Source organism: Actinopolymorpha sp. B11F2, from assembly GCF_040195635.1.
In the GTDB taxonomy this organism is placed as follows: domain Bacteria; phylum Actinomycetota; class Actinomycetes; order Propionibacteriales; family Actinopolymorphaceae; genus Thermasporomyces.
Window position 1 is genome coordinate 285760 of record NZ_JBEFTX010000006.1, and the last position, 57671, is coordinate 343430.

Below are 57671 nucleotides of genomic sequence, written 5' to 3' on the forward strand. Positions count from 1 at the left end.
ACGCCGAGTGGCGCGCTCGCATCGAGCAGCTGGCGTACTCTCCGCAACGCGTCGGCGGTGCCGGCCGGCAGCGCGGCTCGTCCCGGGCTGCGGGCGACACTCGCAGGCGTCGCACGCCGGTCCGTGACGATGGGCGTGTGTCGGTCGAACGGGTAGGCGGGATAGAGCTCACCGACCCGCGGAGGCGACAGCTTGGTCGAAGCCAAGGCGCGGTCGATCTCGTCGTCCAGGTTCGCGCGGAGGTCCCACGCCATGGCTTTCAACCAGGCGAGCGAGTCGACCGGTGTCCATGCCTCGGGGCGTTCGCCGGGCCCGAGCCGTCCGAGGGTGTATTCGACGGACAGCCGAGAACCGCTGTGTTCGGCGAGGTAGGCATTCACTCCGTCGGCGTAGGCGTTGAGATAACCGCGCGTCTGGACCGACAGCAACGGGAACTCGCGCTCAGCCACCCGCCGCCAGCCGAGGGTACGCACCAGAGCGTCCGTCTCCACCAGGTCGTGGCCGAACCACTCGGCGAGCCGCCCCGCGGTGAGATGACGGCGAAAGTCCATCTCGAAGAACCGGTCCTGCGCGTGGACATATCCCTGTGCCCGAAAGAGATCTTCGGAGGAGTCGGCGTAGATCTGTGGCACTCCGAGGGAGTCACGACGCACGTCCACCTTGGCCGTCAGTCCGGGTAGGGCGGCGCGGCCATCGTAGGTGGGCAGCGACCTGCGGACGCTCACGATCACCGCACCCGCCGAGGCGACGAGGGCGAAGACGAGAATGATCGCGAGGCCCAACACGAGCCGGGCCAGAAGGGGTCGTCGCACCCTCCGCAGCCTAATGGCTACGTCCCGCCGCCGAATCGCCATCATCGAGGCTCCACTCGTTGTCTTCATGGTGTGAAGCCGGGCCATCCGCGGCGTGAGCCAGAAGGCCCCGAGCCGGACGGTGGCCCGGGAGCCGCCGCGCAGGGTGGGCCAGTAGTGGCCAGGTGAGGATGCCGGTTCTCCTTGCCAGACCGGCACTGCTGTGCTTGCGCCATTTCTGGCACGCACCCGCCGGCAGGTGTGGCATCGATGCCAGTACGGTCGCTGGCAGGGCGGCTCCCAGCGAAGCGGGCGGCTCCCAGCGAAGCGGGCGGCGATCAGTGCAACGGAGACGCAATGCCCGTGCAATGCGGTCACGGCAGTGACACGACAGCCCACTCCAACGTTGAACCACGCACCGCTACGCAGTCCTGACCGCCCGTAGTCCACCCAGGAAAGTCGGTCTCAACTTGATCCAGCCCCTTGGAACCCCGGCCTGCAGGGCATTAACATGCCCGAAATTGCGCGGGCCTTGAAGCTGTTCAAGGTCGGCGCATCACGATGCCCGGAAGAGGTAACGAGACGGTCGCAATACGATGACAAATAGCAGGCAGGCAACTCATCGGCGCCTCCGGAGAAGTCTTCTCCGGAGTCCGTTCGTTGCCGTTCGCCCATCACGGACGCCGCGTCGCAACCGCGCCTCGCAGACCTCCGTGAGCCGGGCATGACCGACGCCACGACACGCGCGCACCCAACGAATGGTGGGACGTGGCGGCGGCGTCGTGGCAGTGGTGGCCAACTCTCGACCACCATCGGCGAATCGCTTCATCCCCTCAGTGCCATGGCAACCGGGACCGGACACCCGTCCCGCGGTGGGGTCGCCTGGCGCCCACACACTCCGAGCTTGCGTACCCCGCCGGCACCGCCGGCAGCTCCCCAGGACGTAAGCCCTTAGCCCGTTGAAAGAAAGGGCGCAACTGCGATGAGTGACTTTGTACCCCAGATGAGCCAGGCAATGCTCAACCGCCGAACGTTCCTCTACACGTCCGCCGCCGCGGCCGGCGCGGTCATGCTCGGCTCTTGTTCGAGCGGAACTCCCTCCGGCTCGAAGGAGACGAAGGCGCCTACCGGTGGCTCGACGGCCAAAGGATCTGAAACCAAGCCGCTGAGCAAGCCCGCCAAGTTCAACGAGGCGCCCATGCTTGCCGACATGGTGAAGTCAGGCGACCTGCCTCCCATCGAGGAGCGGCTTCCCGAGAACCCATATGTGATTCCGCACAAGTGGGCTCAGCCCGGCAAGTTCGGTGGCCAGGCGTTGCTGATCAGCAAGCCCGGCACCGGCGGTCCGGTCGATGGATCAGTCAAGGAGTTCATGTACGGCTACTCCCTGCTGCGTTATCTCAACGACGGGCTCGACATCGGCCCGGGCCTCGTCGAGAGCTGGGAGTCCAACGACGACGCCTCGGAATGGACCCTGCATTTCCGCAAGGGCCTCAAGTGGTCCGACGGCGAGCCGTGGACGACCGCCGACATCATGTTCTGGTGGGATGACATGGTCATCAACGAGGACCACTCCGACGTTCCCCCGGACGAGGCCCGCTCCGGCAAGGGCACGCTCGCGAAGTTCACCGCTCCGGACGACACCACCCTGGTGCTGACCTTCGACGCGCCGACCCCGCTCACCGCAGACCGGCTGGCCATGTGGGTCAACGGCACCGTGGGGAACGGCCCGAAGTGGATGGCACCCCGGCACTACGCCGAGCAGTTCCACCCGAAGTACAACAAGGACGTGGCAAAGGACTGGGCGGAACAGGGCAAGGAGTTCGAGCTCAAGGTCGACTGGTCCCGCAATCCAGACTGCCCGACGATGACCGGGTGGAAGCTCAAGACCCTGAACGAAGGCCGCAGCGTCGTCTACGACCGCAATCCGTACTACTACGTCGTGATGCCCAACGGTGACCAGCTGCCCTACCTCGACCAGCTCAACTTCTCGATGGTCCAGGACCCCGAGGTCGGCAAGCTGCAGGCCCAGCAGGGCAAGGTCGACTACATACAAGGGCAGTTCTCCGACATCGGCCTGGCGGACATCTCGACCATGAAGAACGCCGAGTCGACCTCCCAGCTCGACGTGATCCTCTGGGACGGCGGCTCGGGCACGAGCTCGATGTTCTTCTTCAACTACGACCACAAGGACGAGAACTTCCGCGAGCTCATCCGCGAGCCGAAGTTCCGTCAGGCCTTGTCTCTCGGAGTGAATCGGACTGAGATCCAGAAGGCGCTCTACTTCAACACCGGCGAACTCACGACCGGCACACTCAGCCCGAAGGCGATCGAGTATCTCGTCAACGACGAGGGCAAGACCGTCTACAAGCAGTGGCGGGACTCCTTCGTCGAGCATGATGTGGAGGGCGCCAAGGCGCTCCTCGACGAGATCGGCGTCGTCGACAAGGACGGCGACGGTTTCCGCGAGTTCCCCGACGGTTCGAAGCTCACCGTCCGGCTCGACTTCCCGGCCGACACCGACGACGAGCACAAGTCCAAGAACCAGTATCTCGTCGCGGACTGGAAAGAGATCGGGATCAAGGCGACCCAGAACCCCGTGGCACCTGAGGCGTTCGGCGACCAGTGGAACGCCGGCGAACTCTCCGCCCACAGCGCGTGGGAGGTCGGCGACGGCCCCAACCACCTCGTCTACCCGCAGTGGCTGGTGCCGCTCGAGCCGTCCCGCTGGGCGCCGCTCGAGGGCCAGATGTACAACGTCCGCGGCACGCCGGACGAGAAGAAGCAGTTGAACGTCGACCCGTTCGACCGCACGCCGCCGCGGATGGAGCCGGACCCCGACGGACCGATCCAGAAGCTGTGGGACCTCTACGACCAGACCAAGGTCGAGCCCGACGAGATGTCGCGGCACCAGCTGGTCTGGGAGATGGTCAAGATCCACGCCACCGACGGACCGTTCTTCATGGGTGTCGTCGCCAACACACCTCGGGTCATCCTCGCCAAGAAGGATCTCGGAAACGTGCCACGGAAGGAGAACCTCGCACTCGGAGGATTCGCCAACCCGTGGATCCACCCGACTCCCGCGGTCTATGACCCCGAGACCTACTTCTGGCAGAAGCCCGAGGAACACGAGATCTGACCGAGACCGTACGCGCTGTGGGACCGATCGCCTCCCGGTCCCACGGCGCGTACCTGGAGGGTACGACTGCTAGTCCTGACGGGGACCCAACGACCGGGAGACAACCGCCATGCTTGCGTTCATCGTGCGCCGAGGCCTCTACATGGTCGTCACGCTGTTCATCGTCTCGATCGTCAGCTTTGTCCTGATCGAGGCGCCTCCCGGTGACGCGCTGACCGCTGAGATCCAACGCCTGCGGAGTATCGGCAACAACGTCTCGCAGGACCAGATCACCGCGCTCGAGGTCCGCTACGGCGTCAAGGACCCGGTCATGGTGAAGTACGGCAAGTGGATCGGCGGCTTCGTCAAGGGCGACTTCGGCCAGTCGTTCACCGAACGCACCCCGGTGGCGGACCTCATCTGGGGCCGGCTCGGCTTCACGATCATGCTCGCCGGTGGCGCGACCGCTCTCGCATGGCTCATCGCGATACCTATAGGTGTCTATTCAGCAACCCATCGATATTCGTTACCCGACTACCTCATCACGCTCATCCAGTTCATCGGCGTCGCGATCCCGGAGTTCCTGTTGGCGCTGATCGTGCTGGTCTTCGCCGCCCGGTTCCTGGGTGCGGATGTCGGCGGACTGTTCTCAGTGGAGTACCAGGACGCGCCGTGGGGCGTCGGCAAGGTCGTCGACCTGCTCAAGCATCTCTGGATTCCGTTGGTCGTCATCTCCGCCGGAAGCACGGCGTGGCTCACCCGCGTGATGCGGGCGAACCTCCTCGACGTCCTGAACCAGCAGTACGTCCAGACAGCTCGCGCCAAGGGCGTGCTCGAGCGCCGGGTGATCTGGAAGCACGCGGTCCGAAATGCCGTTCACCCGTTGATCATGGCACTGGGTACGACGCTTCCGGTGATCATCTCCGGTGAGGCGATCGTGGGAATCGTGCTGAACCTTCCCACGATCGGGCCGCTGTTCCTGCGAGCACTGCTCAACCAGGACATGTATCTCGCGGTCGGCATTCTGATGATCTTGTCCGTCCTGCTGCTTATCGGCAACCTGCTCGCCGACATCGCGCTGGCGTGGGTCGATCCTCGAGCCCGTTCCGCCGAGTGAGGGGTAACTAAAGATGGCCATGGTTTCCGAACCCACGCACGACGTGACGGCGGCTCCGATCGAAAAGGGCAGCGACGTCGGCGAGGTCTCGCAGTGGCGGCTGATGGCGAGGCGTTTCAAGCAGAGCAAGCTCGCGGTGACCGGCGGCCTCATCCTGCTGGTGATGTACGCGATCGCGCTCCTTGCTCCGTTCCTCTCGCCCAACGACCCGACCGCCGTCGACTCCAATCTCAAGAACGCCGCACCGTCGAAGCTCACCTGGGACGGCGGTCTCGCCATCTGCGGGCAGACGCAGACACTCAACGAGGAGAACTTCACCTTCGAATACAAGGTCGACTGCAACAAGGCGTCGAAGGTCGAGTGGTTCGGCAAAGGCTACGAGTACAAGATATTGGGCTTGATCCCCAGCGACCGTCACCTGATAACCGCGAAGGAGCCGACCAAGCTGATGCTGTGGGGTGGCGATATCGACGGTCGTGACGTCTTCAGCCGTACCCTCGCCGGGTCCCAGGTCTCGTTGACCATCGGGCTGTTCGGCGTCAGTGTCGCGACCATTCTCGCGGCCGTCATCGGCACGATCTCGGGCTATTTCGGCGGCCTGGTGGACAACCTGCTCCAACGGGCGATCGAGATCATCCTTTCTGTGCCGACGCTGCCGCTGTGGGCGACGATGGCGGCGGTGCTTCCCCGAGACATGACCGTGACGAAACGGTACTTCCTCATCACCATCATCCTGTCGCTGGTGGCGTGGGCAGGTCTCGCCCGCCAGGTGCGCGGAAAGGTGATGGCGTATTCGAGCGCCGACTACGTGGCCGCCGCGCGCGCGGCGGGCAGTGGGCACAGCCGGATCATCCTGACGCACATGGTGCCGAACTCCGTCAGTCACCTCGTGGTCGTCACGATGCTGGCGATTCCTGGGACCATCATCGCCGAGACCTCACTGTCGTTCCTCGGCATCGGCATGCTGCCGCCGGCGGTGAGTTGGGGAGTCCTGCTGCAGGACGCCCAGAAGATTCAGGTCGTCACGCAGTATCCCTGGATGCTCATTCCCGCGGTGGCCGTCATTCTCGCGGTGACGTGTTACCAGCTCCTGGGTGACGGAGTCAGAGACGCGGTGGACCCCTATGGCTGAGGGTTCGTGGGGCGGGCAACCGGCACGATCCACCGGCGCTAGGAGGCAGGGAAGTCCAGATGAGTGAGGCGACCATCAGCACACCCGACACCGAGATGTCCACGGACTCGGTGGTCAGCGTCCGCAACGTCCACGTCGAGTTCCCGACGCCGGTCGGAGTCGTGAACGCCCTCAACGGCGTCAGTTTCGATGTGCCGCGGGGCAAGGTTCTCGGCATCGTCGGCGAGAGCGGATGTGGCAAGAGCGTCACCGCACGGGCGATCCTGCGGATCATCGAGAAGCCCGGACGGATCGTCAGCGGTGACATCCTGTTCCGGCCAAGGCGCCGGCGGTCAGGCGGATCGCGGCCGTCTCCTGCGGCTGGCGCGTCCGGGCAGGTCGACAACGATGCGGACAGCAGCGAGATCGTCGACCTGACCAGCCTCGATCCGGGCAGTCCCGAGATCAGGAGTATCCGCGGCCAGGAGATCTCCATGATCTTCCAGGAGCCGATGACGTCGCTGAATCCCGTCTACACGATCGGCAACCAGATCGAGGAAGCTGTCCTGCTCCACCAGACATCGGACCGCTCCGAGGCACAGAAGAAGGCCGTCGAGATCCTGCGCCGGGTCGGCATGCCCAACCCGGACCGCATCGCACAGAGCTATCCGCACCAGCTCAGTGGCGGCATGCGGCAGCGCGCGATGATCGCCATGGCGCTCTCGTGTACGCCCACACTGCTGATCGCCGACGAGCCGACGACCGCCCTCGACGTGACGACCGAGGCGCAGATCCTCGAGCTCATGCGTGAGCTCCAGGAGTCGTTCGGAATGTCGATCATGTTCATCACCCACAGCATGGGCGTGGTGGCCCAGCTCTGCGACGAGGTCGTGGTGATGTATCTGGGTCGAGTCGTCGAGCGGGCACCGGTCGACGACCTGTTCCACGACCCGAAGCATCCCTACACGGTGTCCTTGCTGCGTTCGATCCCGCGGATCGGCGTGAACCGCGGAGCACAGCTCGAGGTGATCAAGGGATCCGTTCCCGATCCGTACTCCAAGGTGCCGGGCTGCCCCTTCCACCCGCGGTGTCCCAGTGCCATGCCGGGCCTCTGCGACACGGTGTTGCCCGAGGAGACGGCGATCGCCGACAAGACCGACCACAGCGTACGGTGCCATCTCTACCCCGGCAGCACACCGGCCGAGGTGGCGTCCGCGACGACGGCCAAGTAGGAGGAATCGTGGGCGAGACTCCGCACAACCAGAAGACGCTGCTCGAGGTCAAAGGACTCAAGAAGCACTTCCCCATCAAGGCTGGCTTCTTCAAGCGCACCATCGGCCAGGTGAAAGCCGTCGACGGTCTCGACCTCTCCATCGGACGCGGCGAGACGTTCGCGGTGGTGGGCGAGAGCGGCTGCGGCAAGAGCACGTCCGGGCGGACGATCCTGCGCCTCGAGGAACCCACCGAGGGCGAGGTCATCTACCACCACGACGAGCTCGGGGCGATCAACGTCGAGAAGGCCGATTCCAAGCTGCTCAAGCGGATCCGGCCGGAGATGCAGATCATCTTCCAGGATCCGTTCTCCTCCCTCGACTCCCGCATGACGGTCGGGCGGATCATCGCCGAACCCCTCGTGATCAACAACATGTTGCGTGGCCGTGAGCTGCGCGACCGGATCGCCGAACTGCTCACCGTCGTCGGTCTTCGTCCGGAACACGCGAGCAGGTATCCGCACGCCTTCTCCGGCGGCCAGCGTCAGCGCATCGGCATCGCCCGCGCGCTTGCCCTCAACCCAAAGCTGATCGTGTGTGACGAGCCGGTGTCGGCGCTGGACGTCTCGGTCCAGGCGCAGGTGCTCAACCTGCTCGAGGACCTGCAGGACAAGTTCAACCTGACGTACCTCTTCATTTCCCACGATCTCAGCGTGGTCGAGCACATCGCCGACCGCGTGGCGGTGATGTACGTCGGGAAGGTGGTCGAGGTCGGCACCACCGACGACCTCTTCTACAACCCGAAGATGCCTTACACAGAGGCGTTGCTGTCCTCGCTGCCGCAACCGGATCCACGCAAGCGGACCCGGCCGACGCTGCTCGCCGGCGAGGTTCCCAGCCCGGCCAATCCGCCCAGTGGGTGCTATTTCCACCCGCGTTGCCCGTACGCCCAGGAGATCTGCAAGACCGAGGCGCCACCGCTTCGTGACGTTGGCGGAACGCACCTGGCCGCCTGCCACTTCGCCGACGAACTCTCACTCAAGGGCACGACCCGACTGACGGAGATCAAGGCGCCCGACGTCGTCGCCGCGGCGGCTGCTCAGGAAGCAACACAAGGGACACCATCGTGACTGGAACCGTACGCACGGGACGCCCCCGATTCACCGGCGTCACCACCTACAAGGACCCCCTCGGACGGTTCTCGTTCCGGTATCCCTCGGACTGGAACGAGTTCGAGCTCGCCGACGACCGTGAAGGCGTGATGTACGCCCCCGAGGGTGGGGAGTCGCCGCAGACCTACTTCGCGGCCTGGATCACCAAGCTCGACGAACGCGTCGTCGCCGAAGACCTGCCGACCCTGCGGGAAGGCATCGACGCCGGCCTCGGGCAGCTCACCGGCTGTGAGATCGAGACCGAGAAGGACGACGTCCACGGCAATCTCGTGAAGCTCGAGCGCGTCTACCGGTTCGACGACGGGGGGACCGTTCGGCAACGCCGGGTATGGACGTTGTACGTCGATACCTGGCGGATCGTCCTTGTCTGGCAGGGCTCCACCCCTGAGGAGTACGCGTACTGGCTTCCGATGGGCAACTACGCCTTCGCGACGTTCGACCTGCCAGAAGCGCTGTGGTTCGCGACCGACCGGGACCTGCGCGCGTTCGACTGACGGAGCCCGGCCGAGAGGGCCGGCGAGAGCGTCCGGAAGGGGCTGCCGGCGCTTAGCAGTCAGGTGCCGGGAGTGCTAATCTTTGCTGCGTTGGCCGCCGCCCTCGGACATGGCGGCGATGTTGACTGGAGGAGCAGTGCCGACCTATCAGTACGCCTGTGTCGACTGCGACGAGCAGCTCGAGGTCGTCCAGAAGTTCACCGACGAGCCGCTCCGCGAGTGTCCCACCTGTGCCGGCCGGCTGCGCAAGGTCTTCAGCGCCGTGGGCGTGGTCTTCAAGGGGTCGGGCTTCTACCGCAACGACAGCCGGTCCGACGGCCGTGGCAAGAAGTCGTCCGAATCCTCGAGTTCCAACGGCGAGTCGAAGTCCAGCGACTCCTCGTCCAGCAGCGGATCGTCGGACGCCTCGTCGAGCGGTGGCAGCAAGTCGAGTGACGGCAAGTCCGGTGACAAGGCGACCAGTTCATCCTCGTCGGGAGCCTCCACCTCCAGCTCTGCGACACCGAGCAAGTCGGGCTCGGCGGCCTAGGTCCTGGGCGTCGAGCCGGCGCGACCACGTTGACAAGCTAGCCGCCTGCGACGAAGCCACCCTCCACATCGCCGCGATCAACGAGCGCTGGACGCCGCGTACTGCCAGATTTTGTCCACAGGTGCCCGATCGGCTGCGAATGTGGACAACTCGCTCGAGGTCGACCGAATTTCCCTAGCCTCTCCGCATGACCGCATCTCCCCCTTCCTCGCCGCCGACGCGGGCGCAGATCGGCGTCATCGGCGGCTCCGGTTTCTACGCCTTTCTCGACGACACCACCGAGGTCGCCGTCACGACGCCTTACGGTGAGCCGTCCGATCCACTGGTCGTCGGCACCGTCGGCGGCCGCGCTGTCGCGTTCCTGCCGCGGCACGGGCGCGATCATCGGCATCCACCCCATCGGATCAACTACCGCGCCAACCTCTGGGCACTGCGATCGGTCGGCGTACGACAGGTCCTCGGTCCTTGCGCGGTCGGCTCCCTGCGGGCCGACCTCGGCCCGGGCAGCGTCGTGGTCCCCGACCAGTTGGTCGATAGGACGTCGGGCCGGATCCAGACCTACTACGACACGGGCGCGGTCCATGTGAGCTTCGCCGATCCGTATTGTCCCGACGGTCGCCGGGTCGTCCTCGACGTCCTCGACCGAACGGGCTGGCGGGCCACCGGTGGCGGGACGATGGTGGTCATCGAAGGGCCGAGGTTCTCGACCCGCGCCGAGTCCCGGTCGTATGCCGCAGAAGGCTGGTCGCTCGTCAACATGACCGGGCACCCCGAAGCTGTTCTGGCGCGCGAGCTCGGCCTCTGCTACACCGCCATAGCCCTGGTCACCGACCTCGACGCCGGTGTCACCGAAGGAGAGGGGGTCAGCCAGGCGGAGGTCTTCGCGCTCTTCGCCACCCACCTGGACCGCCTGCGCAAGGTGCTGTACTCCGTGATCCCCGACCTCCCGTCCGTGCGAGCCTGCCCGTGCGCCACGGCCCTCGACGGGCTGCCGATCCCACTCACCCTGCCGGAATGATCGACATGCTGACGACCAAACGGTTCGGGCGCGACCTGCGCCGGGCGGTGTCGTGGCACCGGCGGCTGCTCGCGGCGGGGCTGGCGGCGGCCGGCATGGCGGTGGCGCTCCACCTGACAGAACCCGCACCGGTGCCGACCGCCACGGTGCTCGCGGCGGCACGCGACCTGCCCGGCGGCGCCCGCCTCTCCGACTCCGACGTTCGCACGGTCGCTCTCCCCCGTGACGTCATACCCGCCGGCGCCCTGACGCCAGGCGATCCACGCACCGGGCGGATCCTGGCCGGGCCGGTCCGCGCGGGTGCGCCACTGACCGATGTCGACCTGGTGGGCCCCGGCCTTTTCCACGACCGGTCCGAGGGCGAGTTGGTCGCGGCCCCTGTGCGGGTGGCCGACGCTGGCGCACTGGCCCTTGTCCGGGTCGGTGACCGGATCGACCTGCTGGCCGCGGAGACCGGTGTGGAAGACGCCAGGTCGCCGGCTCGATATGTCGTACGCGAGGCGAGAGTGCTCGTGCTCCCTGGTACGGGAGACGGGCGGCTGGCTGCCGGGAACGGGGACGGTTCGGGTGCGAGCGGCGGTGACCTGTCCGGCGATCTGCTGTCGGGTGACTCAGCGCTCGCGGGTGGCGGGGGTGGGGTGGGTGGTGGTTTCGGTGCCGAGGGCGGTCTCGTTGTCGTGGCGGTGCCGCCGGAGGTCGCTGCCGACTTGGCGCGGGCTGCGGTGACCGCTCGCCTGTCCCTGGTGCTGCGGGGTTCCCCCACCACCTGACCCACCTTGGGCGTCAGCGGGTCACGTGAGCGGCGGACGCGGCGGGCCTGCGCCGGCCGGCTGGTGGCGAGGTCGTCGAGAAGCGCGTGGGAGATCAGGCGCCGTGGTGGGGTGGTACGTCGGCCCGCAGCCGCTCGTCGTCATCGTCCCCGCGATCGCCCCAGGACGCCGGATCGTCCTCGGCCGCCCGGGCCGGAAGCAGCGGCCCGATCCGGTCCGGCGACACCGACGATCGCGTCACCCGCTGGCCCCCCGGCTCCGGGGCACTACGGTCGTCCCGCTCGTGGACCCGCTGCCCGCCACGTCCGTGGGCCGCCTCCGCACTCGGCTCCGCCCCCGACTCCACATTCGACTCCTCACCCGACTCCACATTCGACTCCGCCCCCGACTCCGGGGCCGACTCCGCACTCGGCTCCGCATCCGACTCCGGGGCCGTTCCGACGTCCGGCCCGTCGGCTGGGTCCTTGGCTGGCGTCATCTCTCCAGTCTCTGTCCCGCTCGCGCTCACTGCCAGGCCTTCGCGAGCAGTTCGAAGCTCCGGAGCCGCTCGTCGACCCCGTGGGTCATGGACGTGATCATCAGCTCGTCGGCGCCGGTCGCCGCCACCAGCTCCGCCAGTTCGGTTCGTACCCCCTGGGGGTCGCCTACCGTCGGCCGGCCCGGCGAGGCGGCGAGGATCTCGCGCTCGGCGGTGGTCCACACGTGCGCCGCCGCTTCCTCCGGGCTCGGCAACGCGCGCGGTCGGCCCGCACGCAGCGAGACCTGCGCCAACCGCGCGGGCCGGGCCTGCCGCTCGGCCTCTTCGGCGGTGTCGGCCACGAACGCCGCCTGCGTGACCATCGCGTACGGCCTGTCGAGCACCTCGGACGCCCGGAATGCGCTGCGGTAGAGATCGAGCGCCGGCAGAGTGTTCCGGGCGCTGAAGTGATGAGCGAACGCGAACGGCAGCCCGAACGTGCCCGCGACCTGGGCGCTGTAGCCGCTCGACCCGAGCAGCCACACCGCCGGCGAGGATAGTGCCGCTGGGGTGGCTGTGATCCGTAGAGTCCGCGCTTCTGCCCGGGTCGGGTCACCGAGGAGCGCCAACAGGTCGTCGAGTTCGCGCGGGAAGTCCTCTGCTCCCAGTCCTTCCGGCGTACGACGTAACGCTGCCGCGGTCGCCTGGTCGGTCCCGGGAGCACGACCGATTCCGAGGTCGATCCGACCCGGATGCAGCGCCTCCAGCATCGCGAACTGTTCGGCCACCACGAGCGGAGCGTGGTTGGGCAGCATCACCCCGCCGGAGCCGACCCGGATACGGGACGTGCGGGTCGCGACATGGGCGATCATGACCGCCGGGCTGGTCGAGGCGATCCCGGGCATGTTGTGGTGCTCGGCGACCCAGTAGCGGTGATAGCCCAGCTCCTCGACCCGCCGGGCGAGCGAGACAGAGGCATGGAGCGCGTCGCTCGTGGTCTGGCCCGACCCGACGGGGGCGAGGTCGAGTACGGACAGCGGAACGTGCGCGACGTCGGTAGCCACGCCGGTGCAAACCTGGACGTCCCCCCTGTTGTTCCCGACTCAACGGCGGACCGGATGCGGCCAGCGCCGGGCGGCGCCGCGACCCCTCACTTGGCAGCCGCCCGGTCGACGGGGTAGGACCTGACCCATGACTAACATCGGCCTCACCTCCGACCTCGTTGCCGCCCTTCCGGGCGGCGGGCGCATGCCGCTCCTCGGTTTCGGCACCTGGCAACTTCGCGACGACGAGGCACGAAGCGCAGTCCATACGGCGCTGGAAACTGGCTACCGGCACATCGACACCGCGACGGGATACCGCAACGAGTCCCAGGTCGGCGCCGCACTGCGCGAGAGCGGCGTACCCCGCGACCAGATCTTCGTCACGACCAAGATGCCGCCGGACCACGTGGGACGCGAACGCCAGACGCTCGAGGAGAGCCTTGAGAAGCTTGGTACGCCGTACGTCGATCTGTGGCTCATCCACTGGCCGCCCGCTGGAACGGCCGGGGTCGACTCGTGGCAGGTCTTCATCGAGGCGCAGAAGCAGGGCCTGGCCCGTGCCATCGGCGTGAGCAACTACTCCGTGGCGCAGGTCGACGAGCTCATCGAGGCGACCGGGCAGGCGCCCGCAGCGAACCAGATCAAGTGGAGCCCGTTCCAGTTCGACCGCGGCGTACTCGACGCGATGCGCGAACGCGGAGTGGTTCTCGAGGGCTACAGCCCGTTCCGGGCGGCGCGGCTCGACGACCCGGCCCTCGTCGGGATCGCCGGGGCACACGGCAAGTCCGCCGCGCAGGTCATCATCCGTTGGCACGTCCAGCATGGCATCGTGGTGATCCCCAAGTCGGCGCGACGCGAACGCATCGAGTCCAACGTCGACGTACTCGACTTCGAGCTGACCTCCGCCGAGATGGCCACGATCGACGGCCTGAGCGAGAGCTAGACGCAGCTCGCGGACGCCTGACCAGGGCCGACGGGCGAATCGAGGGGCCCCCACGACGCGTGCCACCCCACCGTGCAGCACGGGGGCCCTGCCGATGCGGCCCGAGGACTGGAACGGGACCAGGACCCACCACGCCTGGCCGTGGTACGCGCGGGGCAGGCACCGCCGACCCAGCCAGCGGCGTCCCGTGAATCGTTCCTAATCGGAAAATTCATCGCAGAAGGCGTAACTTCCCCCTTAATGACTCGTTCCTCCAGCACACGAGGGAAATAACGCCAGGGCCACAAGAGCGCCTTGGGGGGCATGGCAATTTCCGCATAGTGGAGGGACGTGACAGCGTCGATGGTGATGCGTGGACCGGGGTCGTCCCCGGAAAAGCTCATCCGAGCTGGAGCATGGGCAGGACGTGCCGCGGTCGTCGGCGCGAGCCTCGCCGTGGTGTCGGCACTTGCCGCGGCTCCGGCTGCAGCCAGCGCGGGCGGCGGCAATGGCAGTGACATCGCTGCTGGTGAGACGGTCAGCCGCGCGCAGGCCAACTCGTTCAACATCAGCGTGGGCGGACAGGTTGCCGGTAGTGGCGGTTACCTCTCGGTTAATGATGGCGCGTTGGAAACTGTGAAGGGTGTCAAGGCGCCTGAGCTGCCGATGATCGGTGACCAGCAGGTCGCGCTCGTCGGTGCGCTCGGACAGGACGCCGCCACGACTTCCAATGGCTACGCCGCCGCATGCGCGGGCGTGGTCGGTGCCAACGGTGTCGTCAAGCTCGGTGCCGACCAGAGCTGCCTGGTCTCTGGCGATGGTCAGATCCAGGTGTCGCTCGGGACGCTCGACGCGCTCGGCCTCACCGCCCTGTTGGGTGGAGAGCTCCCGGGTCTTCCGGCGCTGCCGAGCCTTCCGGCGACAGGTGAGCTGACCGACGGTCTCACCGACGGCCTCCTCAGCGGCCTCGGTGGCAACCTGGCGTCGACCGGAGGTCTCCTGCCGGCGGTTCCGTCGACCGGTGACCTGACCGGAAACCTGCCGCAGACCAGCACACTGCCGCTTCCTGGGGTGCCTGACGTCGAGTCCCCGGACCTGGCGCTTCCGGACCTCAGCCTTGGGGAGCTTTCCTCCCTCGGTGGCCTGCCGGCCCTCGGCAGCCTGCCGACCGGTGGTCTGCCCGACATCCAGCTGATGGTGGTCGGCAAGTCGATCACGGCCAACTGCCTGTCCACGCCGAGCGACACGTTCGGCAAGGCCAGCCCGGTTGAGGCCCAGGTCGTCGCGGTAGTGGCCGGCCAGCAGATTCCGGTGGCGAGCGTTCCGCCGGAGGGCCTGGACCTGAACCTGACCGACGTCCTGTCGAAGGTTCAGAGCCAGCTGCCGGTCGAGGTCACCGGTGTTCTCGACCAGGTTCTCGCCGCGGTTCCGGCTGACCAGCTCGACGCGGTGCGCCTCGCCAACCTGCAGGTCGGCGAGCAGACCGCCAAGGCCGGACAGATCAGCGTGACCGCCCTCGGTGTCGAGACGGCTTACCCGGGTCTCGTCGACCTGGAGCTCGGCAAGGTGGACTGCGGCAGCAACGTCGCTGCTGTGTCCGAGCCGGGTGTCAAGGCCGGCGCGGCAGCTCCGCAGGCCGGTGCTGGTGCGCAGGTCGAGGCCGACGGTTCCGGTGTGAGGGCCGGCGCTGAGGCTGGCGGAGTCAAGGGCGAGGGTGCGGTCAACGCCGACCTGGCACCTGCGTCGAACAAGGCGCCGCTCGCGACGTTCGGCTGGGGCGCTGTGATCGCGCTCATGCTGGCTGGAGTCGGCCTCGCCGGCTTCAAGCTCCGTCGCCTAATCCGGCACTGACGACCTGACGGTCGTCACAGCAGAATCCGAGCGCTTCGGCGCTTGACCGCCCGCCGGTCGGTGTGGGGAATCCCTCCCTCACACTGACCGGCGGGCTTCTTCTTGCCACCGGGCCTTCCACTCGTTCCGTGGGCCACTCGTGGCGACCCGGCCATACGCCAGGGATCAGATCCTCCGTACGGCCGGACCAGGGATCAGGAACGCTGCGGGCCACGGAGGGTTCCAGGTGACGCGCCCGTCGCCGCTTTGACGTGACGGCTCAGGTGGCTCACCGAGTCGTACCCCGTCAACTCCGCGATCGACTGCAGCGTCAACGTGGAGTTGCGCAGGTAACCCATCGCGTGACGCAGCCGCACCGCATGGAGGTACGCCCGCAGGGTGGTGCCACGGAACCTCGCGAAGTACGCACGGAGCCCTGACGGCGACACCCCCAGCTCGGCGGCGATGTCGGCGATCCGGATCCGGCTGGCGAAGCGTTCCTCGACAAGGCGTTCGGCTTCCGCCACCAACTGCTTTCCGGAGGGCACGTCTACAGTGGCTCGGGCCCGCCGCAGCCGCAGGTCCAGCTCGGCGAGCAGGAGACGAGCCATGTCGTCGCGATCCGGTCCCGGGTGCGCCACCTCCTGGGTGAGAGCGTCGAAGATCCGGCCGAGCGAGCGGTCGCCGTCGTCGTAGCACACCCGCGGCCAGGCCTGGTTCGCTGGCGCCTGCACCTGGATGTGCCGGTTCGTGTAGCCCGCGTCGGTGTACTCCGCGTGCGGCACTCCCGGCGGGGTGACCAGAACCGTGCCAGGCATCGCGTCGTACCACTCCTCACCGATCGGACAGCGCACGCGCCCCCGCAGGTAGTAGACGAGTTCCCAGGAACCGTGCGCGTGCACGGGGAAGTGCCGCCCGCGGGGAGCCACGTGCACGCCCGCTCCGAGGAGTCGGGGGGCATCGTCGCTGGCGCGGCTCTCGGCCCGCGCGCCTGCGTTCGTTCGGCGTGGGGGCATCAGCGCAGACCCGACTCGCGGATGGTGATGTTCAACCGGCCGTGGCCCAGCCCGATCTCCGCATCCGCGACGTCGGGTGGCTGCGGATTGACCAGTCCTCTGGGTACGCCGTGGAACGCCAACCGCGACGGGCCGCCGAAGACGAACAGGTCGCCGGACCGGAGTTCGACGTCGGTCCACGGCCGGTTGCGGTTGCGCGTGTTGCCGAACCTGAAGATGCACGCGTCACCGAGGCTCAGCGACACCACCGGAGCCAAGCTGCGCTCGTCGCGATCCTGGTGAAGGCCCATCCGGGCGTTGTCGTCGTAGAAGTTGATCAGCGCGATGTCGGGTTGGTAGGCCTCCGCGACCGCAGGATCGTCGTACGCCTCCCCGACCGCGCGTCGAGCCAGCTCCCCCAACCAGTCCGGGAACTCCCGTACCGGGCTGCCGTCGTCGACGGTGCGGGAGTAACGGTAAGGGACCCAGTGCCAGCCGAGGCAGACCGTGCGTACGGACATCACGCCCCCGCTGGGCAGGCGCGTCGCCCGCATGCCGGCCGGACCGGTGGCCCACTCCCGGCACGCCTGCACGAGTTGCCGCTGGGTGTCCAGGTCGAGCCAGTCAGGGACGTGGACGGCACCCGGGGCGATCTCTGCCCGGGATCGCGGGAGCAGCGCGGACATGGCCTTAGCTTGCCCAGATCTGGCGTTCTGTGCATAGGGCTCGTCGCGTCCTGCATGGCCCGCGGGCCCTTCCCTGGCGATACTTTCGGCGAGGAAGGTGTGTGGAAGGAGCGAACGCCCATGGACATCACCGCCGCCCTACGCGAGCTCGGCGTAGCAGAGGACACGCTCTCGGCCGAGGAGAAGGCAGATCTTGACCGCAACGGATTCCTGCCCCTGTACGGGATTCTGACGCAAGGCGAGGTCGACAAGTTCAATGCGCGGCTGGCCGAACTCACTGCCGCCGAGGGCGCCGAAGCAGGTCTGGAGGTACACCAGGAGGAAGGCACGGACAGGTTGGCCGATCTGGTCAACAAGGACCCGATGTTCGAGGTGTGCCTCTCCCATCCTCGCGTGCTCGCAGCGATCCATCACGTCCTGGGTACGTTCAAGATGTTCTCCCTCAACAGCAGGGCGGCGCTGCCTGGTCAGGGACTTCAGGGCCTGCACACCGACTACGGCGAGCCGGTCCAGCCGGGCGACTACCGCGTGTGCAACTCGATCTGGCTGCTCGACGACTTCACCGCCGAGAACGGCGCCACGCGGGTCGTGCCCGGATCGCACCTGGGCGGCGTACTCCCCGGCCAGGCGATGGCCGATCCCGCGGACGACCACCCCGACCAGGTGCAGCTTCTCGCACCCGCCGGTACCGTCGTCGTCTTCAACAGTCACCTGTGGCATGGCGGCACCCTCAACAGCTCCGACCGGCCGCGGCGGGCCATGCACTCGGCGTTCTGCCGGCGGGATATCCCCCAACAGCTGGACCAGAAGGCCTATCTGCGGCGTTCGACGTTCGACCGGTTGAACTCCGCGCAGCACTATCTGCTGGACGTGACCGAGGTCGACATCAAGTACCCGTGAGCGGCCGCCCGGAGCTGGGCCGAGATAATGGTCAGATGACTGACGGAGCGCGCACTCGGAAGATCTACGTCGGCCCCCGAGCGACGCCGGAGCTGATCGAGGCGGTCAAGAACGCCGGCGGCGAACCCACCGAGACGAGTACCGCCGCTGAGGCGATCGTCTGGTGGGGTGGCTCGCCGGCCGAGTTTGCCGAGGTCGACCACGAGGGCATCCGGTGGGTGCAGCTCCCATCGGCGGGGGTCGAGTCGTGGTTCGCCGCCGACATCTTTCGTACGGGCAAGATCTACTCGAGCGCGGTTGGCAGCTACGCCGAGACCGTCGCCGAACAAGCACTGGCGCTCATGCTCGCCGGCGTACGGCAGTTGCACACCTTGGCGCGTGCACAGACCTGGACGCGGCCCAACGTCGGGACGCTCTTCGACAAGACCGTCGGCATCGTCGGGTGCGGCGGGATCGGGCGGGCGCTGATTCCGTTGCTCGCGCCGTTCCGGGCGAGGGTGCTGGCGATCACCCGATCGGGAACGCCCGTACCAGGCGCGTCGTCGACCGTCACGCCGGCAGGGCTGGACGGCGTACTCTCCGCGTCGGACGTCGTAGTGATCGGCGCGCCTGCCACCGCTGAGACCCAGGCGCTGATCGGGGAACGGGAGCTGGCGCTCATGCAGCCCCACGCGTGGCTCGTCAACATCGCGCGCGGATCATTGATCGACACCGACGCCGTCGTGAAGGCGCTGGCGGCCGGGACGATCGGCGGCGTCGGGCTCGATGTGACCGACCCCGAACCCCTACCCGACGGCCATCCATTGTGGAGCGAGCCGCGGGCGCTGATCAGCCCGCACTCGGCCAACCCTTCGCATCTGCTGATGCCTCGCCTGGCCGAACGGGTGGGCGAGAACGTACGTCGGTACATCGCAGGTGAGGAGCTCGTCGGCGTGATCGAGGTCGAGCGCGGCTACTGAGCGTCGGCACGTAGGCGTGCCCGACACCCGACCGGGGCTGGGTCATCGATACGCTGGGCCAGCGCCGAGCCAGCCCTCGTAGCTCAGGGGATAGAGCAACGGTTTCCTAAACCGTGTGTCGCAGGTTCGAATCCTGCCGGGGGCGCTTGCATTTCCGCAGGTCAGAGGCATGATCAACGATCTTCCTCCGATCCGTTGGGCTCCGAATCGGCAATCTGGCCACGTTCTGGCCACACTCCCGACTCGCTCGCAACCTCGTTGAGACGGGCCGCCCAGGTATCCATCTCATCGGGGTACAGGTGGCCGTAGAGGTCCATCGTCATCACCACCGATGCGTGCCCAAGGATCCGCTGCACCACCTTCGGCGGCGTGCACGCCGAGATGTACAGCGACGCGGCCGTGTGCCGAAGGCCATGGATGGTGAACCCTTCGAGCGCTGCCGCTCTGACCGCAGGTGTCCATACACGCTGCCGGAAGTTGCCCGCCCGAAGTGGCCCGCCTTCCGGTGCCGTGAACACCAGCGCGTCGCGATCGAGGTCGGCGACCAGGGCGTGAAGCTCGTCGCAAAGTGCCTCAGGTAACGGCACCGTCCGGGACTGGTGGGTCTTCGGCTTGCCTTCGACCAACTGACCGCCGATGTCGACGAATGCTCGCCGTTCCTTCAGCCGCCGACGAGCGAGGTCTACATCCCGCACCCGCAGCGCGACAGCCTCACCCCACCGCAGACCGGTGTACGCCAACGTCCGGATGAAGGTGCCGTAGCGGCCAGCCTCAGCGGCGAGCTTGGCAACCTCGGCATGGCTCAGGAATCGCCGCTACCATGCCGATACCAGCTTCGGCAGCTTGATCCCGGTCACCGGGTTTGCCTGCAGACGTCCCGTTCGGATCCCGTGCTGGCATACCGACGAGAAGACGTACACCGTCTGCCGGACCTGCGACGCCGCAAGTCCCGAGCCGGCAAGCTCCGTGATCCACTCCTGAAGCATGGCCGAGACCTTGCCCATCGGGACGTGCTTCCAACGAGGCAGGATCCGTAGATCCAGCAGATGGCGGGACGACGAGCGGGTCCGGGGTTTCAGGTGCAGGGTGCTTTCGAACCACTCCTGAGCGGCCTTGCCGAACTCCACTCGAAGAGCGGCAGGATCGACCCGATCCCCACGTGAGATCCGGACCTTCTGATCGGCCGGCCAGCGTTGGGCGTCGAGCTTTCGGCGGAAGGTCTTGTTACGCTCCCTGCCGTCCGGGCCCCGGTATCTGGCTCGGTAGCGGTCGCCACGTTTCTCGACACTCCTGCGGCAGTCGCCTTCTGCTGTTCGACCCAGGCGCGGACGTCGGCGGGGTCATAGCGCAGGTGCTTGCCGACCCTCGCGGCCCTTGGGCCGGTGCCGAGGTAGCGCCATCGGTACAGGGTGTCGATGGGTACGCCGAGGTAGTGACACACCTCCTCGGGCGTCCAAAGTCATTCCGGCTTCATGTTTCTGTTTCTCCTTCTGTGGTTGGCGGTTGACACGTACGTCTCAACCAGTGGTGGCGATCCCCAGGCGTGCGATGTAGCGGTGTTCGCGGGCGAGTGCGGCGGCGGTGTTGGCCAGGAGTGCGTCGCCGGTGGTGTGCCAGCCGGTGCCGGCGTAGACGAGTTCGGCGATGGTCTCGAGGTGTTCGTTTTCCTTGAGGTGCTCTTGCCGTTCGTGGTGGGCGCGTCGGTAGGCGACGCGGGCTTTGCGGAGGTGGCGGAAGGTGGTGGAGTAGCGCCGGGATTTGGTGAAGAAGTGCCCGCCGAAGCCGAGCATGTGTGCCCACCGTCGTAGCCGGTGGTAGCCGGAGTCCTCCCACTCCGAAGCGGTCGACGAGCTGGTTCCCGTGGTGGTCGGTGAGGACCAGGCCGTGAGTCTGAAACGTCGTGTGTTCGACGGCTTTGCGGAGGATCCAGACCAGCAGGAACGAGTTGGCCCACGCAGGCGGTCGGATGATCTCTTCTGGGTCGTGGGGTTGATGCCGTCGAAGCGGGCGAGGATGTGGAAGTGGACCAGGCCGCGTCGCTGGAACTCTGCACATTTGCCGAACGAGATCCGCACCGGTGTCTTGCCCCAGCGGAGCCGACCCGTCGCCGCGTTGCGGGTGCGGGTGACGTGGCCGTGGTCGCGGGCGTACCGGTCGAGGAGGCGTTTGGCGGTCATCTGAGTCCGTCGCCACAGTTCGGATGCCTGGGTGTTCCAGACGGCGTGCTGGTTGTAGTCGTAGCAGTCACCGCAGAGGGGTGCCGAGGCGGTGGTCGCCGTCGGTGTGGATGCGCATGCACCGCAGGTCGATCCCGTGGGGGCACAGGTCGGGGGTCTTGCAGGCGCGCCAGGGTGCGGGTCGGCCGGCGCAGCTGGGCGTGAAGAAAGGGCCGCCAGATGACTGACGACCCTCACAGCGTCGGCACCGTTCCACTCACAGACCCGGCGGTGGCCGGGGCGGGCCGGAGGCTTTAGCCACCTCGCTTGGCCCGAAACCCGAAGGCCGGGGGCCTACGGTGGCGGCAACGGTCGGGCAGCAGGCTGCTCACCGCTGCCCGCGCTTGCTGCGCCTGGTCAGTTGTCCCTCTCGTGCGCGCGGGTGACGGTATCCCAGCCGGACGCACCCAAGGACACCACGGCGACTGGAAAGATGCCGAGGTTTTCCTTGTCGATGTGGTCGGACAGTTCGTTCAGCAGATGGTTGACCACTGCGTCGAAGTCAGCCGCCGAGGGGTCCAATGCGGCCAGTGACTGGTCGAAGCTGGCGTGCTCCTGCTCGAGTTCCCTCACGGCCTCCGCGAACTCGCCCTGGTCCTTCAGCGCGGTGAACACGCCGCGTTCCTCGCGGCGCACGTGAATCTCCAGCATCCGGCTGAATTCCCTGAGCGTCTCGACAGCGGCGTCATAGTCGGTCATGATCAGCGACCGCCGGATGTCACCGGACAGCTCGAGCAACCCGAGGTGCTCGTCCATCAGTTCAGCGATCGGTTCGATCTGCCGACAGCCGCAGTACTCACACATGGCCGTGGTGGTCAGGCACGGACCAACTCCAGCCGCCAGTTTTTCGGGCCTCGTTCCAGGTAATTGACATTGAATGCGCCGGGGGTGCGCTCCTCCACTTGGGCGAGCAACCGCACCGGGTCGTGCGGTACGACCAGGACCAGTCCACCGCCAGCCGGCAGAGCGTCGAGGGCGCCGAAGATCGTGGCGTGCCGGATCGCGTGGGGGATGGCCCGGGCATCGAGTTCCGGGTATCCAGGGGGATCGACCTCGCCGCAGGAGCAGTCGCGGCGACCGGTCTGCAGATGACTGCGTTCCGACGCGCCCTGATGGTCGGCCGCATCGCCGAGCAGCTCGTGCAGCCCTGCGAGGATCCCGGCGACAGACACCTCAGGCGAAGCCGTCAGCAGCGGGAGTAGCTGATCGTTCTCCTTCGCAAGGTGGCTTTCGAAGAGGACCTGCAACGCACGGGCCGTAGCGGCTGCCCGCACCGGTTCGGCAGTGGACGAGAGCTCACGGACCAAGCCGATGATCACCCGATGCTCGGCCAGCATTCCGTCCACAAGCAGCCGCCCCTCGAGTGTCGCGTGCGCGGCCGGATACATCGTCTCTTCCTCGGCCAGCGCGTGTGGCGCCAGCTCCGCCTCACACCAGGCCACCAGATCCCGGCGGGCGACCTCTGCCGACTCCGCGACTCCCCGGGAAGCAGCGCCGATCAGCCTCTCCGTCCGCATCGCCAGGGCTCCGGCCATCTCGGCGTGGTGCTGTTCAACCGCGTCCGCAGCTCGGGCGTCTTCCTGGCTCGAGGCGATGACGACGTCGTTCATCTCTGCTCCTCCGGCTCGCTGGGGTCGCACAGGTGCCCCGTCCGACCGCCGGGCCCGCCTTGGCACGGCACCTGTATTTTATTACACTCCGGTCCGTGAAAAATAACCGGCGCCCAAGGTCGCCGCACGCAGTTCCCGGCTATGGCCCACTGCCGGGCGGCAGCCCCCGCGCGCCCCTGTCCAAGTCTCGGTCAGCACTGCTCGAGATGCTCCGGGCACAGACGGAACCGACCACGCTCGCGGCGCTCGTCACCAGCTCCGGGCTGCACGCCAACACGGTCCGCGAACACCTCGACGCGCTGGTACGCGAGGGCCTCGCCCACCGCCAGCCCGAGGCGCCGGCCGGCCGCGGACGGCCCGCCTGGCTGTACGAAGCCACCGGAAGGGACGCGGCCTCTGCCACCGAGTACGCCGGCCTCGCCTCGGCGTTGGCAGCAGCAATCCACCGGACCAGCGCGTCTCCGATCGACGACGCGGTTACCGCCGGAAGGGAGTGGGGCCACGAGCTCGCGCGCGAACGCGGCGCCAGGCAGGCCCCGAGTGCGGTCGCGGCCCGACGCGAGGTGGTCGCCCTGCTCGACGAAGTAGGGTTCGCACCGCAGGCCGACGCCCGCAGCTCGGTGGTCCGGCTCACCCGCTGCCCACTGCTAGAGGCCGCCCACAAGTACCCCGATGTCGTCTGCGGTGTACACCTCGGCCTCGCCCAGGGCGCACTGGAGGAGTACGGCGCGGACCCCGACGACACCGAGCTGCTTCCGTTCGCGGAGCCCGGCGCCTGCCGGTTGCGCCTGTCCCGATGAGCACGATCATCCACCCTCGGAGGCCAAGCAGTCTCCGCAGCGTCCGCGTGCCGCTCGTGTCCCGCCTGGCGTTGCTGGCTCCCGCCGGGGTTGCCCTGCTCGCCGGTCTCGATGCCGCCCTGATGCTGCTCGGCTTTCCCGCGCCGGTGCGGGGCGACCGGCTGCCCGAGGTGCACGGAGTGCTCATGGTTCTCGGCTTCGTGGGCATCCTGATCGCCGTGGAACGGGCGGTCGCCCTTCGTCAGCCACTTGGCTTCGCCGCGCCCGGCCTGCTGGGCCTGGGCGCCCTGGTCCTGCTCTTGCCCGCTCCGCTGGCGGTTGGCCAATGCCTCTTGGTGGCCGGCACTGCCGCGCTGGTCGGCCTGTACCTGCCGCTGTGGCGTCGGCAGCGCGACGAGGCAGTCCTGGTCCAGGCCCTCGGGGCCGTGCTTGCCCTGGGCGCAGGGGTGCTTTGGCTGGGCGGAGCCACTATCCCTCCGCTGACGCCGTGGTTGGTCGGGTTCGTCGTGCTGACCATCGCCGGTGAGCGGCTCGAGCTGGCCCGGATCGTGATGGGCCCGTCGGCCGGCAGCATGCTGGTGCTCCTCGCTTCCGGGCTGATGGCCGGGGTCGTGGCCGCTCTGCTGTGGCCCCGGCCGGGCACGGCGCTGCTCGGGGCCGCACTGCTCATCATGACCGGATGGCTCGCCTCCAACGACGTCGCCCGGCGCACGATCCACACCTCGGGGCTGACCCGTTACATGGCCGGCTGCATGCTCGCGGCGTACTGCTGGCTGGGTGTGGCCGGCGCCGTCTGGCTGCTCGGTGGCCCTGCGCTGGACGGCGTGAGATACGACGCCGTGCTGCACGCGGTGTTCCTTGGGTTCGCGCTGTCGATGATCATGGCGCACGCCCCGGTAATCCTCCCGGCGGTGCTGCGCCGACCACTGCCCTACCACCCAGCTCTCATCGCGCCGGCCGCACTGTTGCACGTCTCCCTGGCGTTGCGGCTCTGGGTGGGCGACACCCTCGGCAGTCACGGTGCCTGGGTCACCGGTGGCGTCCTCAACATCGTGGCGGTGTTGTCGTTCCTCACCGTCGGTGTCGTGTCGATGGTCCGCGGAAATCGGAGGCGGTCGTGAGCACGTCGGGCAACCGTGGCTTCTGGCCACTGCGCGACCTACCCGTGCTGGTCTGGTTGGCTGCCACTGTCGTGGTGGCGTTCGTGCACCCGTTCGTGCCGGCGCCGCGCTGGCTGATGATCCATCTCCTCATGCTGGGCGCGGTCACTCACGCCATCCTGGTCTGGAGCAGGTACTTCACCGACGCGCTCCTGCACTCCGCGGACGACGACCGCCGCGGACAGAATCGCCGGCTCCTGCTGCTCAACGGCGGTGTGATCATCGTGGTGACCGGTGTGCTCTCAGGCGCTTGGCCGGCCACCCTGCTCGGGGCGACCACCGTCGGCTGCGCCGTCCTCTGGCACGGTTGGACGATTGTTCGCCAGCTGCGTGCCGCGCTGCCGGCCCGGTTCGGTTCCTCGGCGCGGTACTACGTGGCGACGGCCTGCTTCCTGCCGGTCGGTGCCGGCCTGGGCACCGAGCTCGCGCGCGGCCTCGCCGACCCGTGGCAGACTCGGCTGCTCGTCGCACACGCGGCCGTGAACCTGCTCGGCTGGGTCGGCCTCACGGTCGTGGGCACGCTCGTGACGCTGTGGCCGACCATGTTGCGCACGAGGATCGCCGATGGCGCTGAGACGGCCGCCGCTCGGGCGCTCCCGGTCCTGGTCTGCTCGGTGCTCGTCGCCGCGGGAGGTGCGTCCGCCGGTCTGCGTCCGCTCGCGGCGCTCGGCATCGCCGGATACGTCGCTGGGCTGTTCCTCACCGCGCCGGCGTTCGTCGACGCCATGCGCCGTAAACCGCCGGCCGATTTCGCTGCCTGGTCGGTCCTGGCCGGGCTGACCTGGCTGGTGGGCACCCTGGTCACGCTCGGGGCCGCGATCGGCACCGCCTCCTCGTGGCTGCGTGTCGAGGAGGTGTTCGGCTGGCTGACGCCGTTCCTGGCCGCGGGTTTCGGTGCCCAGGTGCTGCTCGGCGCATTGTCCTACCTGGTTCCGGTGGCGCTCGGCGGAGGTCCGACGCCGGTCCGGGCGGCGAACGCCGTCGTGGACCGAGGCGCACCCATGCGCCTTGTGGTCACCAACACCGGCCTGCTGCTCTGCGCACTGCCGGTGCCGAGCACCGTCCGCGTGCTCGCCTCGATCCTCGTCCTACTCTCGCTCGCCTCCACGCTGCCGCTGCTGCTCCTGGCTGTGCGCGCCTCGCGCCGCGCGAAAGCGGACGTGTCCGCTTCGGGACGGGACCGCACCCGGGGGTCGCGCGCTCGTCCGGCCGGCCAGGTGGCTGGCTTCGCTGCGACTGGACTCGCCGGTGTGGCGTTGGTGGTGGCCGCGGCTGTCGCGGTCGACCCGGCTGCCGTCGGCGCCAACGCGCAGGTATCTGCTGCCGCCGATGTCGCCGCCACCGGCGAGACCACAACCGTGGCGGTCGAGGCGCGCGACATGCGGTTTACCCCGGCCACCCTCTCGGTTCCGGCTGGCAATCGTCTGGTGGTCGTGCTGACCAACGCCGACGACGAGGACGTCCACGACCTTGTCCTCGACTCCGGTGCAGACAGCGGCAGGCTGGCGCCCGGCGAGACCGCCCGCGTCGACGTCGGAGTGGTCAGTCGCGACCTCGAGGGCTGGTGCTCGGTCGTCGGCCACAAGCAGATGGGCATGGTGCTCAGCGTCGACGTCACAGGTTCGGCTCCCTCCACGGAGCCGGAGACATCGGCGGGTCACGGCGCCCACCAGCACGGGCCCGGCGGAAACACCGGCGAAGAGACGCCTGAGGAGGCCGAGGACGCCGAGCCCGGTCCGGCCACGGACTCCCTGGACCTGAGGGCCGAACCGTCGCCCGGCTGGGCAGCCCGCGACGCGGCGCTGCCGCCGCTATCCGAGAGCCGGCTGCACCGGCGTACGTTCGTGGTTCGCGACGTCGAGCGCGAGGTCGCCGTGGGCGTCACGCAGCGGCTGTGGACCTACGACGGCACAGCCCCGGGTCCGGTCCTGCACGGCCGGGTCGGGGATCGGTTCGAGATCACCTTGGTGAACCGCGGTTCGGTCGGACACTCGATCGACTTCCACGCGGGGGCACTCGCCCCGCAGCGTCCGATGCGGACTATCACACCCGGTGAGTCTCTGACCTACCGCTTCCGGGCCACCCGCGCGGGGGTCTGGATGTACCACTGCTCCACCATGCCCATGTCAGCCCACGTCGCCAACGGCCTCTTCGGCGCGGTCGTGATCGAGCCACCGGACCTGCCGCGCGCCGACCGCAGCTATCTGCTGGTGCAGTCCGAGCTCTACCTCGGCGACCAAGGCGGGGAGGTCGACGCCACCAAGCTGGCCGCGGAGCGGCCGGACCTGGTCGTCTTCAACGGCTTCGCCAACCAGTACGACCACGCCCCACTGACCGCGCGTGTCGGGGAACGGGTCCGCGTATGGATCCTCGACGCCGGACCCAACCGGCCGACCTCGTTCCACGTGGTCGGCGGCCAGTTCGACACCGCATACGCCGAAGGTGCCCATCTGCTGCGGCGCGGATCGGGCGGTGCCCAGAGCCTGGGACTGCAGGCAGCACAGGGCGGGTTCGTCGAGCTCACCTTCCCGGAGCCCGGCGACTATCCGTTCATTTCGCACCTGATGATCGATGCCGAACGCGGCGCACACGGGGTGTTCCGGGTCGTCCCCTGAGTCTCGCCTCTCTGACGGTCGCCGGCAGCTTGCGCCAGCGAAGAAAATCCGATCGCCTCGTGCGAGAGCCGCATGGACTCAGCATCGGGGAAGTGGATCCCGAGTCGGTTGGGGATCTGCTCAGGACTCCACGACGTTGCCCAGCGTCGGTCTTACCGAACGTCCATGATGCCGACCGATCCAACAGACAGCCGGTCCAGGGATAGGCGTCTGTTCGAGTGCCTGATCGTTCCTCCAATCCGATCCTGCACCCGCGCACAGAAGGACCGGCGCAGCAAACGCCGGCAGCTGGCATGGCCGGATCTCTCCCCACGTGAAACGTGGACCCTGCAACCACAGCTTGATCACGTAATCAGGATCGATCCAAGTTTCTTGACAGTCCCCAGATACAACGGCATCGTGCGGGCGCCGTACGTAAGTCTCGGCCGCTTCAGGGCTCTGGGCCCTCCACTGGCGTACGGCCGGACTCTAGCGTGATTCGTGAGTTCCACGGAGGGGAGCTGACATGGTTTCTCAGGAGGATCTCCGCGCCCCGGAGTTTCGGCAACCGGTGCCCGTTGGGCGTTCGCTCACGACCGATGAGCTACGCGGTCACCTGGCCACCCTGCGGAACAACCTGTGTGAGGAGCTTACGTACATCGCAGGAATAATCCTCAACACTGGGATACTTCCGCAAGTTCCATCGAAGATACAGGACTTGACCGGCCTTCGGGTTGACGAGCTAGAGGCTCTGGAGACCAGAACTTGTCATAAACGTGGAGGCGGGGCTGAGGGACGAGAGCGTGCGGCGGTAGAGGATCTTCTCGACCAGGTACGCACGATCGAGTGGTTGCTGAGGTTGCATCTGGCAGCCATGCGGGAGGTGACGGAAGGGTCTCCGCGGCTGCGGCCGGTCGAGGCTGAGGGGTCCTTGCGCGCGTTTCTGGAGTTGCACGATGTCGTGGTGTTGGAGATGCGTCGGCATCTGTCAGAGTTGCGAGAAGCTCCAACAATGGACAATGCCCGGCGCTTTGCGGAGTTCTGGCATCGGGTCATCGTTCCGCACGCGCAGGCAGAAGATCGGGTGCTCTGGCCGCTCGCTAGGTCACTTGGTCTCGGTGGGCTGAGTAGCTCTGTAGATTCGCTGGAGGCCGAGCACCACGAAATCGACGAGCTCGTGGACGCCTACACGATGGCCGTTGACCGCCTGGAGCAGAAAGATGCCACGCCTGCGGATGTGGTTGGTGCGGCACAGGCCGTGCGCGGGACCGTCGAGCTGCACTTCGGCAAGGAGGAGGAGTCGGTTCTCCGGCCGATGCAGCGGGGCGTGACCGATGAACAATTCTGGCCGGTTGTCGCCGAACAGGACAGGACCATCGGCCCGTGGCTACGTGCTCATGGTTGGCAGGCAACGACCGCCGGGCGTTGAGCCACCGCTACTCGGGACAGACCGCTGGTTACCGTCCAACGCGTTTCCATCTATGTGGGATTTGTGACATACCTTAAGCGTTGGTTCGGTCCAGGTTGAGGATGGCGGCGACGACATCCCGGTTTACTTCATCCAATTCGTCAATGGCATCCTCAACTCGACGTCGCACTTCCGGACGATCGCGCAATCCAACCGCACCGTGGAGCAGTGTGCCGATGCCGAACAGCCGGTGAATCGCTACAGTGCATAGGTCCTGGGCGATGCGGTCACGCTCGTTGAGGACGGCCATTCGGGTCGATTCCTGCACTGCCTGAAACAGCCGGAGAGCGCTGGCTGCCTCAGTAGCGAATATCTCCAGGCGCCGAACCTCGCGGACAGCACGAGCCTCGTGAGGTGACCCACGCTGCCACGCCACAAAGATCACGCCGAGAATTTCCTCATGAGTACGAAGGGGTGCCGCCATGGCTAGCCCGAGTCTCGCAAACGCCTTCGACCACTCGGGGAAAAGCCGGTAGGCCTCATCAACCGGAGGACGGCTAGCGACGGCGCTCCGTCCTGACTCGACTACATCCGCAGCGGTCGCCACCTGGCGAAGTGGTATCCGTGTCCCGACGATGTGCTCGAGCCCGAGGCCGCTCACAGATTCGACGACGAAACCGTCTGGATCGGCCTGATCAATCAGCGCGATTCCGGCGAAATCGGCCCCGGAAACCTTACGCAAGCTCCGCGTCACCGCGTTGAACGCCTGGCCAGCCTGGAGTTTGGCGACGGGCAGGTGGGCAACCTCTGCCGATGCTTGGCGCCATTGCCCTGTGCGGCGCTCACGCTCGAGCCATCCACGGTGTTCGCCGACATTTTCATCCGATTCTGCGGGTGGGAGAAAAACTGGCTCACGTTTTCCGGAAAGGAGGTTGAAGGCTGTCGCAAATGAGGGGGAGACCATCGTCGTGTCCTTTGCGCCCAATACGTCAAGGTTCTAGCAACCACATATTCAGCCCGGCCGGCAAGCATGACCGATCTGAGGATATCTAGCGCACCCAATCGTCGCATGACACAGGGCAGTCAGGCCGTGAGACGAGACTCGCCGCGGAGGACGTGTGGCTGATCCGCCCGAACTCAGATGTTCGACGCTACTGCCTACCTTGGGTCCCTCGCACCCTCGATAGCCAGGTCGACAAGGAGACCGACATGTGCGGCGACGTCGTGCACACGATCTTCTGCCCAGTCGCGGATCGCCGCTTCGAATGCCCGGCCGATGTGAGCGGTGATGAGCTCCGGGGGTACGTCGGCCCGTACGGCGCCGGCGGCCACTCCTTCACCCACCATGCGTTCCACGGCCTCCAGGACAGGTGGACGCGCACCCTCACCTACCAGCGCCGCGTGGCGGATCGGCAGAGTGTAGACAAACCTTGCAAGCTCCTCATTCGCGACCATCTGGGTGGCGGTGTCGATAAGGAGGCTGCGGATACGGGGAAGGGTTTCGGCAGCCGATCCTGAGGGTGGGCTGGCTGGCTCCCGCCCAAGCAGTCGTGCGAACAACTCGGCGAGGATCTCCTCGCGTTCGGAGAAGTGCTTGTAGAAGGTCGCGCGCGAAATGCCTGCAGCCTTGGCGATATCCTCCACTCTCACGCCGACGTAACCGCGCTCCACGAACAGCCGAAGGGCTGTGTCCAGAAGCTTGTCGCGGGCACGTCCGCGCAACGCGGCTCCGCTACGGCCGAAGCCCGGAGACCGCACGGCCATATGACTGCCTCCAAGTGAGCACTCGACATGGGTCTTGACACCCGACTGACAGCAATCTACGCGAGTTGGAACAGGGTGGCCAGACGAGGGCGAACGCAGAGGTGACACGTGTCTAGTCATTCGTATAGCATCGCGTCTTGACCGTCGTCCAACGTCGCGGCTAGATCAGCCAGTGCACGGGGCGATCTTCAGGGAGGTAGAGCGTTGCTTGCTGCTCTCGGCCGCTTCTCGTACCGTCACCGCTGGCTGGTGCTGATCACCTGGTCCCTACTCCTCCTCGGCGCCGTAGCGGCCAGAACCGAGTACGGCGGACAGTTCGCCAACGATCTCACCCTCTCCGACACCGACTCCCAGGCCGCGTACGACACGCTGCGTGAACGGTTCCCAGACATGTCGGGCGACGGGATGCAGGTGGTCATCCACAGCGACGATGGCGTGACCTCTCCTGAGGTGAGGCAGCCGGTCCAGGCGGCCATCACCAAGGTGCGTGCAGACCGCGACGTCGCGGCCGTGCAGTCTCCATACGGACCTGGGCCGAGGCTGGTCTCGACCGACAGCCGCACAGCCATCGCCACCGTGCAGTTCACCGAACGAGCGAAGGACATTCCCGAGGGTGCCGTCGAGCAGGTGAAGGAGTCATTCGACTCCATCAAGGCCGCAGGTGTGCAGGTGGACTACGGCGGTCCGGCGGTGCAGACCGAGACCGGACCGTCCGGCAACGAGGTCTACGGCCTGATCGCGGCGGTCATCGTCTTGCTGATCGCCTTCGGCTCGTTGTTCGCTATGGCGGTACCCATCATCACCGCCTTGGCGGCACTGGGCGTCGGCCTGGCGACGATTGAGGTGCTGACGAACTGGGTGACGATCGGAACATCCGGGCCTGTGGTCGCTGCCATGATCGGGCTTGGAGTGGGCATCGACTACGCGTTACTGGTGGTGACCCGCCACCGCGAAGGGCTTTCGCTCGGCCAGGATCCGGCCGAGTCGATCGAGACGGCGATGGCCACCGCCGGCCGCGCCGTCATCGTCGCAGGTGTGACGGTCATCGTCGCCATTCTCAGCCTGTACCTGATCGGAGTCCCGTTCGTCTCCGCCCTCGGCCTCGCCAGCGCCATCACGGTCGCGACCACGCTCCTCGCAGCGGTGACCCTGCTGCCCGCCCTGCTTGGAGTCTTCGGCCGGCACCTTGACCGGCTAAGAGTTCGGCGGATCGGGACCACCCACACCAGCGACCGCCAGGGGTGGCGGCTGTGGGCCCGCGGTGTCCAACGATGGCGATGGCTTGCCGCCTTGGCCTCAATCGCGGTGATGGTACTTCTAGCTCTGCCACTGACATCGTTGCGTCTCGGCACCGCGGATGGCGGCTCGCAGCCGACCGACACCACCCAACGGCGGGCGTATGACATCGTGGCCGAGCAGTTCGGCCCCGGCTGGACCGGTCCGCTAGTGGTCACAGCCGAGTACCAGTCGGGCATGCCTTCCACCGAGACCGCCCGCGCAGCCGGGCAACTACGCCAGATGCTCGCCTCCGCAGAAGGAGTCACGCAGGTCTCACCACCACGCATCGATCCGGTTGGCGACACCGCAATGCTGACCGTCGTCCCCGTCGGCTCGCCCGACGACGAGTCCACCGAACGACTCGTGCACCGCCTACGTGACGACGTGCTGCCAAAAGCCGAGGGTCAGCCTCGTACGCACGTCGGCGGTGCGACAGCGACAAGCATCGATCTTGCCGACAAGCTGGACGGGCGAATGGGCTGGTTCATGCTTCTCGTCGTCGGTCTGGCGTTCGTCGTTCTCCTGGTGGAGTTCAAGGCACTGCTCGTACCGCTCATGGCGGTCGTCATGAATCTTCTCGCAGTCGGCGCGGCGTACGGGCCGATCGTCGCGGTCTTCCAGTGGGGCTGGTGGCCCGCAGACCTGATCGGTGCAGAACCCGGACCTGTGGAGTCGTTCGCCCCGGTGATGCTCTTCGCCGTGCTGTTCGGACTCTCCACCGACTACGCGGTGTTCCTGCTCAGCCGGGTGCACGAGGAGTATCGCAAGACCGGCGACGCGCGCAGAGCGATCGTCGATGGCATCGGTGCCACCGCACGCGTCATCTTGGCCGCGGCCTCGGTGATGGTCGTCGTCTTCGCAAGTTTCGTCCTCAACGACCAGCGTGTCGTCAACCTATTCGGTTTCGGCCTAGCCACGGCCATCGGCGTGTACGCACTCATCGCCATGCTCGTCTTGAGCCCCGCGCTGCTCGCGATACTCGGCCGGGCCGCCTGGTGGTTCCCACGCCGAAGCCGAACTGCAGCAGGCACCAGACGGCGTCCGCAGCCTGCACCTGACGTGACAGAAGCGGCCGACCAACCACGGCATTCGTCGGCGGCCACCGTCGACCGCCATTCGCGGATCGTCATCACGGTCACGACTCCTCCAGGCTCTCCACACCACTTCCAGAACGACGTGGAGCCGCATGCGCAACACCGGATAGTAGATGGAGCTGAGGACGGCCGTCACACGTTCGAACTCAGCCTCGCTCCCCCAACGCACGTCACCGCCCTTCACGTGACATACAAGCAGGAGCACAGGGCGGCGCCGGACCAAGCTCTCCACGCCGCCGAAGCACCTACACCGAAGCGGACGTTCATCGTAGGGATCACTTATGCCACTACGATGCCGGCTTCGACAGACGGCCCAACGAGGCGTTCCTCATGATCCGGCTCCCGAAGGTGCAGGGCCCGCCTTACCGGACCAACAAGGCCTTGATCGAGTATCCGACCGGGCTAACGCTGCCATCCCAGATGTGAGCAGGACCGCATCGCGTGAAAGCTCGATGGTGGGAATGAGGTTGCTACTCTTGTGGTTCTACCCCCGGGGGTACCTAAGGAGTGGAACATGGAAATGGATCCGAACCGGCTCGAAGACGTCATCGCACGCCTGAAGCGCGTGCAGGGCCAGATCGGTGGGATCGTCCGCATGATCGAGGAAGGCCGCGACTGCTCAGACGTCGTGACCCAGCTCGCGGCGGCGGCCAGAGCCCTTGACCGGGCGGGATTCAAGATCATCGCTACCGGCTTGCGGCAGTGCGTGATCGAGAGCGACGGACCTCGCCGAGTGGACGAGGACGAGCTGGAACGGCTCTTCCTCTCCCTTGCCTGACTGCTGGGTCGTGCTGCGCAGACCCGCTATTGAGAGCCGACCACACCGAGGGGAGGAGCATGGATCCACGTACCGCGTTCGCACAGCGAGCTGACGTGCAGTTCCTTGACGTACGCGAAGAGGACGAATGGCGCATCGGACACATCGAGGGCGCCGTGCATATCCCGATGGAGGCTGTCCCCGACCATCTCGACCGACTTGAACGCGACCGTCCGGTGGTTGTGGTGTGTACGAGCGGCCGCCGCAGCAGCCTGGTGGCCGCCTACCTGAGTTGCGTGGGGTTCAACGTGCACAACATGAACGGTGGACTGGAAGCCTGGGCGGCGGAAGGACTGCCTCTCGTAAAAGCGTAGGTGTCACATTTTTTTGCTCGTAACATACCCTACGGGGTAGGGAAGCAGCCGTCCCGACCAGCAACAGCCGGGGTCGGTTTTCACCCGGCCGATACCCCCCCGGGGTACCAGGAAGGAGTCACTCATGTGCGCGGAACAGAAGAACTCAGCGAGGCAGCGACGGCCTGAAACCGGGGAGCCTACGCGAGAGCACGGCAGGAATGGCGTGGGAGTCGACGTGTCTGTCATCGCCACGTCTTCGTTGGGTGACCGCAGTTACCTCGCGTCCGATGGCGAGGTAGCAGTAGTCGTCGATCCGCAACGCGACATCGATCGGAAGTTGGCGCTGGCGGGCCAGCTGGGCGTACGAATCACGCACGTGCTCGAGACACACATCCACAACGACTACGTCTCCGGAGGCCTGCAGCTAGCCCAGATCACCGGCGCGCAGTATCTCGTGGCAGCAGCCGACCAGGTGCCGTTCAACCGGCTCCCGGTCAGCGACGGCGACCTGGTGCCTGTTTCTGAGCGGATGCGACTTCGCGTGGTCGCCACCCCGGGCCACACCTTCCACCACCTGTCGTACGTGCTGGACGAGCGCACCTCGGACGGCGCCTGGCACGCCGCCGGTGTCTTCACGGGCGGATCGCTGCTCTTCGGTACGACGGGCCGGACCGACCTGCTCGGCCAGGAGTTCGCCGACGAGCTGGCCCATGCCCAACACGCGTCCGCACGACGGCTTGGCGACGTCCTTCCCGACGGCGCCCGCATCTGGCCCACGCATGGATTCGGCAGTTTCTGTTCGGCCAGCCAGGCCGACGCACCGGAGTCCACCATCGGGCGGGAGAAGGCGACGAATCCTGTGCTGCAGTTGGCCGCCGACGAGTTCGTCAGCCAGACTCTGGCCGGGCTGGATGCCTACCCGGCCTACTACGCCCACATGGGAGTGGCCAACAGTGCCGGTCCCGCTCCGGTCGACCTCACCCCTGTCGCCCGCGCCGACGCAGCCGAACTTCGTCACCGGATAGCCGACGGACAGTGGGTGGTCGACCTACGCCAGCGCAAGGCGTACGCAACATCACACCTGGCCGGGACCGTCAGCCTTGGCCTGGACGGGCCGATGTCCACGTGGTTGGGATGGCTGATCGAGTGGGGCGCGCCGATCACGCTGCTGGGTGAGACTCCGGCACAGGTTGCCGAGGCTCAGCGTGAGCTGGTGCGTATCGGTATCGACCGGCCAGCAGCGGCGGCCACCGGCGATCCCGGGCAGTGGACCTTCGATCCGAGCCAGCTGCGGGATCTGCCGGTGGCCGACTTCGCCACGCTGGCTGCGGTCCAGCGGGGAGAGGCCCGAACCGGACTGCCTGCGCCCGACGTGGTCCTCGATGTACGGATGGGCAACGAGTGGCGGGAGAGCCACATCGACGGTGCTGTTCACATTCCGTTGCCGGACCTTCCGCGCCGTCTCGCGGACGTACCCGAGGGCGTGGTGTGGGTCCACTGCGGCTCCGGCTACCGCGCAACCGCAGCGGCGTCAATCCTTGCGAACGCAGGCCGGGAGGTCGTCCTTGTCGACGACACGTTCGACAACGCCGCGGCCGCCGGCATCGCGATGGAAGACGGCTCACACGAGCGAGACGTCGAGAGGCCGACGCCATCATCGTGACCCGACGACCTCACGCTCCACGCACCTGTGAGAGCCACTGGTCCGCCACACAAGGCGGGCCTGTGCTTCCTGTCCCCTTTCAGATGAATGAACGAGGAGCCCATGAGTACTAGTGATCTGACCCGCCCGGCAACGCTCGATGCGGCCGCGTTGCGCGAGCTGATGGAATCCGGCCAGGCGCCACGCCTACTCGACGTACGTACCCCAGCCGAGTTCGAGACGGTTCACATCCCTGGCGCGTATAACGTTCCCCTCGAGCTGCTCCGCGAGCACCGCAACGAACTGCGCAACCACCTGGACGAAGACGTCGTTCTGATCTGCCGATCCGGTGTGCGTGCCACCCAGGCTGAGCAGGCGTTCGCGGCGATCGGCTTGTCTAACCTCAGAGTCTTGGCCGGAGGGATGTCCGCCTGGCAGTCTGCAGGCGCACCCGTCGAACAAGGCAAGCATCGTTGGGATCTCGAGCGGCAGGTCCGCCTCGTCGCCGGCTCCATCGTGCTGGCGAGCATCGTCGCGTCGGTGTTCGTTCCTGGCCTGAAGTGGGTCGCCGGGTTCATCGGTGCCGGACTGACCTTCGCCGCCATCACCAACACCTGTGCCATGGGAATGCTCCTGAGCAGGCTTCCCTACAACCGGGGCCCCAGCTGCGACATCAACAGCATCACCGCCCAACTCTCAGCCAACAGCGGTCGGAGGTGACGCACCGGTGCCCACCCTCGCCCTGATGATCGTGCTCGCCACCCTCATTGGTGTCAGCCTCGGCCTCCTTGGCGGTGGCGGGTCGATCCTTGCGGTCCCGCTGTTGGTCTACGTCGCCGGTTTGGACGCCAAGGAGGCAATCGCCACCTCGCTGCTCGTCGTGGGAGCCACAAGCGCGGTCGCCGTCCTGCCACACGCGCGGGCCGGCCGGATCCGATGGCGTACCGGCCTCATCTTCGGATTCGCCGGCATGACTGGGGCCTACGCCGGTGGCCGGCTCGCCGAGTTCATCCCCGCGACCATCCTCCTGAGCGGATTCGCCGTGATGATGCTCGCCACCGCCATCGCCATGCTCCACGGCCGACGCAACACACGACACAAGCCGGTTCCGCACGAGCTCCCCATCCTGCGGGTCCTCCTCGACGGCGTGATCGTCGGCCTGATCACCGGTCTCGTCGGCGCCGGTGGCGGCTTCCTCGTCGTCCCCGCACTCGCGCTCCTCGGCGGACTCCCTATGCCTGTTGCCGTGGGCACTTCCCTGGTCGTCATCGCCATGAAGTCGTTCGCGGGCTTGGCCGGATACCTGTCCAGCGTCGACATCCACTGGGACCTCGCGTCGGCAGTCACCATCGCCGCCATCGCCGGCAGCCTGGCTGGCGCCAAACTCGCCGGACGCATCCGTCAAGACACCCTGCGCAAAACGTTCGGCTGGTTCGTCGTCGTCATGGGACTGTTCGTCCTCGGACAGCAGCTACCCGATTCCCTACTCATCACCCCATGGCCGTGGATCGGCCTCGCCGCCGCCACCGCCACCGCAACGCTTACCGTGCTGGCCATCCGACACAGACTCGCACCGGGTCCTACCGTCCACGGGGGCCCGAACTCACCCACAGGAGAGAACCGACCAGGCTGGAATCTGTTTGACCGCGAGGAACGTCACCGCCGGTGACACTAGCGAAGGCCGATGTCCAAAGAGGGCCAACACACAAAGAGCTCCTGGCATCCCGACACGAGTCGGCGCGGGACCGTGAGCTCGGCGTAGGTGTAGCGCTCGGACCCGACATGATTGCCGCGCCCGAGCTTGAGGGGCATCCGTTGACGGCGGCGGCTGCATGGAACGTGGGAAGGCCCACTCCGATACGACCATCGCGGGTGGCGAAGGAGAAAGCACGCCGTACACCCGCACGGCACTGACGAAAGCCGGCCGAGTGATCTGCCACTCCGGCGAGGCTCCTACGAGTGCTCCGAGCTGACGGTTTGGCGTGCGTGCCCAGCAGTAACCCGTAGCGGCGTGGAGTCATTTGTGGAGCGAAGTGGCGTCGAACCATGCACGTTCAGTGGATTCGGGGCCGGCGACGTGCTCGTAAAGTCGCAGGTAGAACGCCTGGGACACGTCGTCCAGGATCTTCCTAAACCGTGTGTCGCAGGTTCGAATCCTGCCGGGGGCGCCTGTGATCTCTCAGGAGATCGGAATGGCTGCGCGCACTCGAACGAGCCCAACTCGTCATCTTCGGCTACGAGTCCGGACTCGTCAGAACTCATCCCCGACACTGCTGACCGTTGCGACGTGCAGGTGGGAGCCCACCACCTGCGTCAGCGCGTCGACCGCGCACCAAGCGGCGCCCTGCGTCAGCGGCGCCCGCGGAGCCGTGCGGTCTTGGTGGTGAGGTAGTCGCGTTCAGCCAGGCTGGTCGTGCGGCCGGCGGCGCGCAGGTAGTGCGTCACGGCACGGTCGGTATCACCGGCCATCTCCAGCAAATGTGCCCGTACCGCGTCCAGGCGATAGTGGCCGGCCAACCGTGGGGCGAGGTCGTCGAGTGCGGCCAGCCCGCGGTGGGGCCGCGGACCATGGCGAGGGCAATTGCGCGGTTGAGGCTGACCATCGGATTGCCATTCATGCGTTCCCACAGGGTGTATAAGGCGAGGATCTGCGGCCAGTCGGTCAGCTCAGCGGCGGCCCAACCCCTGGAGCACCGTCGGGGCACGGTGCGAAAGGGGAGCGTCAGCTGCCGGGGAGCAGTCCGATCCGCCGGTAGATCTCCTCGAGGTAGCGTCGCATCTCCGTGGCGTCGGGCGGGTCCGGTTGGAGCACGCGGTAGACCACGGCGCCGGCCATCATGTCGATCAGCACGTCCAGGTCGGCGTCGGGTGGGACCGTGCCCGCCCGTTGACCTTGTTCGAGCATTGCGCTCGCGGCCTTGCGCCGAGGCAGGATGTAGTGCTTCCAGTACGTCGCCATCAGCGATGGGTGGCTCACACTGGACCCGAGGATGCGCGCCACCAACGCACGGAACTCGTGGCTCGCGGCCAACTCGGCCGAGGCGTCCAACGTGCTCTCCAGGAGTTGCTGAGGATCGGCCCGCTCCAGTTCCGCGTTCGTCGGCCAGTCACCGTGCTCCTCGATCATCTGCTCGATCGCGTGTGCGGCCAGCGTTTCCTTCGACGACCACCGGCGGTACACGGTCAGCTTGCCGACGCCGGCGCGTTTGGCGACCTGCTCGATGCTCATGCCCTCGATGCCGCGCTCGACGAACAGATCGAGCGCGGCGCGCAGGATCGCGGTGTCCACCTCGGGGTCGCGCGGGCGGCCGCGGCGACGCGGCTGCGTCATCGGGTTGCCCGCCCGTGGAGCAACGCGTTCTCCAGCCAGCGGTCCAGCCCGGCCGCGTCGCTGCCGCGCCAGGCCAGATGGGCGTCCGGCCGTACGAGCATGGCCTGGTCACCGTCGTAGCGAAGCATCCCGACATGATCGCCGAGCCGCTGTCCGACGATCGCGTCGAGGTCGTCGCCCCCGCCGACGGCTGGCATCAGCAGGGCCCACCGCCGGCCGAGCTCGGCGTGTAGCCGGGACGCGGTGCCGTCCGGACGTACGACCGGCAGATCCGGCACGCGATCGCCTGGCCGCGGCTTGGGCCCGCCCCGGTCACCGAGTGGGCCCTTCCGGTAGCTCACCCAGAGCTGGGACGTGGTGTAGGTGGTCCAGCGCTGGACCAGCGAGAGGTTGAACAACTTCACCACAACCCGATCGCGCAGAAACCGGCCGAACGGGTTGCTCGCGACGTTGATCCTGGTCACGGTGCTCGTGCCGCGCAACACGTCGGTCGCCAGCGGCCGGCGCTCGGCCTGGTAGGTGTCGAGCAGTCGCTCGTCTGCCAGCTCGCGCACGATCAGCGCGAGCTTCCAGGCGAGGTTCTCCCCATCGCCGACGCCGGTGAGCATGCCCTGCCCACCGAACGGAGCATGCGCGTGAGCCGCGTCGCCCGCGAGCAGGATCCGGCCCTGCCGGTAGCGCTCTGCCAGCCGGCGGTGCACGGTGAACAGCGAGAGCCATTCCGCGTCGCCGATGTGGACGGCTCGTTCGGAACGTTCGGGCAGGATCTTCCGGAATCGCTCGAGAATCTCATGCTCGCTGGGCTTGTCGTCGTACCCAGGGTCGTAGGCGATCAGCCGCCACAGGTCGTTGCGACCCTCCGGGTCGGGCATCGGCATCGCGCCGAGCATTCCGGGGGGATGGATCCAGCCGGTCGTACCGCTGCGATCGAGATCCCAGTCGAGCCGCAGGTCGGCCAGCAGGAACCGTTCGCTGAGCTTGACGCCCGGGAAGCCGATGCCGGCCAGCTTGCGCGTCGTGCTCCCGGTGCCGTCGCAGCCGACCAGCCAGGAGGCTCGTACGGTCCGCCCGTCGCTCAGGGTCGCGACCACGCCGTCGGGCTCCTGCCGGGCGTCGACGAGCGCGGTGCCCCATTCCGGCGCGCCGCCGAGCTGTTCGAGTCGGTCGCGAAGTGCGGCCTCGACCCTGGCCTGGGACACGACCATCGGCGGAGCGGCGGTCCGCAGGCCCGGATCCCCGAACTCCAGCCTCGCGATCGGGCGATCGCCGAGGTACGTCGTGATGCGCATCGCGCGCAGTGACTCCTCCGGCAGCCGGCCGAGCGCACCGAGCCTGCCGAGCACCTCGGACCCGCGCGCGTGCAGGAAGTTCGCCCGCGACGTGACGGCCGGCCCGGGTGCGCGATCGATCAGCCGGACGCGCACGCCGTGCAGCCGTAGACCGCAGGCCAGCGTCAACCCGGTCGGGCCAGCACCGACCACCAGAACCTGGGTGGTGTCCATCTCCGCTCTTTTCATTTACGAGACGGTATCGATATGTAAATCGTATCATCTCATCGCTCGGAGACGCGTCGCTCATCAGGCTTGCGCGGATCTGCCGAGCCGGCGGAGCAGAACGTAGACCAGCAAGGAGTTGTAGGCGATCCCGCCGACGATGTACGGCCAGTACGTGGCGCCCTCGGCGGCGAGCCAGTAAGCCTTGGCGGGCCAGTACGTCGGCAGCAGCCCGAACAGGAGTTGCGCGGGCGAGTCCAGCCACCAGGGGATGATCGGCAGTCCGAACAGCAGCATGCCGATCGCGCGCATGACGGCCAGGCCTTCGACCTTGTTGCTGGCGATGGCTGGCATGAGCAGTCCGACGACGGCGGCGCCAGTACCGCAGACCAGCCCGATCGGGACCGACTTCAGCACGAGGTCTGCCGGTACCTGCATGGTGAGCGCGAGCGCGGCGACGATCGAGACCGCGGAGACGAGCGTGGTCACGACGGCGCGGTAGAGCGGGTAGGTGAGCGGTGGGATGGGCGCGACCCGCAGGGCCGCGAGGGTGTGCTGATCCTTGTCGTCGAGCAGCATCAACCCGCACAGGGCGCCAAGCACGGCGATCGGGCCGACGATGACGAACGCGCTCACGATCAGCACGTGGTACGGCGTCAGGTCAAAGGCGTACTGCCGTTGCAGGAAGTTGGTCAGCGGCGGCAGGAACCACATGGCGAGGGCGTAGATGAACGGCCCCAACCCGACACCGATCATGATGGTGTCACGCCGAATGCTCTTCAGGTCGTTACGGCCGAACGCCAGGACCGCTTGCGTTGTGCTCACGCGCCTCCCTCCTTCGCCACGATGTAACGGTCGAAGACCTTCCGCGCGAGCCAGGCCAGTCCCACGATCCACAGCAGCTGGTAGGCGAGCGCGTACGCCACCTGCCAGCCGCTCAGATCGAGCTGGCCGAACGCGGATCCCAACATCAGCAGGGATCCCTGGGTCGGGAGCAGGTAGAACACGGGATGGTTCCAGATGCCGGCGTACGACAGGAGCGGGACGTTCAGCACCGCTATCACACCCGTGGACGGGATCAGCCAGTCGGTCATCGACGGGAACGGTGCCGCGGAGATGAGTCCGCAGAGCAGGAACAGCAACGTGCACAGCACCACGGCCAGGAACAGCATGCCCGGGTGGAACGCGGCGCCCGCTCCGCTGACGCTCACCACGCCCGCCGCAACCAGGCTGAGCAGACTCAACGTGGCAAGCTTGCCGGTCAGATAGTGCCCGAACCGCACCGGCGTGGACAGCAGGGCAAACAGGGTGCGTTCACCCTTCTCGAAGAACACCGCTCCGGCGATGAAGAAGAACCCGATCAGCACCGAGTCGCCGAACACGATATACGGCATGGCCGTGAGCTTGAGCCCGTCCGGGATGAGAACGACGATGACCTCCCACAGCACGATCGAGAACGCCGTGGCGTAGAAGAATCCGTAACGCCACTGCAGCCGCAGGTCCAGCTTGACAACAGCGCGGAGAGGCCGGACAACCGAGGTGATCATTGCAGTGTCCGTCCGGTGAGGTCGATGAAGACGTCTTCCAGGCTGGCCTCCTGGCTGTGTATGGCCTGGACCTGCCGGTTGCGTACTAACGTCGCGAACGTGTCGTCATCGGCGAGTGTGTCGATCGGAAAGTCCTTGTACTGCAGCTCTTCGACGGTCGATGTGCGGTAGCTGACGCGGACTGTGCGTTGGCTGCGGCGTACTTTGTGCTCCTCTGGAGTGTCGAGCGCGGCGATCTGCCCGTCGACGACGAACGCCACCCGGTCACACAGCTGGTCGGCGGTGGTCATGTCGTGCGTGGTCAGGAACACGGTGCGGCCCTCGGCACGCAGCTCCCTGATGATCTCCTTGACGATGCGGGCGTTGGCCGGATCCATGCCCGAGGTCGGCTCGTCGAGAAACAGCAGCCGCGGCTTGTGCAGCAGGGCGCGGACGAACACCAGGCGCATCTGCATGCCCTTGGAGTACTTGCTGACCCGGAGGTTCGCGTGCTCGGCAAGCCCGACCCGGTCCAGCAGCGCCATCGGGTCCTCCTTCTCGCCGGGGTACAGCGAGGCGAAGAACTCCAAATTCTCCAGCCCGGTCAGTTTCTGATAGTGGTTGGGCAGCTCGAACGAGACGCCGATGCGCCGGTAGTACTCGGACTTCCATGCCGCTGGCGGCTTGCCCCACACGCTCACCGCTCCGCCGTGGCCGGACAGCAGGCCGATCAGGATCTTCTGTGTCGTGGACTTCCCGGCGCCACTGGGGCCGAGGAAACCGAATACCTCGGCCTCCTCGACGCAGAAGCTCATCCCGCGTACGGCCGGCTCGGCCGACTTCGGGTAGGTGAACGTGAGACCGTCGACTGCCACGACAGGGTTGGCAGCGCTCATGACCCCGACTCCTCAGAATTGGAAGCTGTCTTCCCGGTTCGCCACCTGGCGGCGATCCGGGCGTACTCGACCTCGAGGAACGCGTACATGTCGCGCATCTGGCGAAGCCGTTGTGAACGATCGTCGCCACCGTCTTCGTCGAGTAGGTCGAGCATCTCCAGGCCACGGTCGGCCAGCTTGTGCCATTCGGCGGCCTGCTTGGCCTTCTCCTCGGCCTCGTGCAACCAGAAACCGGGTCGGAGCCGGTAGTAGGTGCGACGCGAGCCGGGCTTCGCGTACCGCTCGACCGCACCGGCCCGGACCAGCATCTGCACGGCCATGCTGATCGACCCGCTGCTGACCTGCAGCGCGGCCGCCAGCTCATCAGCCGACTGATGCGGTGGATCGCAGACCAGCAGCCAGCCGAGCACCCGGCCCGGCATGCGCGGCAACCCGACGCCGGCGAAGTAGAGCCCGATCTCCTCGACGTACTCCTGCAACTCGCCCATGCGAGCAAGCAAAACCGGTGCTACTCAGAAGTTTCAATAGTTTTTGAAACTATCTCACGAGCCGGACAGCATCAGAGCGCCTCCCCGGCCTTGGCGACCTACCGTCGTGGCGAGTTGGTCTGGCTGGACACCGTGGAGATCGTCGACGGGCGGATCACGGAGTACAGGAGACTGGCCAATCCCGAGAAGCTCGCTCGTATCGGTCACATCTGAACCCGCCATCTTGTCTCCCTGCCGAACCCTCCGATTCCGGGGGGGGGGGCGAGGCTCAGGAGAGGACAAACACGATGGGACACGTGGTGATCATCGGAGGCGGTTTCGCGGGTGTGTGGAGCGCGGCGGGAGCGGCGCTGGTACGCGGAGACGCCGACCTGCGGATCACGCTCATCGCGCCGAACGAGCACCTGGTGCTGCGGCCGCGCCTGTACGAGCCGGAGCCGGACCTGGCCCAGGTGGAACTCAGCAGGATCCTCGAGCCGATCGGCGTCGAGCACCTGCGGGCCGCCCTGGGCGTCGAATGCCGCCTCGCCGACAGGGTCTACATCGAACTCCCCTTCTTCCCCCGGGAGGCGGCGGTCGCCTCCGCCGCCTGAACCTTCGGGGTGCCCTGCGTGTCATCGCTCAGACGTGAAGAAACGGAGACCCATGTGACGACCAACACCAGCAAGCGTACGGCTCGCCGAAACCACGATCGGAAAACCCGGCGTCTGATATTGGTGTCCTTCGCGATGCTGATCGTGTCGCTGGATCAGTACATCGTCGTTGTCGCGCTCCCAGACATCGGTCGCGCTCTTGGGTACTCCGCCCAAACTCTGCAGTCGGTCATTTCAGCGTACGCCATCGCATCCGCCGGCTTTCTGCTTCTTGGTGGCCGAGCGGCGGATCTGCTGGGGAGACGTCGAATGCTGGCCATCGGCCTGACCCTTTACGCCATCGCCTCCTTCGCTGGAGGCATCGCCACCACACCTGCGGTACAGCTCTCAGCCAGGGTCGTGCAGGGAATCGGAGGTGCCATGGTATTTCCGGCAACTCTAGCCGTGATCAACACGACCTATCGCGAGGGACGGGCACGCAATCGTGCCCTCAGCATCTGGGGTGCATCAGGTGCGGCCGGACTGGTGATAGGCGTTCTCCTGGGCGGTATCCTCACTCGCAGCCTCGGGTGGTCCTCGGTCTTCTTCATCAACGTTCCATTGGCAGTTGGCGCGCTTGCGGCGGCTTTTGTCGTCGTGCCCAAGGATTCACCGGTCGATCGCACGCGTAGCTTCGACTTGGCCGGTGCACTGACCGTGACAGTCTCGGTGACGCTGGTCGTATGGTCCCTGATACAAGGTCCTGTGCTTGGCTGGACGTCGGTGATGGTCGTCGGGCCGGCACTCCTGGGCGTGGTGCTGGCCTGGACATTCACAAGGATCGAGTTGCGGTCCCGCGATCCTCTGGTGTCGCGCGTATTGCTGCAGAATCGATTCGTACGCCTCGCAGTCGTTGTTGCGTTCATGTTCACAGCGACATTTGGGTCGCTGCTGTACTTCCTGTCGATCTACCTCCAGAACGTCCTCGGATACAACGCCTTGCAGACCGGCCTCGGCTTTGTTGTCCCCACGGTTGTCGTCGCCGCCGCGTCCGCACTCGCGGGGCTGATCTCGACGCGGATAGGTCTGAAGAATGTCGTTGTCTGCGCACTCGGCGTCGGGCTGCTTGGCGCAACCGTGCTCGGTCTTGCCATGACGGCCAACGCGTCCTACGCGGACCTCGCCCTCGGACTGATTCTGGTCAGCATCGGCGATGGCGCGATGTTCACCGCGATGTTCATCATCGCGGCGATCGGAGTCGAGCCGAGCCGGCAGGGCGTTGCCTCGGCGATCGTCTCCACCGGCTCCGGGCTGGGCGCGGTTGTTGGCCTCGCCTTCTTGGTACTCCTGGCCAACAACGGGCACGCAGGGCTCAGCGGAGAGGCCCTTCGCGTGGCGACGGCCAGCGGGAGCAGATCCGCCGCTTTGGCGATAGCCGGCGGGATCGCTGCGACTCTGGTCTACGCGATCGCGCGGTATCCACGATCACAGAAGGATTCGCGCGAAGCAGCTGCTCTCTCCGGCAGACACCTTGCGTGCGGACCAAGCGCGGGTATGACCTGTGATACAGCCGAGACATGTCAGCAACGGCCCGACTCCATGGGTCTGTCTTCGTAGCACGCCACCAGGTCGGCCACCGTGATGTGGTCCGGCGCGATCGACGACTGCGGCAGCAAGCCTAGCTGCGTGACCTCCTTCGAGCCGACGGCGACTGGGGCCCGCAGCAGATGGCCTTGAGTTCCAGGGCGCCGGGCAGCCCTACGCGATCTCGAGCACTGCCTTGCCTGGTAGCTTGCGGCCGATCAGTAGCTCGACCGCCTCGCCCGCGCGGCTCCAGTCGCCGCGCCAGCCAATCTGCGGGTCAAGCTTCCCGGCGGCGAGCCAGCGCAGGAGGGGCGCCAGGTGCCGCCCCATGTCGCCGAGCGTGTTGTCGAACGCCTCGATCTTCCGGTACAACCCCACAGTGCCGTACGGGGCAAAGACCGCCGGCTCACCCGAGGTGCCGCCGATCGACTGGATCGAGCCGCCCTCGCCCAGGAGCCCGAACGCCTGCACCAGCTGCGGCCCGCCCACGTTGTCGATCACGCCGAACAACGGTTCGTCGATCGCATCGAGGCCGACGACCACCTCCGCCGCGCCGAGCTCGGCCAGGCCCTCGCCGCGTTCGGGACTGCCCACGCTAGCGATCACGTGGGCGCCCGCAAGCGCCGCGATCTGCACGGCGAACCGCCCGACTCCCCCCGACGCACCGGTCACCAGGACGCGCTCGCCCGCGACGAAGCCGAGCCGTCGTAGGGCCCGCAGCGCCGTACCGCCCGCCACCGGCAAGGTCACCGCAGCACCGAGCTCCACATCGTCGGGAACGACCGCGACATCGGCGCTGTCCAGCGCCCGTCGCTCCGCCCAGCCGCCCGACCCAGCGAAGCCGACCACCCGCGTGCCGACGGCCGGCCCGGAGCCGTCACCAGCGCCACGACGTACGACGCCGGCCGTGTCCCAGCCCAGCACGGTGCCCTCCTCGGCAGCGCCGCGCGCATAAGCCAGCTCACCACAGTTGAGCGACGCCGTCTTCACGTCGATCAGAACCTGAGCCGGGCCCGGCTCCGGTTCCGGTGCCTCGCCGAGGCGGATGTGTCCGGGTACGGAATGGTCGACGACAAGAGAACGCATGGCTGACCTTTCTCACAAGCGGTTCGGATGTAGATGCGACAGGGATCGGGGCGCGGTTCGTGACAGCGCGGCTTCAGGGCCAGCGTTCGAACGGCTCGGTGACGGGCTGGCCGCTGAGGACCCGGGGCAGCAGACTCGGCAGGCGGCCGGGATAGAACCGTTCCGAGCTGTTGACGATCTCCTCGATCGGCCACCACCGCGATCCGATGCAGTCGTTCCGCTCGTCGTCGGTCCGATTGCGTCCGCTGACCTGGGGCTGGCGTTCTGGAAGGCGAACCATTACTACTCGTTCGTGCTGCAGGCGTCGGTGACCGCGGTAGCGGTAGGTGGCTGTTCGCTGCCAGGCCGGCTCACTCAGGTGGGTTGCGTCGGTGGTGAGGCCGGTCTCGTCGTGCAGCTCGCGACCGGCGGCATCGGCCCAACCCCCGCCCGCTTCGATGCCTCCGCCGGGAAGTTCCCAGACGGTGCCGACAATCGGGTCGGTGGATTCAGTTGTCTTCAGCAGCAGGACCTTGTCGTCCGCGTCGAGGACGGAGTATCCGGACGACATCTCGTTCCAGGATTGGCAGATCGTCCGGACGCTCGGCAGGTCGGTCGTCGTGATTATCTGCCGAACGCTAAGCTCAGCGGCCGTTCCGTGGAAGACATAGGCTCATTGAATGAGTCACGCTGCGAGCCCGCGATCCATGCTGGAGAAGGTACTGTCGATCCTGGAAACCGTCGGATCCGACGGGCCGGTGGTTACCCGCACCCGCATCATCGAGCGCACCAGGCTGCCGAAGGCGACCGCGAACCGCATCGTCGCCGATCTGGTCACCACACGCCTGCTGCAGCCGATCGATGATGGAGTCGCTCTCGGCCTTCGACTCTTCGAACTCGGGTCACGCGCCGAACATCGAGGCCTCGGCCTCCGGGACGCAGCCCTCCCCTACATGCAGGACCTGTACGAGATCACCCATGCAACCGTGCAGCTCGCCATTCTCGACGGCACCGACGTTGTCTACCTGCAGAAGATCTCCGGACGTCGCAGCGTCCGGCTCGACACCCGGGTCGGTGGTCGGCAGCCCTTGACCTGCACAGGATCGGGCAAGCTGCTGCTCGCCTTCGCAGTGCCAGACCTGCTGGAGAAGGTGATGTGCGAGCACGGTTTGGTCAGCCGCACACGGAACTCGCTGACGGGCGAGGCCGCGTTGCGGCGCGAACTCGCCACCATCCGCAAGCAGCTTTTCGCCGTCGACAACGAGGAGTTCGCCATCGGCACCCGTTCGGTCGCCGCCGGCATCACGCACCGCCAACAGGTCGTCGCAGCACTCAGCTTGTCGGGCAGCACGGACCACATTTCCACACCGACCATCGCACCCGCCGTCCGCGCGGCCGCCTCCGCGATCAGCCGCAAACTCGCCACCACAGCCATAGATCACGCGGTCACCCGGTAGGTCAGGTTAGGCCCCCAACGCCGTCGTGAAGAGTTGTGTCATTCGCACAATGGTGACGCGCGTGGCCTGCTAAGGTCATACCTCCACGCGGGTGCTCGCTGGCAGCGGGCTGAGAGGGAGCTGACGCCGCTCCGACCGTTGAACCTGATCCGGGTAATTCCGGCGAAGGAAGTGAGGAGCGCCCGTGCTGCCCCGTTTCCACTGCATCACCAACTCTGCGACCCTCAATGGTCAGCCGATCGAAGCTGTCGTTGATGCCGGTGTCGATGCGATTCAGGTTCGCGCGAAGAATCTCACTGACCGCGAGCTGCTGGACCTGACCGCCGAGGTTGTCGCCCGGGTTGCCGACCGGGCGAAGGTGATCGTCAACGACCGGCTTGACGTTGCGCTTGCCGCGGGAGCCGACGGTGTGCACGTCGGTCTCGACGACCTGCCGGTCTGGCACGCCCGCCGCCTCGCACCCGCCGGATTCCTCGTGGGCGGCACCTGCCGCCACGCCGAACATGCGCGCCAGGTGAAGGCCGAGGGCGCGGACTACGTCGGTGTCGGCCCCATCTACCTCACCACGAGCAAGCAGGGGCTTCCCGACCCGATCGGGCTGCACACCCTTGCCGACGTGGCGAAGGTCCTGCCCGCAATCGCGATCTCCGGCATCACTCTCGACCGGGTACCCGAGGTGATGCGGGCCGGTGCGTACGGCGTCGCCGTCATCGCCGCGCTCGCGCAGGCCGATGACCCCGGAGCCGCAGCCGCCGAGATCGCTGCGGCCATTCGTACCCATCGATGGCGTACCGGAGACGAGGAGGCCACGACCGCCCTCGCTCGATGAAGGTCGCGGTCATCGGCGGGGGGATCATCGGCCTCGCCTGCGCCGCCGAGCTGATGCGGGCCGGTCACGACGTGCGCCTCTTCGACCCCGCGCCGGCATCCGGTGCGACGCACGCCGCGGCCGGGATGCTGTCCCCTGCCGGGGAGGCGTGGCACGGTGACGAGGACCTCCTACGCCTGGGCGTGGAGAGCGCGCGGCTGTGGCCGGAGTACGCCGCCTGGCTGGAGGCCACGTCGGGACACGATGTCGACTATCGCCGCCACGGCACACTCCTGGTCGGCCAGGACCACGATGACCTACAGGTGGTACGCCGGACACTCGACGTGCTTGCCAAGCATGGCATCGCGTTCGAGGAGCTGAGCCGGCGCGAGCTGCGGCAGTGCGAGCCGACGCTGTCGGCCCGGGCCGGTGGCGGAGCCTCGCTTCCCGACGACCACAGCGTGAACCCGCGCAAGGTCGCCGCGGCACTGCTCGCGCTGCTGGACCGTCGCATCCAACGCTGCCGAGCCACGCCGTCGACCGCCTCCGCCTCGGTGGACGGTGTCCTGACCGACGACGGCCGCACCATTTCGGCCGACGCCGTGCTCGTCGCCACTGGCTACGCCCTGCCCGACCAGGTGCCACAGCGGCGATACGTGAGACCCGTCCGCGGCGAGATTCTCCGCGCCCACCTGTCGTCCGGCGAGGGCCTGACCCGCACCGTGCGGGCCATCGTGCACGGCGAACCGGTGTACGTTGTCCCCCGGGCCGGCGGTGAGGTGGTCATCGGCGCCACCAGCGAGGAACACGGCGGCGAGCCGGTTCCAACCATCGGCGGGATCGGCCGGCTGCTCGACGCGGCTCGCACGCTCGTCCCCAGCCTGGACCGCGCGGAAATCCTCGATGTCGTCGCGCGGAATCGTCCCGGCACCCCGGACAACGGTCCACTGCTCGGCCCGGGCGGCATCGACGGCCTCTACCTCGCGGCGGGCCACTACCGCAGCGGCATACTCCTCGCTCCCATCACCGCCCGCATCCTGCGTGAGCACATCGAGTCCCGCGGTGGATCGTGCCCGACGTCTTCGGCCGACCCCTTCTCCCCCGGCCGATTTGATAGGAGGAACTGATGGACATCACTGTCAATGGCGAACCGGCACAGGTACCTACCGGCGCGACCGTCGCCGATCTGGTGCTCGAGCGACTGCCGGATCCGAAGAGCGTCGCCGTCGCGGTCAACAGCCAGGTCGTACGCGCCAGCACCTGGCAGCAGACCGGCCTGCGATCCGGCGACAGCGTCGAGATCGTCACCGCCCGGCAGGGAGGCTGACGTGGCGTCTCTCACCATTAGCGACGTCGAGATCTCCTCCCGGCTCTGGGTCGGCACCGGTGGTCTGACGAACATCCGCACGATCATCGAGGTCATCCGTACCGCCCGCCCGGGCTTCGTGACGGTGTCGATGCGGCGCACTTCCCACACCGGCGAGGGTTCACTGCTCGAGAGCATCGCTCCGTCACTGCAGGAGACCGGCGCGCGCATCCTGCCGAACACCGCCGGCTGCCTCAGCGCCCGCGAGGCCGTCCTCACCGCCAACCTCGCCCGCGAGGCGCTGGGTACTGACTGGGTGAAACTCGAGGTGATCGGTGACGAGCGGACGTTGATGCCGGACGTGGTGGAGCTCCTCGACGCCGCCGAAACCCTTGTAGGACAAGGCTTCACGGTCTTGCCGTACACCACCGACGACGCGGTTTTGTCCCAGCGACTCGTCGATGTCGGCTGTGCCGCGGTGATGCCGCTCGGTTCGCCGATCGGATCCGGCTCGGGCATCCAGAACCCCCACGCCATCGAAGCAGTGCGCGCGGCAGTTGCGGTCCCCGTGGTGCTCGACGCCGGAGTGGGCACCGCAAGCGACGCCGCCCAGGCGATGGAACTCGGCTGTGACGCGGTTATGGCGGCGACCGCGATCACCCGCGCGGACGACCCGGTCGGGATGGCCGAGGCGATCCGCCTCGGTGTGGAGGCTGGGTACCTGGCACGAGCCGCTGGGCGAATCCCACGGCTGACCACCGCCCGCCCTTCCTCCCCCATGGCCGGACGGGTGGCCGTATGACGAAGTCTGTGCAGCCCCGCCGAGGGCCTGGCTCTGAACCTGAGGTGAGGTCCGGCCTGGAGTCTGGGCTCCCACGCATCCTGCTGCTTACGGACCGCACGCAGTTGCCGCCTGGAGCCGACCTTGTCGACACGGTCGGGAGGTGTGCAGAGGCAGGGCTCAAGGCCCTGATTCTCCGCGAGCTCGACCTCGCCGAGGCTGCGCGCGTCGCACTGGCCCACGAGATCAACCGCCGCATCCGCGACCACGACGTCATGGTTATCTCGGCCCGCCGCTGGCTGCCAGGCGCTGACGGAGTCCACCTCTCCTCGGCCCAGTCGCCGCGTGATGTCGCACCAGCGCGGTTTTACGGGCGCTCCTGCCACGCCAGCGATGAGGTACGCCGCGCTGCCATCGACGGTGCCGCATACCTGACCGTCTCACCGGTTGCTGCCACCGAATCCAAGCCCGGCTACGGACCGCCCCTTGGCGCGGACGGCGTTCGCCGCCTCACCGATGTGGCCTTGGGCATCCCGGTGTTCGCCCTCGGTGGTGTGACACCGGACAACGTCCGCGCCATGCGTCGCGCGGGCGCGCACGGCGTCGCCGTGATGGGCGGGGTGATGCGCAGCCACAACCCCGTCGAGACATTCCGCCGGTTGCAGGAGGGGGCGGAGACGTGAACTCGAGGGACCCGTTGTCCCGACGTAGCAGGCGGTGACCAGGCAGGAGGCTGCAATGGCGATGTGGTACGGATGCCACCTGTCGGGTCGTCATCGCCGCCGACGGCTCGTGATGGCATCCAACACGTGCTGTTCGACGACCACGGAGACATCTGGATCGGCTACTTCGATGAGGAGATCTTCGGCAACCTCGGTTGGGGTGACCCAGGCGGCACGGTCTTCCGAGGATCGAATGATGACGGAGCGACGTGGTCCGACCTGCACAAGATCAGTGGCGTCACCGAGGCTCGTTGGTGGAACCATGGCTGTTCAGCTGGCTTGCCGTGCCTGGTCGGCTTGGCAGGTGCTCCGGGACCCAGTTCACTGTTGCGGACTGCCGCCTCACCAGTTGGTGTGAGAGCCGTCGGGCCTTCGAAGGTGGGGTACCTCACCGCGCAGCAGGGACGCGACGTGTTCGAGATTCTCGAGCTGGCGCTCGCCTCCTTCCCGTACCGCGCCTATCTGAGCGTACCCACCGCCGGATGTGCGGAGTCGGTCGCCCGGCTCGAGGTCACCGGCGTCCACCCAGTGGTTGTTGGTCGTTGACCAGAAGGGGTGGTGTTCGGTGGTGGTGATGGTGTGCCGGCCGTCCTTCGTGCGGACGGTGAGGTCGACGATGCCCTTGTCGTCGTCGGTCCGGATGGTGTGTGTGACCTGGCGTTTCTCGGTCCTTCCTGATGTGGTGTCGGTGGCGACTACGGTGTCACCAGGCTGGACCTTCTCGATCGGCTTGCGGGTGCCGTCGGCGAGCAGGATCGTGGTACTGGCCACGAAGCTGTTCCGCTTCGGAACCGATACCGGGCACGATGGGGCCGAGCTGTTGCCGCCGGCGTTGTCGGGACCACGCCGTGGTGCGTCGTCGGTGCGACTTCCGCCGGTCTTCTTGGCTTTGGATCTGAGGGCCTTCGCACGAGCCGCCGCCTTTTCTGCCGCCGCCTTGGCCGCTCGTTGAGCCGCGGCCCTGGCGGCGGCAGCCCGTTGGGCCGCCGCCTTGGCCGCACGGGCGGCGGCAGCCTTGGCTGCTTTGGCCGCGTCCTCTGCACCGCTGATGATGGCGCGGGCCCACTTGACTTCTTTGAAGAAGGTGATGACGGCCTTGCCGGCACGGAAGATGGCTTCGGCGATCTTCTTGGCCTTGAAGATCTTGCCCCAGGGCAGTGCCCCGATGACTGTTGACACGCAGGCGCCGAGGTCGCCGTTGAGGCACTTGAGGAGGTCGTTGATGCCGAGGACCTCCATGAGGATCTGGCCACCTGCCTCCAGCACGACGTCGAGCACGCTCTTGCTCTGGATCTGCTGTGCCTTGGCCAACTCTTCCGGGCTCGGCCCCTGGTTCTTCGTCTCCTCCGGGCTCGGCCCCGGGTCGGGCTCGGTGGTCGTGCTGGGACCCACGCCCCCGGGGTCTGGTGCCACCATGGTGCCGGTGGGATCGGTGTGCACGAGCGGGTTGTTGTCGGCGTACACGTACGAGGAGATGGCGAGCCGACTGCTTGCCATCGGATCGGTGGCGGTGAACCGACCGGTCCCTGGGTTGTAGTTGCGTGCCTGTAGGTAGTAGTTGCCCTCGCCGGTGGTGGTGTCCTGATAGGCGCCGGCGTAGCGCAGGGGGTTCTTCGGGCCGGTCGCCTCGGGCCCCGGGGCCGCGGCTGCAGTAGTGGAACTCGTCTTCGGAACAAGTGCCGAGCTGCCGAGAACACCACCCAGCACGCCCCCGACCACGCCACCCAAGCCGTCGTCACCGTCGTCGTCGCCCTCACCGGTGTCGCCGCCACCGCTCCGGTCTTCACCGTTGGTGCGGTCACCGCCGTTCGGGCGGTTGTCCCGGCCCAGCAGGCATCGCGACACTCCCCCGTAATCAGCCAAGTCACACAAATCGGACGGACTTGCTAACGATCAAGCGGAGGCCGAGTCACGGTCCACCTGCGGAGATCGAGAAGCGACGCCCTCCGACGACTGCATGGGCCGAAGTTCTCGGACCGACGATCGCGACATCGTTCGCCGTAGGATCGTTCCCGTCTGCGTGGACGACCGCTCGACTCCGGCGACAGGGAGACCCGATGAGCCTTCGAGACGACGCGTTCGAGCTTGCCGACCAGCTGACCGCACTGCGCCGCGAGCTGCACCAGATCCCCGAGATCGGCCTGGACCTGCCCAAGACCCAGGCGCACGTGCTGGCCGCGCTGAAGGACCTGCCGCTCGAGATCAGCACAGGCACCGGCCCGTCGTCGATCACCGCGGTCCTGCGTGGCGGCCGGCCCGGGCCGGTCGTTCTGCTCCGCGGCGACATGGATGCGCTGCCGGTGACTGAACTCTCCGGCGAGGAGTTCACGTCCCGGCACGAGGGCGTCATGCACGCCTGTGGTCACGACCTCCACACCGCAGGGCTGGTCGGCGCCGCCCATCTTCTCTGCGCCCGTCGGGAGGAGCTCGCCGGCGATGTGGTCTTCATGTTCCAGCCCGGCGAGGAGGGCTTCGACGGAGCCGGCCTGATGATCGAGGAAGGCGTGCTCGAGGCGGCCGGCAGACCTGTCGAGGCGGCGTACGGCCTGCACGTGTTGTCGGGGCTCGTCCCCAGAGGTGTCTTCGCGTCTCGGCCCGGGACCTTGCTGGCGGCGTCCAACGGTCTCTTCGTTCGCGTCGTCGGATCCGGTGGCCACGGATCCGCCCCGCACACCGCGCTCGACCCGGTGCCGGCCGCGTGCGAGATGGTGACCGCGCTGCAAACGATGGTCACCCGCAGGTTCGACGTCTTCGACCCGGTGGTCGTCACCATCGGGTCGTTCCACGCCGGTACCCGCCGCAACATCATTCCCGACGACGCTTCGTTCGAGGCCACCATCCGTACGTTCTCCGCCAAGGCACTGGACCAGATAGCCGAACACTCCGTCAGGCTGTGCGAGGAGATCGCGACCGCACACGGACTGCGCGCCGACGTGCGCTTCACCCGCGAGTACCCGGCCACCATCAACCACAACGCCGAGCACCAGTTCGCAGCCGAAACCATCCGCAAGGTCTTCGGAGAGGAGCGGTTCGACGAGCTCGCCAACCCGCTCACCGGAGCCGAGGACTTCTCCAGGGTGTTGGAACGCGTACCCGGCGCCTACGTCTTCCTCGGCGCCTGCTGCAGCGACGATCCCGACACCGCGCCCGCCAACCACTCACCACGAGCCGCGTTCGACGACACCGTGCTCCCTGACGCAGCCGCGCTGCTCGCCGAACTCGCAGTCAGACGACTGGTCCGATAGCACACTTTCGCACCGTCAACCGGGCCGCCTTTCCTAGAGCCCCACGTCCGACCGGCTGGCCGCGCCCATGATGAGTTCCCGCTCTCCGAGGCTGATGAGCTTCGACGCGACCAGTGCGCTGGTCACGTCCTGAACGTGCTGCAGGAACGCGTCGCGACTCTCCCAGTCGCGGTCGTCGCGGATGAGGTCGTTGATCGTGCAGCCCTCTGCGTTGATCCGGTTCCGCACCCGGCTGTCGACCTTGCCGACCACCACTGTCTCTCGCAGGTCGTCGTGAACGCAGGGACCGGCGAGGGTGAGGGTGGCGTGGAGTGCTTGGTAGGCGGGTTTGGGTTGGTAGGCGGTGTCGAAGAGGGTGGCTGCTCCCCATCCGGCGCGGTGGCCGGGGATCCAGGAGTAGTTGTCGGTGAAGCCCCAGACGGTGTAGCGCTCGCAGCCTGGTGTTTGTAGGCACATCTGCATCAGGGCGGTGTAGCCGTAGGCCTGGGCGTGGAGTTTGACCGAGTCTGGTGGCATGGGCATGCCGAGGTCGGCTTCGGTGATCGTTGTTTTGAGTCCGAGGTCGGAGAATCGGCGCAGGTTCGCTGCCAGGTGGGGCAGGTCGTAGGGCTCGGTGACTCGGCTCATGTAGCCGTTGATGGAGAAGTGGCCCTGGACGCCTACGCCGTCGATGGGGACTCCGGCATCGACGAGGTTCTTGACGAGTTGGTAGTAGCCGCTGTGGCGGCGGTAGTGGTCGAAGTCGCCATCGGCGGGGTCGGACCACTCGACGTTGTAGTCGTTCAGGTACAGCTTTGCGTCGGGGTCGGCCTGGTGCGCCCAGCGGAAGGCGTCGGCGATGTAGTTGGGGCCGAGGTGTTGGTAGAAGATCGATTTCCGCAGGGTGCCGTCGTCGGCCATGGGTTCGTTGACGACATCCCAGGCTTCGACTCGTCCCTTGTAGTGGCTGACCACGGTCTGGATGTGGTCTTTGACGATCGCGCGGAGTTCGTCATCGGTGATGTCGCCGGAGGCGACTCCGTCGGTGAGCCAGGTGGGGAGTTGGCTGTGCCACAGGAGGGTGTGACCGTAGACGGCCTGATCGTGGTCTTCGGCGAAGTCGACGATCTCGTCGGCGGGTCCGAAGTTGAAGACGCCTTGCTGCGGCTCGAGGCTCTGCCATTTCATGGCATTCTCGGCAGTGACAGAGTTGAACTCCCGCGCCAGCGTCTCCCGGTAGGACGAGTCATCACGCAAAGCACCGACCGCAACCGCACTACCGATCCGCATGTCGCGCGGCATGACATCCCGCAGTCCTCCGGTCGGCGGCGGACCGAGACGGCCGTACCTCGCGAGGGTGAGGGTGGCGTGGAGTGCTTGGTAGGCGGGTTTGGGTTGGTAGGCGGTGTCGAAGAGGGTGGCTGCTCCCCATCCGGCGCGGTGGCCGGGGATCCAGGAGTAGTTGTCGGTGAAGCCCCAGACGGTGTAGCGCTCGCAGCCTGGTGTTTGTAGGCACATCTGCATCAGGGCGGTGTAGCCGTAGGCCTGGGCGTGGAGTTTGACCGAGTCTGGTGGCATGGGCATGCCGAGGTCGGCTTCGGTGATCGTTGTTTTGAGTCCGAGGTCGGAGAATCGGCGCAGGTTCGCTGCCAGGTGGGGCAGGTCGTAGGGCTCGGTGACTCGGCTCATGTAGCCGTTGATGGAGAAGTGGCCCTGGACGCCTACGCCGTCGATGGGGACTCCGGCATCGACGAGGTTCTTGACGAGTTGGTAGTAGCCGCTGTGGCGGCGGTAGTGGTCGAAGTCGCCATCGGCGGGGTCGGACCACTCGACGTTGTAGTCGTTCAGGTACAGCTTTGCGTCGGGGTCGGCCTGGTGCGCCCAGCGGAAGGCGTCGGCGATGTAGTTGGGGCCGAGGTGTTGGTAGAAGATCGATTTCCGCAGGGTGCCGTCGTCGGCCATGGGTTCGTTGACGACATCCCAGGCTTCGACTCGTCCCTTGTAGTGGCTGACCACGGTCTGGATGTGGTCTTTGACGATCGCGCGGAGTTCGTCATCGGTGATGTCGCCGGAGGCGACTCCGTCGGTGAGCCAGGTGGGGAGTTGGCTGTGCCACAGGAGCGTGTGACCGTAGACAGCCTGATCATGGTCTTCGGCGAAGTCGACGATCTCGTCGGCGGGTCCGAAGTTGAAGACGCCCTGTTGCGGCTCGAGGCTCTGCCACTTCATGGCATTCTCGGCAGTGACAGAGTTGAACTCCCGCGCCAGCGTCTCCCGGTAGGACGAGTCATCACGCAAAGCACCGACCGCAACCGCACTACCGATGCGTACGCGTCGCGGACCCACATCGCGTAACCCATCGCGTTTTGTTGCCCGGTCGCCGCTGGTCACTGTGGTGACGGAGGCCTTGGCGGATGTCCCGATCGTGGCGACAACCGCTGGTGCGAGAGCCAGGGCCGAAACACCGGCGAGGGTGACGAGAGTCCTTTTCATCCGAGCGGGCGACCTGAGCACAGCGACCTCCTCTGGGGCAAGGCGGGCTTGACGACGTCGTTCGGCAGCGGTTGCTGGGCGATTCGACCTCGCGGATCGTCGCGACGACCGGCTCTCCCCATC

Annotated in this window: 55 protein-coding genes, 1 tRNA gene, 2 pseudogenes and 1 riboswitch (1 of these 59 running past the window's edge); of the genes and pseudogenes, 34 read left to right on the forward strand and 24 right to left on the reverse strand. The window is 67.0% G+C overall.

What is annotated here, in order from left to right; translation table 11 throughout:
- Positions 1–812, reverse strand: the 5' portion of a protein-coding gene (locus ABN034_RS14135; protein WP_349691444.1) for a penicillin acylase family protein. Its footprint begins 1789 nt before the window's first position; 812 of the gene's 2601 nt are visible here — the first part of the coding sequence; it begins with the start codon at positions 810–812; its stop codon lies beyond the left edge, outside the window.
- Between the two features lie 961 nt (positions 813–1773).
- Between ABN034_RS14135 and ABN034_RS14140 the strand changes: the two genes are divergently transcribed.
- The 9 genes from ABN034_RS14140 to ABN034_RS14180 all read left to right on the forward strand — a co-directional run bounded on the left by ABN034_RS14140 (position 1774) and on the right by ABN034_RS14180 (position 11331).
- Positions 1774–3930, forward strand: a complete 2157-nt coding sequence (locus ABN034_RS14140; protein ID WP_349691445.1) for an ABC transporter substrate-binding protein — start codon at positions 1774–1776, stop codon at positions 3928–3930.
- Between the two features lie 109 nt (positions 3931–4039).
- Positions 4040–5026, forward strand: coding sequence for an ABC transporter permease (locus ABN034_RS14145; RefSeq protein ID WP_349332334.1), 987 nt, complete (start codon positions 4040–4042; stop codon positions 5024–5026).
- 13 nt (positions 5027–5039) lie between these two features.
- Entirely contained in the window at positions 5040–6158 is a 1119-nt protein-coding gene (locus ABN034_RS14150; protein ID WP_349691446.1) for an ABC transporter permease, read from the forward strand.
- Between the two features lie 59 nt (positions 6159–6217).
- Positions 6218–7369: an ABC transporter ATP-binding protein gene (locus ABN034_RS14155; RefSeq protein ID WP_349691447.1), complete on the forward strand. Its 1152-nt coding sequence runs from the start codon at positions 6218–6220 to the stop codon at positions 7367–7369.
- Between the two features lie 8 nt (positions 7370–7377).
- A complete protein-coding gene (locus tag ABN034_RS14160; RefSeq protein WP_349691448.1) occupies positions 7378–8478 on the forward strand; it encodes an ABC transporter ATP-binding protein in 1101 nt (366 codons plus the stop codon).
- Complete coding sequence (locus tag ABN034_RS14165) at positions 8475–9014, forward strand: hypothetical protein (RefSeq protein ID WP_349691449.1); 540 nt, start codon at positions 8475–8477, stop codon at positions 9012–9014. The genes ABN034_RS14160 and ABN034_RS14165 overlap by 4 nt, the downstream gene beginning before the upstream one ends.
- A 136-nt stretch (positions 9015–9150) precedes the next feature.
- Entirely contained in the window at positions 9151–9543 is a 393-nt protein-coding gene (locus tag ABN034_RS14170; protein WP_349691450.1) for an FmdB family zinc ribbon protein, read from the forward strand.
- A 187-nt stretch (positions 9544–9730) separates the two neighbouring features.
- Positions 9731–10561, forward strand: a complete 831-nt coding sequence (locus ABN034_RS14175) for an S-methyl-5'-thioadenosine phosphorylase (RefSeq protein ID WP_349691451.1) — start codon at positions 9731–9733, stop codon at positions 10559–10561.
- A complete protein-coding gene (locus ABN034_RS14180) occupies positions 10558–11331 on the forward strand; it encodes an SAF domain-containing protein (RefSeq protein ID WP_349691452.1) in 774 nt (257 codons plus the stop codon). The genes ABN034_RS14175 and ABN034_RS14180 overlap by 4 nt, the downstream gene beginning before the upstream one ends.
- Positions 11332–11425: 94 nt before the next feature.
- Here the strand turns inward: ABN034_RS14180 and ABN034_RS14185 are convergent, their stop codons facing one another.
- Positions 11426–11809 carry a hypothetical protein gene (locus ABN034_RS14185; protein WP_349691453.1) on the reverse strand — a complete coding sequence of 128 codons (384 nt, stop codon included), beginning with the start codon at positions 11807–11809 and terminating at the stop codon, positions 11426–11428.
- A gap of 26 nt (positions 11810–11835) precedes the next feature.
- Positions 11836–12852 carry an LLM class flavin-dependent oxidoreductase gene (locus tag ABN034_RS14190; protein WP_349691454.1) on the reverse strand — a complete coding sequence of 339 codons (1017 nt, stop codon included), beginning with the start codon at positions 12850–12852 and terminating at the stop codon, positions 11836–11838.
- A 127-nt stretch (positions 12853–12979) separates the two neighbouring features.
- Here ABN034_RS14190 and ABN034_RS14195 point away from each other — a divergent pair, with 127 nt between their 5' ends.
- Together ABN034_RS14195 and ABN034_RS14200 are read left to right on the forward strand one after the other, a co-directional pair.
- Positions 12980–13774, forward strand: coding sequence for an aldo/keto reductase (locus ABN034_RS14195; protein WP_349691455.1), 795 nt, complete (start codon positions 12980–12982; stop codon positions 13772–13774).
- Positions 13775–14104: 330 nt separating this feature from the next.
- Positions 14105–15604 carry a hypothetical protein gene (locus ABN034_RS14200; RefSeq protein WP_349691456.1) on the forward strand — a complete coding sequence of 500 codons (1500 nt, stop codon included), beginning with the start codon at positions 14105–14107 and terminating at the stop codon, positions 15602–15604.
- Between the two features lie 194 nt (positions 15605–15798).
- On the opposite strand, the gene ABN034_RS14205 is transcribed toward ABN034_RS14200, so the two are convergent.
- Positions 15799–16518: a helix-turn-helix transcriptional regulator gene (locus ABN034_RS14205; RefSeq protein ID WP_349691457.1), complete on the reverse strand. Its 720-nt coding sequence runs from the start codon at positions 16516–16518 to the stop codon at positions 15799–15801.
- An 80-nt stretch (positions 16519–16598) separates the two neighbouring features.
- Positions 16599–17264, reverse strand: a complete 666-nt coding sequence (locus ABN034_RS14210) for an alpha-ketoglutarate-dependent dioxygenase AlkB family protein (RefSeq protein WP_349691458.1) — start codon at positions 17262–17264, stop codon at positions 16599–16601.
- A 120-nt stretch (positions 17265–17384) separates the two neighbouring features.
- On the opposite strand from ABN034_RS14210, the gene ABN034_RS14215 reads away from it, so the two are divergent.
- From ABN034_RS14215 to ABN034_RS14225, 3 genes are all read left to right on the forward strand, one after another.
- A complete protein-coding gene (locus ABN034_RS14215; protein ID WP_349691459.1) occupies positions 17385–18164 on the forward strand; it encodes a phytanoyl-CoA dioxygenase family protein in 780 nt (259 codons plus the stop codon).
- 35 nt (positions 18165–18199) lie between these two features.
- The gene (locus ABN034_RS14220) at positions 18200–19123 is read left to right on the forward strand and encodes a D-isomer specific 2-hydroxyacid dehydrogenase family protein (protein ID WP_349691460.1); all 924 of its coding nucleotides are present in this window, start codon (positions 18200–18202) and stop codon (positions 19121–19123) included.
- Between the two features lie 72 nt (positions 19124–19195).
- A tRNA-Arg gene (locus ABN034_RS14225) sits at positions 19196–19268 on the forward strand.
- Positions 19269–19296: 28 nt separating this feature from the next.
- On the opposite strand, the gene ABN034_RS14230 is transcribed toward ABN034_RS14225, so the two are convergent.
- The 7 genes and pseudogenes from ABN034_RS14230 to ABN034_RS14255 all read right to left on the reverse strand — a co-directional run bounded on the left by ABN034_RS14230 (position 19297) and on the right by ABN034_RS14255 (position 22949).
- Positions 19297–19929 carry a site-specific integrase gene (locus ABN034_RS14230; RefSeq protein WP_349691515.1) on the reverse strand — a complete coding sequence of 211 codons (633 nt, stop codon included), beginning with the start codon at positions 19927–19929 and terminating at the stop codon, positions 19297–19299.
- 9 nt (positions 19930–19938) lie between these two features.
- Entirely contained in the window at positions 19939–20250 is a 312-nt protein-coding gene (locus tag ABN034_RS14235; RefSeq protein ID WP_349691517.1) for a site-specific integrase, read from the reverse strand.
- 42 nt (positions 20251–20292) lie between these two features.
- Positions 20293–20445, reverse strand: a pseudogene (locus tag ABN034_RS34400) (hypothetical protein); the annotation flags it as partial.
- A pseudogene (locus ABN034_RS34405) lies at positions 20442–20564 on the reverse strand (helix-turn-helix transcriptional regulator); the annotation flags it as partial. The pseudogenes ABN034_RS34400 and ABN034_RS34405, both read right to left, overlap by 4 nt.
- Before the next feature lie 76 nt (positions 20565–20640).
- The gene (locus ABN034_RS14245; protein ID WP_349691462.1) at positions 20641–21537 is read right to left on the reverse strand and encodes a replication initiator; all 897 of its coding nucleotides are present in this window, start codon (positions 21535–21537) and stop codon (positions 20641–20643) included.
- Positions 21538–21696: 159 nt separating this feature from the next.
- Positions 21697–22143 (reverse strand): hemerythrin domain-containing protein, encoded by a 447-nt coding sequence (locus tag ABN034_RS14250; protein WP_349691463.1) that lies wholly within the window; start codon positions 22141–22143, stop codon positions 21697–21699.
- Positions 22144–22154: 11 nt separating this feature from the next.
- The gene (locus tag ABN034_RS14255; RefSeq protein ID WP_349691464.1) at positions 22155–22949 is read right to left on the reverse strand and encodes a DUF2249 domain-containing protein; all 795 of its coding nucleotides are present in this window, start codon (positions 22947–22949) and stop codon (positions 22155–22157) included.
- Between the two features lie 95 nt (positions 22950–23044).
- Here ABN034_RS14255 and ABN034_RS14260 point away from each other — a divergent pair, with 95 nt between their 5' ends.
- The 4 genes from ABN034_RS14260 (at position 23045) to ABN034_RS14275 (ending at position 28932) form a co-directional block, all read left to right on the forward strand.
- Entirely contained in the window at positions 23045–23749 is a 705-nt protein-coding gene (locus ABN034_RS14260) for a helix-turn-helix transcriptional regulator (protein ID WP_349691465.1), read from the forward strand.
- Positions 23746–24870, forward strand: coding sequence for a DUF8744 domain-containing protein (locus ABN034_RS14265; RefSeq protein ID WP_349691466.1), 1125 nt, complete (start codon positions 23746–23748; stop codon positions 24868–24870). The genes ABN034_RS14260 and ABN034_RS14265 overlap by 4 nt, the downstream gene beginning before the upstream one ends.
- Positions 24867–27524, forward strand: coding sequence for a multicopper oxidase domain-containing protein (locus tag ABN034_RS14270; protein WP_349691467.1), 2658 nt, complete (start codon positions 24867–24869; stop codon positions 27522–27524). Before ABN034_RS14265 ends, ABN034_RS14270 begins: the two co-directional genes overlap by 4 nt.
- Positions 27525–28221: 697 nt before the next feature.
- Positions 28222–28932, forward strand: a complete 711-nt coding sequence (locus tag ABN034_RS14275) for a hemerythrin domain-containing protein (protein WP_349691468.1) — start codon at positions 28222–28224, stop codon at positions 28930–28932.
- Positions 28933–29005: 73 nt separating this feature from the next.
- Here ABN034_RS14275 and ABN034_RS14280 read toward each other — a convergent pair whose 3' ends face one another.
- The gene (locus tag ABN034_RS14280) at positions 29006–29875 is read right to left on the reverse strand and encodes a GAF domain-containing protein (RefSeq protein WP_349691469.1); all 870 of its coding nucleotides are present in this window, start codon (positions 29873–29875) and stop codon (positions 29006–29008) included.
- A 194-nt stretch (positions 29876–30069) separates the two neighbouring features.
- Positions 30070–30675 (reverse strand): TetR/AcrR family transcriptional regulator, encoded by a 606-nt coding sequence (locus tag ABN034_RS14285; RefSeq protein ID WP_349691470.1) that lies wholly within the window; start codon positions 30673–30675, stop codon positions 30070–30072.
- A gap of 204 nt (positions 30676–30879) precedes the next feature.
- Between ABN034_RS14285 and ABN034_RS14290 the strand changes: the two genes are divergently transcribed.
- The 6 genes from ABN034_RS14290 to ABN034_RS14315 all read left to right on the forward strand — a co-directional run bounded on the left by ABN034_RS14290 (position 30880) and on the right by ABN034_RS14315 (position 37471).
- Positions 30880–33381 carry an MMPL family transporter gene (locus ABN034_RS14290; RefSeq protein ID WP_349691471.1) on the forward strand — a complete coding sequence of 834 codons (2502 nt, stop codon included), beginning with the start codon at positions 30880–30882 and terminating at the stop codon, positions 33379–33381.
- Between the two features lie 180 nt (positions 33382–33561).
- Positions 33562–33825 carry a metal-sensitive transcriptional regulator gene (locus ABN034_RS14295; protein ID WP_349691472.1) on the forward strand — a complete coding sequence of 88 codons (264 nt, stop codon included), beginning with the start codon at positions 33562–33564 and terminating at the stop codon, positions 33823–33825.
- 95 nt (positions 33826–33920) lie between these two features.
- Complete coding sequence (locus tag ABN034_RS14300; RefSeq protein ID WP_349691473.1) at positions 33921–34178, forward strand: rhodanese-like domain-containing protein; 258 nt, start codon at positions 33921–33923, stop codon at positions 34176–34178.
- Positions 34179–34395: 217 nt separating this feature from the next.
- The gene (locus ABN034_RS14305; protein ID WP_349691474.1) at positions 34396–35823 is read left to right on the forward strand and encodes an MBL fold metallo-hydrolase; all 1428 of its coding nucleotides are present in this window, start codon (positions 34396–34398) and stop codon (positions 35821–35823) included.
- A gap of 102 nt (positions 35824–35925) precedes the next feature.
- Positions 35926–36522: a rhodanese-like domain-containing protein gene (locus ABN034_RS14310; protein WP_349691475.1), complete on the forward strand. Its 597-nt coding sequence runs from the start codon at positions 35926–35928 to the stop codon at positions 36520–36522.
- A gap of 7 nt (positions 36523–36529) precedes the next feature.
- Positions 36530–37471 (forward strand): sulfite exporter TauE/SafE family protein, encoded by a 942-nt coding sequence (locus tag ABN034_RS14315; protein ID WP_349691476.1) that lies wholly within the window; start codon positions 36530–36532, stop codon positions 37469–37471.
- Between the two features lie 1053 nt (positions 37472–38524).
- Here the strand turns inward: ABN034_RS14315 and ABN034_RS14320 are convergent.
- The 6 genes from ABN034_RS14320 to ABN034_RS14345 form a co-directional block, all read right to left on the reverse strand.
- Entirely contained in the window at positions 38525–39133 is a 609-nt protein-coding gene (locus ABN034_RS14320) for a TetR/AcrR family transcriptional regulator (protein ID WP_349691477.1), read from the reverse strand.
- Complete coding sequence (locus ABN034_RS14325) at positions 39130–40635, reverse strand: FAD-dependent monooxygenase (RefSeq protein WP_349691478.1); 1506 nt, start codon at positions 40633–40635, stop codon at positions 39130–39132. Before ABN034_RS14325 ends, ABN034_RS14320 begins: the two co-directional genes overlap by 4 nt.
- Before the next feature lie 75 nt (positions 40636–40710).
- Positions 40711–41451, reverse strand: a complete 741-nt coding sequence (locus ABN034_RS14330; protein WP_349691479.1) for an Rv2686c family ABC transporter permease subunit — start codon at positions 41449–41451, stop codon at positions 40711–40713.
- The gene (locus tag ABN034_RS14335; RefSeq protein WP_349691480.1) at positions 41448–42173 is read right to left on the reverse strand and encodes a fluoroquinolone export ABC transporter permease subunit; all 726 of its coding nucleotides are present in this window, start codon (positions 42171–42173) and stop codon (positions 41448–41450) included. The genes ABN034_RS14330 and ABN034_RS14335 overlap by 4 nt, the downstream gene beginning before the upstream one ends.
- Positions 42170–43048, reverse strand: a complete 879-nt coding sequence (locus ABN034_RS14340; protein WP_349691481.1) for an ABC transporter ATP-binding protein — start codon at positions 43046–43048, stop codon at positions 42170–42172. The genes ABN034_RS14335 and ABN034_RS14340 overlap by 4 nt, the downstream gene beginning before the upstream one ends.
- Positions 43045–43536 carry a GbsR/MarR family transcriptional regulator gene (locus ABN034_RS14345; protein WP_349691482.1) on the reverse strand — a complete coding sequence of 164 codons (492 nt, stop codon included), beginning with the start codon at positions 43534–43536 and terminating at the stop codon, positions 43045–43047. The genes ABN034_RS14340 and ABN034_RS14345 overlap by 4 nt, the downstream gene beginning before the upstream one ends.
- A 90-nt stretch (positions 43537–43626) precedes the next feature.
- On the opposite strand from ABN034_RS14345, the gene ABN034_RS14350 reads away from it, so the two are divergent.
- From ABN034_RS14350 to ABN034_RS14360, 3 genes are all read left to right on the forward strand, one after another.
- Positions 43627–43749, forward strand: a complete 123-nt coding sequence (locus ABN034_RS14350; RefSeq protein ID WP_349691483.1) for a hypothetical protein — start codon at positions 43627–43629, stop codon at positions 43747–43749.
- Between the two features lie 83 nt (positions 43750–43832).
- Entirely contained in the window at positions 43833–44129 is a 297-nt protein-coding gene (locus ABN034_RS14355; RefSeq protein ID WP_349691484.1) for a hypothetical protein, read from the forward strand.
- A 54-nt stretch (positions 44130–44183) separates the two neighbouring features.
- Entirely contained in the window at positions 44184–45725 is a 1542-nt protein-coding gene (locus tag ABN034_RS14360; RefSeq protein ID WP_349691485.1) for an MFS transporter, read from the forward strand.
- 141 nt (positions 45726–45866) lie between these two features.
- On the opposite strand, the gene ABN034_RS14365 is transcribed toward ABN034_RS14360, so the two are convergent.
- Positions 45867–46778 (reverse strand): zinc-binding dehydrogenase, encoded by a 912-nt coding sequence (locus tag ABN034_RS14365; RefSeq protein WP_349691486.1) that lies wholly within the window; start codon positions 46776–46778, stop codon positions 45867–45869.
- A gap of 73 nt (positions 46779–46851) precedes the next feature.
- Positions 46852–47328, reverse strand: a complete 477-nt coding sequence (locus tag ABN034_RS14370) for an NUDIX domain-containing protein (RefSeq protein ID WP_349691487.1) — start codon at positions 47326–47328, stop codon at positions 46852–46854.
- Positions 47329–47437: 109 nt separating this feature from the next.
- Here ABN034_RS14370 and ABN034_RS14375 point away from each other — a divergent pair, with 109 nt between their 5' ends.
- From ABN034_RS14375 to ABN034_RS14400, 6 genes are all read left to right on the forward strand, one after another.
- On the forward strand, positions 47438–48214 hold the full coding sequence (locus tag ABN034_RS14375) for an IclR family transcriptional regulator (RefSeq protein ID WP_349691488.1): 777 nt from the start codon (positions 47438–47440) through the stop codon (positions 48212–48214).
- Positions 48215–48291: 77 nt separating this feature from the next.
- Positions 48292–48402: riboswitch (TPP riboswitch) on the forward strand.
- Complete coding sequence (gene thiE, locus ABN034_RS14380) at positions 48399–49043, forward strand: thiamine phosphate synthase (RefSeq protein WP_349691489.1); 645 nt, start codon at positions 48399–48401, stop codon at positions 49041–49043. It overlaps the preceding riboswitch by 4 nt.
- Complete coding sequence (gene thiO, locus ABN034_RS14385; RefSeq protein WP_349691490.1) at positions 49040–50149, forward strand: glycine oxidase ThiO; 1110 nt, start codon at positions 49040–49042, stop codon at positions 50147–50149. The genes thiE and thiO overlap by 4 nt, the downstream gene beginning before the upstream one ends.
- The gene (gene thiS / locus ABN034_RS14390; RefSeq protein WP_349691491.1) at positions 50149–50349 is read left to right on the forward strand and encodes a sulfur carrier protein ThiS; all 201 of its coding nucleotides are present in this window, start codon (positions 50149–50151) and stop codon (positions 50347–50349) included. The genes thiO and thiS overlap by 1 nt, the downstream gene beginning before the upstream one ends.
- 1 nt (position 50350) lies before the next feature.
- A complete protein-coding gene (locus ABN034_RS14395) occupies positions 50351–51130 on the forward strand; it encodes a thiazole synthase (RefSeq protein WP_349691492.1) in 780 nt (259 codons plus the stop codon).
- Between the two features lie 44 nt (positions 51131–51174).
- Positions 51175–51792, forward strand: coding sequence for a thiamine phosphate synthase (locus tag ABN034_RS14400; protein WP_349691493.1), 618 nt, complete (start codon positions 51175–51177; stop codon positions 51790–51792).
- Between the two features lie 381 nt (positions 51793–52173).
- On the opposite strand, the gene ABN034_RS14405 is transcribed toward ABN034_RS14400, so the two are convergent.
- Entirely contained in the window at positions 52174–53694 is a 1521-nt protein-coding gene (locus tag ABN034_RS14405; protein ID WP_349691494.1) for an RHS repeat-associated core domain-containing protein, read from the reverse strand.
- Between the two features lie 194 nt (positions 53695–53888).
- Between ABN034_RS14405 and ABN034_RS14410 the strand changes: the two genes are divergently transcribed.
- Positions 53889–55076, forward strand: coding sequence for a M20 metallopeptidase family protein (locus ABN034_RS14410; RefSeq protein ID WP_349691495.1), 1188 nt, complete (start codon positions 53889–53891; stop codon positions 55074–55076).
- Positions 55077–55109: 33 nt separating this feature from the next.
- On the opposite strand, the gene ABN034_RS14415 is transcribed toward ABN034_RS14410, so the two are convergent.
- Positions 55110–57548, reverse strand: a complete 2439-nt coding sequence (locus ABN034_RS14415) for an endo-1,4-beta-xylanase (protein ID WP_349691496.1) — start codon at positions 57546–57548, stop codon at positions 55110–55112.
- Positions 57549–57671: the final 123 nt, after the last annotated feature.

Coding starts and splice junctions, on each gene's coding strand:
- ABN034_RS14140 (WP_349691445.1), top strand. CDS start 1,774: ATGAGTGACTTTGTACCCCAGATGAGCCAGGCAATGCTCAACCGCCGA.
- ABN034_RS14145 (WP_349332334.1), top strand. CDS start 4,040: ATGCTTGCGTTCATCGTGCGCCGAGGCCTCTACATGGTCGTCACGCTG.
- ABN034_RS14150 (WP_349691446.1), top strand. CDS start 5,040: ATGGCCATGGTTTCCGAACCCACGCACGACGTGACGGCGGCTCCGATC.
- ABN034_RS14155 (WP_349691447.1), top strand. CDS start 6,218: ATGAGTGAGGCGACCATCAGCACACCCGACACCGAGATGTCCACGGAC.
- ABN034_RS14175 (WP_349691451.1), top strand. CDS start 9,731: ATGACCGCATCTCCCCCTTCCTCGCCGCCGACGCGGGCGCAGATCGGC.
- ABN034_RS14180 (WP_349691452.1), top strand. CDS start 10,558: ATGATCGACATGCTGACGACCAAACGGTTCGGGCGCGACCTGCGCCGG.
- ABN034_RS14185 (WP_349691453.1), bottom strand. CDS start 11,809: ATGACGCCAGCCAAGGACCCAGCCGACGGGCCGGACGTCGGAACGGCC.
- ABN034_RS14195 (WP_349691455.1), top strand. CDS start 12,980: ATGACTAACATCGGCCTCACCTCCGACCTCGTTGCCGCCCTTCCGGGC.
- ABN034_RS14210 (WP_349691458.1), bottom strand. CDS start 17,264: ATGTCCGCGCTGCTCCCGCGATCCCGGGCAGAGATCGCCCCGGGTGCC.
- ABN034_RS14215 (WP_349691459.1), top strand. CDS start 17,385: ATGGACATCACCGCCGCCCTACGCGAGCTCGGCGTAGCAGAGGACACG.
- ABN034_RS14220 (WP_349691460.1), top strand. CDS start 18,200: ATGACTGACGGAGCGCGCACTCGGAAGATCTACGTCGGCCCCCGAGCG.
- ABN034_RS14250 (WP_349691463.1), bottom strand. CDS start 22,143: ATGTGTGAGTACTGCGGCTGTCGGCAGATCGAACCGATCGCTGAACTG.
- ABN034_RS14255 (WP_349691464.1), bottom strand. CDS start 22,949: ATGAACGACGTCGTCATCGCCTCGAGCCAGGAAGACGCCCGAGCTGCG.
- ABN034_RS14265 (WP_349691466.1), top strand. CDS start 23,746: ATGAGCACGATCATCCACCCTCGGAGGCCAAGCAGTCTCCGCAGCGTC.
- ABN034_RS14280 (WP_349691469.1), bottom strand. CDS start 29,875: ATGGTCTCCCCCTCATTTGCGACAGCCTTCAACCTCCTTTCCGGAAAA.
- ABN034_RS14285 (WP_349691470.1), bottom strand. CDS start 30,675: ATGGCCGTGCGGTCTCCGGGCTTCGGCCGTAGCGGAGCCGCGTTGCGC.
- ABN034_RS14295 (WP_349691472.1), top strand. CDS start 33,562: ATGGAAATGGATCCGAACCGGCTCGAAGACGTCATCGCACGCCTGAAG.
- ABN034_RS14310 (WP_349691475.1), top strand. CDS start 35,926: ATGAGTACTAGTGATCTGACCCGCCCGGCAACGCTCGATGCGGCCGCG.
- ABN034_RS14320 (WP_349691477.1), bottom strand. CDS start 39,133: ATGACGCAGCCGCGTCGCCGCGGCCGCCCGCGCGACCCCGAGGTGGAC.
- ABN034_RS14325 (WP_349691478.1), bottom strand. CDS start 40,635: ATGGACACCACCCAGGTTCTGGTGGTCGGTGCTGGCCCGACCGGGTTG.
- ABN034_RS14335 (WP_349691480.1), bottom strand. CDS start 42,173: ATGATCACCTCGGTTGTCCGGCCTCTCCGCGCTGTTGTCAAGCTGGAC.
- ABN034_RS14340 (WP_349691481.1), bottom strand. CDS start 43,048: ATGAGCGCTGCCAACCCTGTCGTGGCAGTCGACGGTCTCACGTTCACC.
- ABN034_RS14345 (WP_349691482.1), bottom strand. CDS start 43,536: ATGGGCGAGTTGCAGGAGTACGTCGAGGAGATCGGGCTCTACTTCGCC.
- ABN034_RS14365 (WP_349691486.1), bottom strand. CDS start 46,778: ATGCGTTCTCTTGTCGTCGACCATTCCGTACCCGGACACATCCGCCTC.
- ABN034_RS14370 (WP_349691487.1), bottom strand. CDS start 47,328: ATGTCGTCCGGATACTCCGTCCTCGACGCGGACGACAAGGTCCTGCTG.
- ABN034_RS14375 (WP_349691488.1), top strand. CDS start 47,438: ATGAGTCACGCTGCGAGCCCGCGATCCATGCTGGAGAAGGTACTGTCG.
- thiO (WP_349691490.1), top strand. CDS start 49,040: ATGAAGGTCGCGGTCATCGGCGGGGGGATCATCGGCCTCGCCTGCGCC.
- thiS (WP_349691491.1), top strand. CDS start 50,149: ATGGACATCACTGTCAATGGCGAACCGGCACAGGTACCTACCGGCGCG.
- ABN034_RS14410 (WP_349691495.1), top strand. CDS start 53,889: ATGAGCCTTCGAGACGACGCGTTCGAGCTTGCCGACCAGCTGACCGCA.
- ABN034_RS14415 (WP_349691496.1), bottom strand. CDS start 57,548: ATGAAAAGGACTCTCGTCACCCTCGCCGGTGTTTCGGCCCTGGCTCTC.